Source organism: Streptomyces minutiscleroticus (assembly GCF_014650875.1).
GTDB classification, from domain to species: Bacteria; Actinomycetota; Actinomycetes; order Streptomycetales; family Streptomycetaceae; genus Streptomyces; species Streptomyces minutiscleroticus.
Genome location: NZ_BMVU01000046.1, coordinates 1 through 57,671, shown reverse-complemented (window position 1 = coordinate 57,671; position 57,671 = coordinate 1). Strand labels below are relative to the sequence as shown.

The window sequence follows — 57,671 nt, the reverse complement described above, 5'->3', positions numbered from 1 at the left end:
TGCAGCTCCACGACCTCGACGGACTCGAAGTAGGGGGCCGCGACCTGCGCGAACATCATGGTCAGGACGGCGCCGACGGAGAAGTTGGGCGCGATCAGCACACCCGTCTGCGGGGACTCGGCGAGCCACCCGTTCAACTGGTTCAGGCGCTCGTCCGTCCAGCCGGTCGTGCCCACGACCGCGTGGATGCCGTGGCGCACGCAGAAGTCGAGGTTGTCCATGACCGAGTCGGGGGTGGTCAGCTCGACGACCACCTGGGCGCCGGCGGCGGTCAGCGTCTCCAGGGAGTCGCCGCGGCCGAGGGCGGCCACCAGTTCCAGGTCCTCGGCGGCCTCGACGGCCCGCACCGCCTCGGAGCCGATGCGGCCCCCGGCACCGAGGACCGCCACACGCAGCTTGCTCATTGACGTGAATTCCTTCGGGGAGTTGATCGACGACTCGGACGGCCCGGGGTTCAGGAGACCGCTTCGTGCAGGCGCGCGGCCTGCTTGTCCTTCAGGGGGCCGATGACCGACAGCGACGGCCGCTGTCCCAGGATGTCGCGTGCCACCTCGCGGACCTCGTCCGGGGTGACGGCGGCCATCCGGGCCAGCATGTCGTCGACCGACATCTGCTCGCCCCAGCACAGCTCACTCTTGCCGATGCGGTTCATGAGCGCACCGGTGTCCTCCAGGCCGAGGACGGTGGAACCGGACAACTGGCCGATGGCCCGCTCGATCTCGTCGTCGGACAGGCCGTGCTCGGCGACGTGGTCGAGCTCGTCGCGGCAGATCTTGAGCACGTCGTGCACCTGGCTCGGACGGCAGCCCGCGTAGACGCCGAACAGGCCGCAGTCGGCGAAGCCGGAGGTGTACGAGTACACGCTGTACGCCAGGCCGCGCTTCTCCCGGACCTCCTGGAAGAGGCGGGAGGACATGCCGCCGCCGAGCGCGGTGTTGAGCACGCCGAGGGCCCAGCGGCGCTCGTCGGTGCGGGCCAGGCCCGGCATGCCGAGGACGACGTGCGCCTGCTCGGTCTTGCGGCCGATCAGCTCCATACGGCCCGCGGTGCGCAGGGCGCGGCGGCCGGACCGGGGGTCGATCGGCACCGCGCCCGTGTCGCGCAGGGCGCCCGCCTTCTCGAAGGCGGCGCGGACCTGGCGCACGACCTTGGCGTGGTCGACGTTGCCCGCGGCCGCGACGACCAGGTGCGTGGGGTCGTAGTGCTTCTTGTAGAAGCGGCGGATGCGGTCGGCGTCGAGGGCGTTGACGGTGTCGACCGTGCCGAGGACCGGGCGGCCGAGCGGGGTGTCGCCGAACATCGTGTGCGCGAACAGGTCGTGCACGCAGTCGCCCGGGTCGTCCTCCGTCATCGCGATCTCCTCGAGGATCGCGCCGCGCTCGACGTCGACGTCCTCCTCGCGGATCAGCGAGCCGGTGAGCATGTCGCAGACCACGTCGATGGCGAGCGGCAGGTCGGTGTCCAGTACACGCGCGTAGTAGCACGTGTACTCCTTCGCCGTGAACGCGTTCATCTCGCCGCCGACCGCGTCGATCGCGGCGGAGATGTCCAGCGCGCTCCTGCGGGAGGTGCCCTTGAAGAGCAGGTGCTCCAGGTAGTGCGTGGCGCCGTTGAGCGCCGGGGTCTCGTCGCGCGAGCCGACGTGCGCCCAGATGCCGAAGGTGGCCGAGCGCACGGAGGGCAGCGTCTCGGTGACGACGCGCAGGCCGCCCGGGAGGACGGTCCTGCGGACCGTGCCGATGCCGTTCTCGCCCTTGATGAGGGTTTGGGTACGGGCGACGGCCCGCGCCTCCGAAGAGGTGCGGGCCGTCGCCTTGGAGCCGTGGGACGTCACTTGTCGGCGTCGTCCTTCTTCTCTTCGTCGCCTTCCTCGCCCTCGATCACGGGGATGAGGGAGAGCTTGCCGCGCGAGTCGATCTCGGCGATCTCGACCTGGACCTTCTGGCCCACGCCGAGGACGTCCTCGACGTTCTCCACGCGCTTGCCGCCGGCGAGCTTGCGGATCTGGGAGATGTGCAGCAGACCGTCCTTGCCCGGGAGCAGCGAGACGAACGCGCCGAAGGTCGTCGTCTTCACGACGGTGCCCAGGTAGCGCTCGCCGACCTCCGGCATGGTCGGGTTGGCGATGCCGTTGATCGTGGCGCGGGCGGCCTCGGCGGCCGGGCCGTCGGCGGCACCGATGTAGATGGTGCCGTCGTCCTCGATCGTGATCTCGGCGCCGGTGTCCTCCTGGATCTGGTTGATCATCTTGCCCTTGGGGCCGATGACCTCACCGATCTTGTCGACCGGGATCTTCACGGTGATGATCCGCGGCGCGTTCGGGGACATCTCGTCCGGCGTGTCGATCGCTTCCATCATCACGTCGAGGATGTGGAGGCGGGCGTCGCGGGCCTGCTTGAGGGCCGCGGCCAGGACGGAGGCCGGGATGCCGTCCAGCTTGGTGTCGAGCTGGAGGGCGGTGACGAACTCCTTGGTGCCGGCGACCTTGAAGTCCATGTCGCCGAAGGCGTCCTCCGCACCGAGGATGTCGGTGAGGGTCACGTAGTGCGTCTCGCCCTCGATCTCCTGGGAGATCAGGCCCATGGCGATACCGGCGACCGGGGCCTTCAGCGGCACACCGGCGTTCAGCAGCGACATGGTGGAGGCGCAGACCGAGCCCATGGACGTCGAGCCGTTGGAGCCGAGGGCCTCGGACACCTGGCGGATCGCGTAGGGGAACTCCTCGCGCGTCGGCAGGACCGGGATCAGCGCGCGCTCGGCGAGGGCGCCGTGGCCGATCTCGCGGCGCTTCGGGGAGCCGACGCGGCCGGTCTCACCGGTGGAGTACGGCGGGAAGTTGTAGTTGTGCATGTAGCGCTTGCGCGTCACCGGCGACAGCGTGTCGAGCTGCTGCTCCATGCGGAGCATGTTCAGGGTGGTGACGCCCAGGATCTGGGTCTCGCCACGCTCGAACAGCGCGGAGCCGTGCACCCGCGGGATGGCCTCGACCTCGGCGGCGAGCGTACGGATGTCCGTGACGCCGCGGCCGTCGATGCGCTTCTTCTCCTTGATGACACGCTCGCGGACCAGGGACTTGGTCAGCGAGCGGTACGCGGCGGAGATCTCCTTCTCGCGGCCCTCGAACTCCGGCAGGAGCTTCTCGGCGGCGAGCTGCTTGACGCGGTCCAGCTCGGCCTCGCGCTCCTGCTTGCCGGCGATGGTGAGCGCCTGGGCGAGCTCGGTGCGCACGGCGGCGGTGAGCGCCTCCAGGACGTCGTCCTGGTAGTCGAGGAAGATCGGGAACTCGGCGGTCGGCTTCGCGGCCTTGGCGGCGAGGTCGGCCTGGGCCTTGCAGAGCACCTTGATGAAGGGCTTCGCGGCCTCGAGACCGGCGGCGACGACCTCCTCGGTGGGCGCCTCGGCGCCGCCCTTGACGAGCTGGATGGTCTTCTCGGTGGCCTCGGCCTCGACCATCATGATCGCGACGTCGCCGTCCTCCAGGGCGCGGCCCGCGACGACCATGTCGAAGACGGCGTCCTCGAGCTCGGTGTGCGTCGGGAAGGCCACCCACTGGCCGTTGATCAGCGCGACGCGGACGCCGCCGATCGGGCCGGAGAAGGGCAGGCCGGCCAGCTGCGTGGACGCGGACGCGGCGTTGATCGCGACGACGTCGTACAGGTGGTCGGGGTTGAGCGCCATGATCGTGGCGACGACCTGGATCTCGTTGCGCAGGCCCTTCTTGAAGGACGGGCGCAGCGGGCGGTCGATGAGGCGGCAGGTGAGGATGGCGTCCTCGGAGGGGCGGCCCTCACGGCGGAAGAAGCTGCCGGGGATCTTGCCGGCGGCGTACATCCGCTCCTCGACGTCCACCGTGAGCGGGAAGAAGTCGAGCTGGTCCTTGGGGTTCTTGGAGGCGGTGGTCGCCGACAGCACCATGGTGTCGTCGTCCAGGTACGCCACGGCGGAACCGGCGGCCTGCTTGGCCAGGCGGCCCGTCTCGAAGCGGATGGTGCGGGTGCCGAAGGAGCCGTTGTCGATGACGGCCTCGGCGTAGTGGGTCTCGTTCTCCACCAGCGTTTTCTCCATACTTTTTCGTCTTTCGCCCACCTGCCCGTGTGGCGGGAGGGCTGGGGCGGAGAAGCGCTCCGTCTGTTCGGGCCGGTCTTCGATCGAAGCACCCGGGGGTCGGTGTCCTCCCGGGGGCCACTACCGAGGACCGGCGGCGAGGTGCGCTCCTCCTGGTGCGGCGCGGTGTCGCACGTCATCGCCGTGCTCTGTCGCGGTACCCGCGCCGCGTCGTACGTATGCCGTTGTGCTACCACCCTACAAAGGGGTGGTGACACTCCGCACGTACAGCAAAGGGAGCGGCCCCCTCTGAGTGGGAACCGCTCCCTTCACGGCGTCTTAGCGGGCGCCCGCCGCACCGCGGCGGATGCCGAGGCGGTCGACCAGCGTACGGAAGCGCTGGATGTCCTTCTTGGCCAGGTACTGCAGCAGGCGGCGGCGCTGACCGACCAGGATCAGCAGACCACGACGGGAGTGGTGGTCGTGCTTGTGCGTCTTGAGGTGCTCGGTCAGGTCCGAGATGCGGCGGGACAGCAGCGCGACCTGGACCTCGGGGGAGCCGGTGTCGCCCTCCTTGGTACCGAACTCGGACATGATCTGCTTCTTCGTGGCGGCGTCGAGCGACACGCGTACTCCTCGTAGTCTTCTTGATGGCCACCGAGTGCCCCTGGTCCACTTCTCAGGGGAGCTTCCGTGACTCGGGAGGCGGGGATCCGCTGGGCGCGACCTCCAGATTCCCTGGACGACTCCTGACGGAGCGCCTCCGGCGGGGTCCGGGGGTGCGTACACATACGGCCGTCACACAGCGTACCAGCCCGGTGGGACCTCCCGGCCCGGGCCCCGGGATCCCCCTGGTCGGGCAGGCCCCGGCCACTAGGCTGGACCCGCAGATCGTTCGGATCGTTCCGTGTGCCGGGAAGGGGTCGCTTCGCATGGCCGAGGCAGAGGACAAGGACGTCAGGGCTCGCAAGGAGCGGGAGAGGGACGAGCTGTACGCGCTCGACATCTCGGACGTCGAGTGGCACGGCGCGCCGGGCACGGAGGCCCACGAGGAGCGGGTCGAGATCGCGTACCTGCCCGAGGGAGCGGTGGCCATGCGGTCGTCCCTGGACCCCGGCACGGTGCTCAGGTACACGGAGGCGGAGTGGCGCGCCTTCGTGCTGGGGGCGCGGGACGGGGAGTTCGATCTGGAGCCGGCGTCGGGCGACGGCGGAGCGGACCGGGGCTCTGCGCGCTGACGGTCGCCCACCGTCCCGGTCCCGACCCGGGCGGGCGAGGCGGAGCGACCGCCTCACCTCGCGGCGGACCCGGCGCTCCGTGCGGCGCTCTCGACGCCCAGGACCAGCCACTGCCAGGACTTGCCCTTGTCGGGGCCGGTCGCGGCCTTGACGCCGAAGAACAGCCGCCCGTCCTGGACGAGGACGTCGCTCTCCTGCATGTCCGTCAGTGTCCATCCCTCGACGGGCAGGTCGAAGTACAGGTAGGGCGTCTCCTCGCCGGTGTCCGGATCCAGGGCGACGAGTCCCATCGGCGAGATGTGGTCGCCGCTCTCCCGCAGGGCGAGCAGCCGGTCGCCGCTCATCCGTAGGGGGTACAGCAACTGATCCTGCCCTGATTCGAACTTCTTCACGGTTTTGCCCGTGGCGAGGTCGAATCCCACGATCCAGTTGGCCGTGTGCGGATCGCCCGTTTCCTTGCTGCGGAGGAAGACCTGGCCGGCACCGACGACGATCGTCGGGCAGTCCTCGACGCTGAGACGGTCCGTCTCATCGGTGCACTCACCGAGGTACTGCCCGCTCCTGAGGGCGATCGTCGCCCGGTGCCCGCCCCGGCCGTCCAGCGAGATCAGCTCCGTGACCTCGGCGTCGCCCGCCGACGTGGCCAGGACGGCGGGGTCGGCCGACACCAGCCGGACGTCCTTGACGTGCCGGGCCACCGAGTACGTCCACCGCGTCCCGCCGCTGCGCGGGTCCAGTTCGCGCACCTTGTACGTGAGCGCGTCGGACGAGCCGGGCCCGGCGCCGGCGTCCCGGCACTCGAGCCGGACCAGCAGCGCCCGCCCGCCGGCCGCGCCCATGTGCGCGCACTCGCCGGCCGTGCTGCGCCACAGGCGCTTGCCGCGGTCCATGTCGTACGCGTCCGAACCGCCGCCCCAGGTGACGACCACCGTGGCGCGCGTCAGGGTCACGCTGGGCGTTCTCTGGTACTCTGCGGGGTCCGAGACGGTGCCGAGCCCGGAAGTGGGCAGGCCGGTCTCCCAGAGCTTCTCGCCCGTGTCGAGGTCGACGAAGGCCAGCCGGTCGCAGAGCGCGCCCTGGGCGTCGTCCTCCTTGAAGAGCACCGCCGTGCGGTTCTCGACGGTCACACGCCGGGTGACACCGCAGAGAGGACCGGAGAGGCGGAGGTTCCACTCCTCGTCGCCCACGGCCGCGTCCGTGCCGATCCGGAAGCCCACGAGGGTCCTGTTGATGCCCTTGGCGAGGATCTTGTCCGTGGCCCACATGCCGGGCATCTCGTACCGTTCGCCGGGGCTCATGTCGTCGACCGAGAACCGGAAGGCCATGGCTCCCGCGACATTCGCGGGCCGCCGTTCGACCGTCTCCCTGACGTCGAGGCGTCCCTGGGCGGCGGCCGCCGACTTGTCCGACGTCCCGTCGGAGTCACCGGAGGCCGGCAGGAACAGCCAGGCACCCCCGCCCAGCAGGACGGCCAGAAGTGCTCCGACGACGAGGAACAACACCTTCTTGCGGTGGTTCCTCTGCCGGCCGTCCGCGGCCAGGGCGGACTGCGTGTACATGGAAGGAGGCGGGCCGAAGCTCACGGAACGGGGCCTCTCAGCTGGTCATGGCGCGGGCGGACGCGTAGACGTCGAAGACCGCGAGGGCCAGCGGCACGAGGGTGAGCAGGACGAACCCTTCGGCGATCTCCAGGAAACGGCCCCAGAAGGGGGTGATCCCACCCTTCGGAAGCATCAGGCCGAGCATGGTGACGAGGGCGGCGGCCGCGGCGATCACCGCGATGAGCCAGACGGTCCGGATGTCCAGGGCCGTACGGTCGCCGGCCAGGGCCTCGCGCATCAGGGACTGCGGCGGATTGAGAGCCAGCCCGAGGCCGAGCAGGACGAGGGCGGCGAGACCCGCGGCCAGCACGGGGGCCACCTGCGCCGTGTACCGGAACAGATGGGCGCGCATCAGCAGCGCGACGCCGGTCGCGCACGCGAGCAGCTGACCCCAGACGTCGTCGGAGAAACCGAGCACCGCACAGGCCGCGACGGCGACGAGCGCGCAGCCGCCCACGAGACCGACGAGGAGTTCGTGACCGCGGCGGGCCTGCGCCTCGATGCGCTCGGCGTCGACCGGTTCCGGTGCGGCGGGCTCGGCTCCGTACGCGCTGCGCTGGGTGTTGCTCGGCGGGTCGAAGCCGATGGGCAGGCGGGCGAAGCGCAGGGAGAGACCGGGCAGGAAGGCCAGGGCACCCACGGCCACGGGGGCGCACAGCGCGGCCGTCTCGGTCGGGGTCCAGTGCGCGAGGATCGCCACGAACACGGTGATCAGGCCGATGGCGGAGGCGAACACGAAGGCCACGAACGGGCCGTCGCCGCGCGGCGAGCAGAGCGTGAGGACCACCGAGGCCACGAGCACCGCCGCGCAGCCGAGGAGGAACTGCAGCTTGCTGACGCCCTGGCCGTCGGCGAGGGGGAGCAGTCCGGAGCCCGCCACCGCCATGTTCGGCAGGGCGCCGAGTCCCAGCGCGATCGCCGAGGCGCGGTCGTCGTAGACCCGTGCGCGTACGGCGGCGAGGACCACCAGGAGGACGCCGGCGACGGCCGCGAGGATGCCCGGCAGGCTGTGCATGTCGTGCCGCGGATCGGCGGTCCAGGCCACGAAGGCGAGCAGCGCCGGCAGGACGCCTCCGCCGACGAGGCCGGCGCCACGCGTCAACGCCCCGCTCCACAGGGCACGCTCGCGGGTGACCGCGGAGGCCACGGCCTCGGACACGTCGTCGAAGACGGCGGGCGGCAGCGACTCGGCGAAGGGCCTCAGCGTGAGGAGTTCGCCGTCGAGGATGCGCTGGGCGGCGAAGGAACGGGAACTGTCGAGGACCGTGCCGTCGCGGCGTACGAGGTGGTAGCCGACCGGCGCGCCCTCGGCGGGGCTCTGCTGGGAGAGCCGGAGGATCTCCGGGTAGATGTCGGCGACCGGGATGTCGTCGGGCAGCGCCACGTCGATCCGGCTGTCCGGCGCGACGATGGTCACCCGGCAGAAACCGAGTCCCGTGCCCGCCCCGGAAGGGGCTCCGGTGCCGGGACCGGCGGCCCCGGCGGCCGCCGCGGAGGCCGTCATGCTCACCTGCTGCTCCCCCTCAGTGATGGTTGCGCGTCCGTGATGTGAAGGTCTTGCGCCCGTTCCTCCTGTGCGCTCCGCCGCTCCCCCACGAGGTGCGGGACCGCGGCCCGCACGGTGCGTCAAGGAACTCCGCGCGCCTCCACATCACATGGAATGCCGTGATTGTCCGGCCTGGCCGCGTGTGCTCACGCGAACATCCGGCACCTTACCGCTCACCGGTCCCGTATGAAGTCAGTAGGATCACGCGGCGGCCCACGTCCGCCTGACACGGGGCGGCGGGCGGAGGACCCTGGGCCGGCAAGGGATTGGGTGAGCAGTGAGCCACATCGTCGTGAAGCGCCCGCCGAGGGCGCTGCCGTCCGAAGTGCCCACGGAAGACGTTTTTCTGCAGCCTCCGCCCGAATTGCCGCGGAGCAATCAGGAGAGCGTCCTGATGCAACTGCTGCCGACCCTGGGCATGGGCGGCTCGGTGGTCTTCTTCTTCACGAGCGGGCAGCCGTTCATGAAGGTCATGGGCATGGTGATGATCGCGTCGACGGTGGCCATGTCCATCGCGATGGTGGTCCGCTTCCGGCGTGGCTCCCAGGGACAGCTGGCCGACCTGCGCCGTGACTACCTCAGCTACCTGTCGCAGACCCGGCGCGCGGCCGTGGACACCGCGAAGGCGCAGCGCGACGCCCAGTACTACCTCCACCCCTCCCCCGAGCAGCTGTGGGCGCTCGTCGCCGAGGGCAGTCGGGTGTGGGAGCGGCGCCCGGGCGACGAGGACTTCGCCCAGGTGCGCATCGGCCTCGGTCCGCAGCCGCTCGCCACGTCGCTCGTCAGCCCCGAGACCGGCCCGGTGGACCAGCTGGAACCGCTGACCGCGGGCGCGATGCAGCGCTTCGTCGCCACCCACAGCACGCTGGACGACCTGCCCATGGCGGTCTCGCTGCGCGCCTTCTACCACGTCACGGTCAGCGGTGAACCGCGGTCGGTGCGGTCTTCCGTACGCGCTCTGACCGGCTCGCTGGCCTCACTGCACTCCCCCGAGGACCTGATGATCGTGGTGGCGGCGGGGCGTGAGGCCCTGCCGCACTGGGAGTGGGCGAAGTGGCTGCCGCACGTGCAGGCGCCCGGCGCGGTCGACGGTGCCGGCAGCCGCCGTCTCATCGGCAGCGACACCCGTGAGCTGGAGGACCTGCTCGCCTCCCGGCTGACCGGCCGTCCCCGCTTCCACCCGAACGCCGACCCGCTCCTGGAGGAGCCGCACATCGTCGTCGTGCTCGACGGCCTGTCGCTCCTGCCCGACTCCGTCCTGGCCTCGGCCGAGGGGCTGCAGGGCGTGACCGTCATCGAGGTCGTGCCCGGCGAGCTCACCGGGGCCGGCGGCGACCTCTCCGTCGTCGTCCGGCCGGAGGCGCTGCACCTGGAGTCCGCCCACGGCGTCGTCTACGAGGGCGTTCCGGACGTCCTCTCCCCCGAGTCCGCCGAGGCCCTGGCCCGTCAGCTGGCCCCGCTGCGCATGGCGTCGGGCGGCGACGACGACGAACCGCTGCTCGCCAATCTGGAGTTCACCGACCTGCTGAACCTCGGGGACGCCGCGTCGGTGGACACCAAGCGCACCTGGAGGCCGCGTTCGCTGGCCGAGCGGCTGCGCGTGCCGATCGGCGTCGGCGAGGACGGCCGACCCGTGATGCTGGACCTCAAGGAGGCCGCGCAGGAGGGCATGGGCCCGCACGGCCTGTGCGTGGGCGCCACCGGCTCCGGAAAGTCGGAGCTGCTGCGCACGCTGGTGCTCGGTCTCGCCGTCACGCACTCCTCCGAGACGCTGAACTTCGTCCTCGCCGACTTCAAGGGCGGCGCGACGTTCGCCGGCATGGCGCAGATGCCGCACGTGGCAGCCGTCATCACCAACCTCGCGGACGACCTGACACTGGTCGACCGCATGGGCGACTCCATCCGCGGCGAGCTCAACCGCCGCCAGGAGATGCTGCGCGACGCGGGCAACTACGCCAACATCCACGACTACGAGAAGGCGCGCGCGGCCGGTGCCCCGCTGCAGCCGATCCCGTCCCTGGTCCTGGTCATCGACGAGTTCAGCGAGCTGCTGACCGCGAAGCCGGACTTCATCGAGATGTTCGTGCAGATCGGCCGCATCGGCCGGTCGCTGGGCGTGCACCTGCTGCTGGCCTCGCAGCGCCTGGAGGAGGGCCGGCTGCGCGGCCTGGAGACGTACCTGTCGTACCGCATCGGCCTGCGGACGTTCTCGGCCGCCGAGTCGCGGGCCGCGCTGGGCGTCCCGGACGCGTACGAGCTGCCGAACGTCCCCGGTTCCGGATTCCTGAAGTTCGGTACGGACGAGATGGTGCGCTTCAAGGCGGCGTACGTCTCCGGCGTGTACCGCTCCGGCTCGGCGCGGACCGCGCAGGCGGGCGGACCCCTGCCGGTGGACCGGCGACCTGTGGTGTTCACGGCGGCCGAAGTGCCGGTGCAGTACTCGGCGGTACCGCAGCAGCGCCCGGAGACGTCCTCCACCACGGACGACGCCCTGGCGGACACGGTCCTCGACGTGATCGTGCGCCGCCTCGAGTCGCAGGGCCCGGCGGCCCACCAGGTGTGGCTGCCGCCGCTGGACAGCCCGCCGGCGCTGGACGGGCTGCTGCCGGACCTGACGGCGGTCCAGGGCCGGGGACTCACCCAGCCCGGATACGAGGGAGCGGGGCGCCTCGTCGTCCCCGTCGGCCTCGTCGACAAGCCGTACGAGCAGCGTCGCGACCCGCTGTGGGTCGACTTCTCGGGCGCGGCGGGCCACATGCAGATCATCGGCGGCCCGCAGTCCGGGAAGTCGACGCTGCTGCGCACCCTGATCTCGTCCTTCGCGCTCACGCACACGCCGTACGAGGTGCAGTTCTACGGGCTCGATTTCGGTGGCGGCGGTATGGCGGCGATCGCCGGGCTGCCGCACGTGGGTGGCGTCGCCTCGCGTCTCGACCCGGAGAAGGTGCGGCGCACGGTTTCCGAGGTGTACGGCGTGATGACACGCCGCGAGGAGTACTTCCGTTCGGCGGGCATCGCCTCGATCGCGGACTACCGCACCCGGCGCGCCCGCGGGCAGATCGCGGTCGCGGACCAGCCCTGGGGTGACGTCTTCCTGGTCATCGACGGCTGGGGGAACTTCCGCACCGACTACGAGGGTCTGGAACCGGCGGTCCTGGACATCGCCGCGCGTGGCCTCGGCTACGGCATCCACCTGGTCCTCACGGCGTCACGGTCCATGGAGGTCCGCGCGAACCTCAAGGACCACCTGATGAACCGCCTGGAGCTGCGGCTCGGCGACACGATGGACTCCGAGCTGGACCGCAAGGTGGCGGCGAACGTCCCCACGGGCGTGCCCGGCCGCGGCCAGTCGCCGCAGAAGCTGCACTTCATGGCCGCCGTACCGCGCATCGACGGCGTCACCTCGGACACCGACCTGCCGGACGCGACCTCGGCGCTGGTCGCGGAGGTCTCCCGCCACTGGCAGGCCCCGGGCGCGCCGGAGGTCCGCCTGCTCCCGCGCCGGCTCCCTGCCGAGCAGTTGCCCCGGGGCGACCGCTTCCCGCGGCGCGGAGTGGCCTTTGGCCTCGACGAGGACAACCTCGAACCCGTCTTCCTCGACTTCGACCAGGACCCGTTCTTCCTGGTCTTCGGCGAGAGCGAGTCGGGCAAGTCGAACCTGCTGCGCCTGCTCATCAAGCAGCTGACCGAGCGCTATTCGGGCGACGAGTGCAAGCTGTTCGTGGTCGACAACAGGCGCTCGCTGCTGGACGCGGCCCCCGCTTCGCACCTGGCGGAGTACATCCCGATGTCCAACGCCATGGACCACCACATGACCGCGCTGGCCAACCTGATACAGCGCCGCTCGCCCACGGCCGAGGTCACCGCCCAGCAACTGCGGGACCGCAGCTGGTGGCAGGGACCGACGGTGTACGTGATCGTCGACGACTACGACCTGGTGTCGACGTCGAGCGGGAACCCGCTGGGGGGCCTGACCGAGCTGCTGCCGTTCGCCCGTGACGTGGGCGTGCGCTTCATCATCGCCCGCTCCACCGCGGGCGCCGGGCGCGCCGCCTACGAGCCGTTCGTCCAGCGGATGAAGGAGCTGGGCGCGCAGGGCCTCGTCCTGGCCGGCGACCCGAGCGAGGGAGACATCATCGGCGGTGTCCGGCCGCGGCCGATGCCGACGGGCCGGGGCGTCTTCGTCTCTCGCCGCCGGGGCAAGCCGCTGGTGCAGACGGGCCTGATGCCGGAGGAGACGTACTGAGATGCCCACCGGGGACATGCTCGAGGAAGGCGCACGCTGATGATCGGTGTCGGAATCTTCATGCTGCTCCTGGCGGTCTGGCTCGGCGGCATGGGCCTGGCGGACCAGAAGGCGCTGTGGTGGCGCTTCCAGGCCCGCCGGTTCAGCGACCCCGAGGCCAACGAGCCCTCGGAGGCGGGCTACCGGGGCCGGCGCGTCCTCCTGCTGGTCATGGCTGCGGTGATGGTGGTCATGGCCGTGTGGTGGTTCACCAATATTGATTACTTCGAGTCCGGTGGTCTCGAGGACTGAGAGGGCCGGGGCGCTCCGGTGCGATGCCCCTGACGTGGGGTCGCACCGGACCCGCCGTACCGGATCTCTTGTGAAAGGTCTGAGCAGTACGGCCAGGACACGGGCGTACGTCAATACGCTGATCGGAACACGATCGTCCCGGGCGCGGACCCGGGGGGAGTGACACGGGGGAAGGAGCGCGCCGATGGCGTGGGACGAGTGGGAGCAACTGAAGACGCAGGCGGCGGACCAGTCGACGCAGATGCAGCTGAACCAGCTGGAGCCCGGCGGGAACGCCCCGCCGTTGCCCTCCCGGTACGGCGATCTCACAGTGACCCAGGGCGACCTGGCCAAGATCGGTGAGCACGCGTTCACGCTGTACAACGACCTCTGGGACAGGGGCCGCAAGGCACTCCCCAGCAGTGACAAGGCCGCGGGTGACCTCAGCACGCAAGGATTCGCGCTGGGCGGCGGACTCAAGCACGTCGCGACCCGATGGGACGAACAGCTGGCCTCCCTCAGGGACGCGTGTGCACACATCTCGAACCACATGAGGGTCACCAAGTCCCTGCACGCGGACAACGACCACTACATCCAGCGCCAGATGAGCAGTATCGACACCTTGGACCAGGGCTTCGACGAAAGGGTCGGTGCTCCGGGCGACAAGAACCCGGTGTACGGAGACGCGGACGACAAGAAGGACAAGTGATGGACCTCGACGCGCTCCGTTTCGCCAACTTCAAGCTGCTGGACGACGCCGTCGAGGACTGGACGTCGATGGTCAAAGACCTCGACGACCTCAAGGAGGCCGCTGGCAAAGGCCTCAAAGGCGCAGCCGACAAGGCCGAATGGGCGGGTTACAACGCCACGGTCTCCAGGGAGTTCATCGGCAAGACGGCCGGCGAGTTCGCGGACGCCCACACCCAGGCGACATCGATCCGCAACATCCTCAGGGACGTGCGTGACGAGCTGAAGGACTACAAGAAGAAACTCGAGGACGCCATCGACCGGGGTCTGAAGAAGAACCTGACGGTGACGACCACCGGGGGCGGTGGGTTCACCGTGACGATGAACATCCACCCCGACCGCGCTGCGAAGGGGACGACGGTCCCCGAGCACAGCGAGAGCGATGTCACCGCCCTGCGCGACGAAATCCAGAAGATCCTCAACGAGGCGACGGAACGGGACGACTCGGCCAACAAGGTGCTCCAGGCCCTGGTCGACCAGAGCCGTCTGGGTTTCTCCGACGCGAGCTACTCGGACCGGGACCAGGCGGCGGACGCCCTCAAGGCCGCCGACGACCTGGCCGCCCTGGCGAAGAAGAAGCCTGAGGACCTGACGGTCGAGGAATTCGACAAGCTCAACGCGGGCCTGAAGAAGTACGCGAACGACGATCTGTTCGCGGAGGAATTCGCGACGAAGCTGGGGGCCGAGGGCACGCTCGGTTTCTGGGCCGGCATCAACCAGCCGGGAGCCGCCTGGGAGCTGACCCAAAAGCGGGGAGACCATTTCGACGATCTGCAGAAGAACCTCAGCCTCACCCTGGCCACCGCGTCGCAGAGCGACTCGGCCGACATGAGCCAGTGGAAGTACAAGATGATCGAGATGGTCGACCAGCCCATCAATCGCAACAGCCCTGTGCTCGGCGCCCAGGTCATGACCAACCTGATGCGCTGGGGCGACTACGACGACCGGTTCCTCACCGGCTACGGCGACAAGCTGATCGAGACGGAGAAGAAGGCCACCAGCAACGGCCGTCATGGCGCCTGGCAGTACATCCCCTCGGACCCGATGCTGAACCGCACCGGCACGGATTCCGGCTGGGACCCTATGACCGGGTATCTGAGGGCCCTGTCGAACAGCCCGGACGCCGCCACCGAGTTCTTCAACGACTCGTTCCTGACGAAGGACGAGGACCACGACTTCACCGAGAAGAACAAGGACGGCAAGGAGGTCAAGAGGTCCCTGTCGAACTTCGAGTACCTCTTCGAGGAGCGGGACTGGCCTGTGGACCAGGACGACAAGGGCGAGGACAGCATCGCAGGCCGGAACAACCTGGCGATGGCCCTGGAGGCTGCTACTACGGGGCATCCGGCGGGTGAGCTGCCCACCGCAGACACTCGTGCTCACAATGAGGGGCAGACCAAGCTGTTCGAAAGCATCGTGGCTTCCGTCTCCGACAATAATGAGCGCCTCACAGACCACAGCTACATGTCGGACAGCATGGGGCAGATCGCTTCAGAGTATCTTTCGGACATAAATCGTGCAGCAACAGATACGGACCTAAACCCGGACAAGAGTGACTGGGAAGGGCAACGCCAGCGGGAACGGGTTGAAAAGCTTTATCCCGTTGTTGGATCTTCTGCCGAAATGAACCACCGCGATGTGTCTCGCTTCCTTTTCGCAGTCGGGCAGAACCCAGAAGGGTACGCGGCAGTCGAGGTGGCGCAGAAGAAATACATGTCCGACTTGATGGATTACCATCTGAATCCAGATCTAGCGGAGAATAGGCGCCCAGATCACGACTTGGAACTGACGGTTCGAGATATCGCAGGTCACTCGGGCGAGGTATCCGGGACTCTGGCCATGGGACGGAACCAGGCAATTGCAGGACCCGCCGACGTGAAAGACGAGGACTACGACCACGCAGTCTCTCAGTGGAAGAACGTCATCTCGGGAACTATCGGCACCGGGGTCGGCGTCGGCACATCCTTTATCGCCAGCCCTGCCGTCGGAGCCGGTGTCGGCGGTGCCGCCGGGACCGTCACCAGCGTAGTCCTGGAACAGATTTTCAAGGATGCGGAAGGCAGCGAGAAGGACAACGCCGGCGCCCAGATGGGCGAGAACTGGGAGAACGGACAGGACAACAACTTGAAGTACACCCGAAGGGCCGCAGCAGAGGCTGCAAGGGCACACGGCCTAGCACATCAGGGTGATATAGCCACCTGGGCTGAGAACGAGTCGCGCAAGGGCTTCTTGAGCGCCGGTGATTATATGGAACGGGTAGGCCCAGAACTTCTGACGAATATCTGACCAGATAGAAGCACGGTAGTGACACGACCAAATCCTTCCCAGGTATTACTTTCCCCGCACATGAGAGGCATTCACTTGATCGCCCGACGAGCCATGGAGGCATCAACAATCATCGTTGCAATCGGCATACTGACCAGCTGCTCGGAACCAACAGATAAGAAAGAGTACGATACGCCCAAGGCCTTGTGCGGCGTCTCAGTGGATCAGAACCTGATTGCCCCTTTTCTTCCCTCGGGAGAACGGATCGAAATTCAGGAGAAGAACCCATCCCCTAATCTGAAACGCTGTCAAGTAAACGTTGACGGCAAAATGGCATTGATTGCAAGCGAAGAGTGGTGGGAAGGCGGGGACGATATCATTGACGTGGCCAAGGGAAATCCTGAGGTTGATTCGGCCGAGCCGACTGATGACGGCACATATATTTACTCGCGTACTGGCGGCGTAGGGCGAGTTAAATCCTGCACAAACCCTGACCATCCGGATCAGGCGTTGTACACTACAATACGAGCCGATTCGTCGAACAAAATCGATGAATCAACCATGCAAAAACTTATCGCGGCTTACACTAAAGCGGTTGGACGTTCGAGTGCTTGTCAGTGACGCTGGCTGGCAGGATGGCCAATAGACCCTTAATCCGCTCCTCGCTCGGACTTAGCAGCGGTGCCCTCCTGGACACTTTCATCATTGCGGGAACCGAACTATCAGCCTGCTCGAAGGATGAGACACGGGAGTACACGCTACCGAAGTCACTGTGCGGTGCGAGCGTGAATCCCGATCTGCTGCCCCCCTTCCAAACGGGAAAGAGATTTCTCAGCAACAGGAATCTCCCAGCGGCGGAACCGAGCGATGCAAAGTCAGCGTCGACGGAAAAATTGCTTTCGTTGCAGACCGAGTATGGCGGGACGCCGAAGCGGACGCCACCGAGGTCGCCTCCGCCCAGACCAAGGCCAATCCTGCGCAAGCGACGGACGATAAGCGTTACCTCTACTCGGGAACTGAGACCGTCAGCAAAATTCAGGATTGCATCGATAGATCTCACCCGGACCAACCTCTGTTCACCGTTCTGCAGATGTTCGCAGAGGATAGAGAAGACGAGGACGCAATAGAGCGTCTGATTGTCGGCTATACCAAGCGGGCACAGAAGAGAAAAAGTGCGCATGACGGCCTTCACGAAAACTGAGCAGAAGATGCTTGTACACCGTCGCCGCAACTTTCCAGGGCGCCCCACTGCGGCCGCGGCAGTCACCGTTGCCGTTCTTTCCGCAGCACCCTCAGGATGCAGTGGCAGTGATCAGAAACGCGAATACACTCTTCCGCGCAGTCTGTGCGGAACAGCCATCGACACCGATGACCTTGCCAATTTCCTGCCGCCAGGAAAGAGGATAACCGTCAGGAAAAAGCCCTACTCAGGGGTCAAGAACTGTGAGGTCGTCGTCGATGACAAGCTCATTGTGACCACCACTCTCGCATGGTTGGAGGAGGGAAAGACCACAGCCTATTTCTCCGCCGGCCAGAGCCTTGAAGCCCCGGAGCACTCAGCAGATGCGGGCCGGTTTCGCTTCTCCGACTCCGAGGCTTTCGGAAAGACCCAGGACTGCGTCGATCGCAGGCACAAACAGGAGCTGTACACCGCAGTGCAGGCACAAGGGTCAGAACACAGGGATGCCGACGCCATGAAGCGTCTCATCGCCTCATTCACCAAGGAGATCGAAGCCTCCGAAGCATGCACGGCGGGACCCCTGCAAGGCAAGTAGAGGCTGCCCTGCCGCGACTGAAATCGCCAAATTTTGAGCGAGAGAACTCTGCTCACCGTTGTCCGCTGATCGAAGCCGCGGTGACGGCCTCAGCAGAGGCTGGGTTCAGCGGCGCGGCGGCCGAGATCCGCAAGTACCTCGACAGCCAGGGAACCCCCAGGCCACTCGGACGGAGAACTGGAAGTTGATACCCACCCGCCCCAAGATGCTGCTCACCTGCGGAGGTGTCCTCGCACTGGTTCTACTTGCCGGAATTTTCTATGCTTTCTCCCTTCCTCCCTTCGAAAAGAAGGGCGAAATCAAGGCTTCTGAGGTGTGCGCGTCCCTTGGTTCTCAGTCCGGCGCCGTCAGTAGTCTAGAAAAGCTGTTGCCCGACAAGGAGTCGTACACTTTCGACGACAGGGCGGCGAGTCTTCGCACCGACGATGCGGACGACACATACGAAACAAGCTGCTTCGTCTCCGGAGATGGTGAGCAACTGCTTGTCGCAGAAGCGAGAATGATGGCGAACGAGCCGAAGGAAGACTGGGCACATTGGCTGAAGGGGACCGCCACGAACGACGCCTCCGTCCGCTCGCTCACGCCCTTCGAAGCCGGTGATACAGCCATCGCCTCTGATCGATTCGCAGGTCTATTCCTGCCGTGCGCCTCTGCCGGAAAGATTCCGGGCGGGCAGTACAACATCAGCGTTTCTGTCGAACTGAAGCGGCAGAAGGAGACCGATCAGAAGGCGGCTCGCACCCGGCTCATCGATCTGGTAAAGAGCGCGGCCTCGTACGCGCACAGCAAGGCTAAATGCGATATTCCGTCCAACGTCAATGGGTAAACGCCGCGCTGAGCGCGCGTGAGTCAATCGCCCACTTCGACCAGGAGACCTTGCCGCTGAAGGACATACCTCGCCTCAAAAATCGCACATCGACAAAAACTACCGGGGTGGGCGCCTCCCGTGCGCGTCCACCCCGATGGTTCGTTCGTTTCCGCCCGGCTTACAGGTAGTAGCTGGCGGCCTTCTTGTCGCCGCCCATGTAGTCGCCGCCGGCGCGGCCCACGACCTGTGCGATGGACACCAGGGCCTGGTGGATGTTCCGGGCCTCCTTGTCCCACGCGGCCTGCTGCTCGGTGTACGTGGTGTGGGCCTCGCCCTCCCAGCCCGACGCCACGCTGGCGACCATCTTCTTGATCTCTTCCAGGTCCTGCTCGAGCTGCTTGGCCTGGTTGCCGATCTCGGTGGCCGCTGCGTCCAGCGCCCCGTACTTGACTACAAGTTCACCGTAGCCACTGTCAGACATGCCTGCCTCACTCCTTTTCGTTCGCGGCGATGGGTCCGGCCTCGGAGGCCGGCCGAGCTGTCAGCTCAGAAGCTGTCGATGCTGGACTTGGGAGCACCGTCGTAGACGTTGATGCTCTGCACCGCCTGACGGATGTCGTCCTCGGTGCCGTCCTTGATCTTGCGGGTGGCGCTCATCGCCTCGACGAACTTGGTGAGGATGTTGCCGATTTTCACCATCGACACGTTGATCTCGTGCTGCTTGGTGTTGAAGGCACCGGCACCGATGCCCTTCCACTGCCCGGACTCCAGGCTGTCGATGACCCCCTGCAGGCGGTGCAGCTGCCCCTTGATCGAGTCGAACTTCAGCAGGATGTCCTGCTCGAGCTTGGCTACCTGGGCATCTGATAGCCGCTGGCCGTCTGCCATGAATGGACTCCCCTTCCCGGGATACCGTCAGAAATGGTTGATGCGCACACCGCCACGGGGCGGGACGCGGAACCCCGGCCCGCTACGACGAGCCGAAGGCCCACAATGAGTTCAGCCGCTGCGCCGTGCGCGCATCGCGGCATAGCCACCGCCGCCGATCACCGCCACCGCGACGATCCCCAGGACCACCCAGAGCGTGTTTCCTTCGGACGGTTCGGAATTCGATTCTGCCGCTGAAGCCTTGCTGCCTGAAGTGTTTTTCGAGGGCTGTGACGAGGCTGAGACGGAAGCGGAGGGACTTTCCTCGATCACGCCGGTGCCGTTCTCATAACTGAGCGGGTCTTTGTCGGCCGCACCCGGATCGATGTCCTTGTCGGCGAGTGCCACGCGGGGACGGACAAGTCCATAACCGAGGTAGTTGCTGGGCGTCTCCTTCGGCCAGTCCCGGCCCGCGGTATCCAGCAGGACGTTGAGCACCTGGTTGGCCGTCCAGTCTGGATGGGCGGACCAGATCAGAGCGGCAGAGGCGGAGGCCACGGCAGTGGCCGGGCTGGTCCCGTCCCCGCCGTCGCAGTAGGAACGAAACGTCGTGTCGCACCAGCGAGGAATGTCGAGCCCCGGCGCCGCGAGGTCGACATAGTTACCGTGCTCGGAGAACTTGCCCACTGTGCCCGACTTGTCGGCCGCGGCAACACCGACGACGTAGGGGTAACCGGCCGGGTAACCGATGTCGTTATTCGTCTCCGCGTTATTACCTACACTGGCGAACAGCAACTTTCCCTTGGAATGGGCGTACTTGAGGGATTCCTCAAGCTCCGGATCGATGTAGTCATCGCCGAAGGACATGCTGATGATCTTTACGTCTGTGTCAGCGGCAGCCCTGACGGCATCCGCTGCTTCGGCTGTCCTTTTCTTCTCTTCCTTGGGTACACCCTCTAGCACGATCCGGTAGGGCACAATTTTGGCTCCTGGTGCAAGGCCCTTCATGCCGCCACCGGCTCCGGTACCTGCGATCACTTCTGCCATGGTCGTCCCATGGGCCCCGTAGTCCTTGGTGGCGTGGTACGCGACGGCTTCCGGTACCTCATCGGCGAGTACCTGCCCCTCCAGGGAGGGCGTAGCAGGATTGACCCCTGTGTCGACGACGGCCACCTTCACACCCTTGCCGGTGCTCGTCTTCCACATCTGGTCGGCCTTCATCACCGACAGGTACCACTGCTTCGACTGGACGTCGTAGGCCGCCGCGTTCGGGGCCAGGCCGGCCGACACGACGGCCAGAGCGCCGAGTGCCGAGCACACGGTGGTCACCCGTCGTCTCCTGCGCGGCCCGCTGAAGGGCGCGGGCCGCCTGCCGCGTCGGCTGATCGCTGACAACATGCCTCTGTAGGTCCTCGCTCGTGTCCGGTCAGTCGTTCGTCGGCGGCGCGTTCCGCCGCTCGATGTCGGGTGAGCGCCTCTCGTCCTCACCGCTCGATCGCTCACGCTGCGGTCGACGTGCGCCACCGGTCGTACCAAGATCCTCTTCGCTCGCCGGACCACGCACCAGACCGGTGCCGCCGGAGAAGCGTCCTCGGTTCCTGGACTTGGAGGTGAGGTTCTTGGGCGAACCCACCACACCGTCCGGGTTGTTCGTCGACCGGCGCGGAGTCCGTCCTGGTGTTGGATTGGTAGCCGCGCCGATCACGCCGCGTTGACCGGGTGTACCGCTCGTCTTCCGTGGGCCGGTCGCACCCTCGGTACCGACGACCGTGCCACGCGGCACTTTGGTACCGCTCGTACCGGATGTACCTCCTGTGACCGGCTTCCCACCGACGACCCCGCCACTACGTCCGGCACCCGTGGCGTCTGCGGCTTTCGCTCGACCGACGGCACCACCTGCACGTCCGGCACCAGATGCAGGTGTACCTCCGACGCGACCGGCCGCCGCGCCACCGGTCCTCGACGTGCCGCCGGAGATGCCGTTCGCCATGGGTGTCCTGCCGGCAGCCGGGGTGGCTCCGCGAGCCACTGCCTGGCCTGTGGCCGCAGCCCGGCCCGCCTGTCCGGTGGCTCCACGGGCTCCGGCCTGCCCTGTCGCGGCAGCTCGTCCCACCTGTCCCTGGCCAGAGGAGCCACGTCCGGTGCTGCCTGCGGCGGTGCCACCAGGGGTACCCGCACGCCCCTGTGCCGGGAACGGAGTCCGGGGGCCGTTCGTCTTGCTGAGCCCAGAAGTGCGCCCGGTTGCCGTGCCGAAAGCGGGGGCTGCGGATCCACTGACGAACGGAGGAATTGCCGTTCCTCCGGAGGATCCGCCCGACGTGGTCACCGATGGCGCGGAGGTCGCCGGCCTGGTCTCCTGAGGCAGGGTGCCGACGCTGTTGATCTCCGTGCCGACAGCTCTGTCCGGGTAGGTGATCCCCTCTTTGGCTTCCTGCAACGGTGGGGTGTCCCTGCCCAGGTCCGGGTCACCCATAGCGCTGTGCGAGGCATAACGGACTACCGAATCGGTCTCGCGAACGCTACCGGCGGTCGCACCTTCCTGCGCTGCTCCCGGGCCTCTCCAGTCGCGCGGCCTCTCCGGCCGCGGAACCCCCACATTCCCCATAGGCCGGAACACAGGCGGCTCCTGGTTCGCCAGGGCCTCCTCCGAGACCTTGTAGAACGACGCCAGGCGGTTCATCTGGTTGATCGCCTCTTGGCGGTGCTTCTCCGCTTTGACGGCCGCCGTGTACTCGTCGTTGCTCTCGACGCGCTTGTCCTTGGGGATGTCGTCGACCGTCTTGGGGTCGGACCGGTTGTCGCGCGGCGGCATGGAGCTGCGCACGGAGGCGAGGCCCGTGCCCGCGGCCGCGATCTGGGTGCCCGCGGCGTCGGCGTACTCGGCGAGCTTTTGCGTGTCCTTGACGAGCTGACTGCCCCAGGTGCGGAACGCGTCGCCGGCCTCGCCCTCCCAGTCGACCCGCTCGATGTGGCCCTTCAGTTCCTCGGCGGCCTCGTTGATGGCGGTCCGGGCGTTCCACAGGGCTTCGCCGGCGCTCTCCAGGTCGGCCGGGTTCGCGGACTCGACGAGATCGATCATGTCGTTGAGCCGGTGGCCCTCGAAGCTCGTCGTGCCGAAGAAGCGGACCCTGCCGAAGAAGGTGCCGCTGAGCATGTCCGACACGGTGTTGGCCGCGTCGATGATGCCGACCTGCTGAGCCACCTGCTCCAGGTCGGCCTTGTGGTCGTTCTGCTGCTGCTTCTCGTCGCCCATCAGTACCCGGCCGTGGTGTCGTCGGTACGCTTCTCTTCCGTCTTGCCGTCCTGCCCGCGCTCCGCCGCTTCCCTCTCGCGCTGCTCCTGCGTGTACTCACGGTGATCACGGTCGACGCGTGTCTGGATCTGCCAGAAGCGGCGGCGCTGCTCCTCTTCCAGGTTGTCGAAGCCGATGTCCGCGCCGTGGACGGCGATCCGCATCGACTCGATCTGCAGGCCGAGCGTCTTGGAGAGGGAGACGAGACGTTCGTGGACGTTGTTGTACTGGGCGTAGAGGCCGGAAGCCTCGTGGAACGTCCCGGGTCCACTGAACGACGCGCGGGAGATGCGCTGCGCCTCCACCTTGGTAGGACTGCCGGCGGAGCCTTCAAGGGTCTTGAGCAGGCCGTCCACCCGCTTCTTGAACGTCGTGAGCGCTTCCAGGCCCCGCCGCAGATCGGCGCCGCTCTCCCCAGGAGGCATGACGCACCACCTTCCCCGTTTCCCCGTACCCCGTTGTGTACCGCTGGTGGATGTACGCGGCAGCACAGTGACCACCTGAACACCCATCGGTCACTGTAGCCATTGTGTAAATCTCAGCCAATCCGACTTCGTACTTAGTCGGTCACAGAGCCGTTGGGCCGCCCGCCCGCCGAACAAGAAGCGTCGATCGCCCCATACGTACCTGAAGTGGGCATGGGTTCCGGCAGTACCGTTGCTTCCTTCCCGCTGCCCCGGTCACCGACACCCGCATCAGTAGATCTTTGCGACCACAAAAACCGGGAGGTAGAAGCGGGTCAACGCGTTGACGCTCCGATCCCGTGGTCCCGCTTCCTGCGGGCGTCCCGCATCGCCACTGCCGTGCCGCCCAGGCCTGCCACCAGCACCATCGCCCCGACGGCCGCGTAGGTCGCCAGGCGCGCGTTGCGTTCGTCGGCGGTCTCGCCGAGGTGGAGTTCGGCCGGGGTGGGAGCCTTCGCCTCGGTCAGCCCCTCGTGAGGGCTCGGGGACTCGATCGGGTGGTCGTCCTCGGTCAGAGCGCGGACCGGGTCGACGACGCCCCAGCCGACGCGGTTGTCGCGGCCGTCGACGGAGCGTTCCGCGGTCTGCTCGATCTGGGCGACGATCTGGCCGGCGGTCCAGTCCTGGTGCTTGGCCTTGATGAGGGCGGCGACACCGGCGACATAGGGGGCGGAGAAACTCGTCCCGTTGTCGGAGCAGTGGCCGCCCCCGGGGACCGTGGAGATCATGTCGACCCCGGGAGCCGCCACTCCGACGAAGTCGCCGGACTGGGAGAACGAGGCGCGCTCGTTGTTGCGGTCCGAGGCGGCCACCGCCAGGACTTCCTCGAACGACGCCGGATACGTCTTCTTGGAGCCGCCGCCGAGGCCGTCGTTGCCCGCCGAGGCGATCACCACGATGTTCTGCGTCAGCGCCTTGTCCACCGCCTCCTTGAGTACGGGATCGGGTTCGGCGGCGTTCGCGGTGTCCTGGGAGATGTTGATGATGTCGGCCTTGACGGCGATCGCGTGATCGATGGCCCGGGCCAGCGTCTTGGCCGTGCCGTGGCCCTCCGCGTCGTTCTGCTTGATGGGGATGATCTTCGCTTCGGGGGCCAGGCCCACGAAACCCGTGCCCTCGGCGGGGCGGGCCGCGATGATGCCCGCCACGCGCGTGCCGTGGCCGACCTTGTCGGTCGTACCGTTGGACCTGCCGCGGTCGATCGGTTCGCCCTTGTCGTCCTTGGAAGGCAGGTAGTTTGCCCCCTTCGACGCGTCCACCGCGTCCTTGAGTTGGGGGTTCTTCGTGTCCACCCCTGTGTCGATCACGGCCACCTCGACGTTCTCGCCCTTGGACTGGCTCCACAGTTCCTCGAGGAGGACGCGCTGCAGGGACCAGGGGCGGCCCTCGTACTTCTTGTTGGGGAACGTGCACTGGCCGGTCGCCGGGTCCGCGGCGGCGGGAGGTGCCAGGGCCACTCCGACGGTGATGAGTGCCGACGCGGTCACCGCGACCGCGCGCCGCGGGCCCGTGGAGAGTGCGTATCGCATGATGTCTCCCTCGCGAGCCTCAGGAACCCTGCGGCTGACGGGCGTCCGCGGTCGACAGCCGCGGGCCGGTGGACAGGGCCTTGGACCACTCCAGAGGAATGGGTGCCGGGTCCACGTCGCCGTACCCCAGGTGGATCTGGGCCAGCTGGGCCTGCTGCTGGAGTTCCTTGCGCTTCTTGGCAGTGAGGCCGATGCCCGCGTCGTCCGTGGCGCCGTCGTCGTTGGACTGCATGGCGTAGCGCAGACCGGTGTCGGTGACCAGGAAGACACCGCCCGCCTTGGTCTCCTCACCCTGGAACTGGCGGTAGAGCTGACCGGAGCCGGGAGTGACGTACGCGCTGTCGGAGCCGGTGGGGAGGGTCGCCGGGAAGTCGGTGCCCGCCCAGGTGCTCAACGTGGTCCGTCCGTTGCCCTCGTCGACGTCGCGCAGGACGTTGCAGACCGTGTTGCGGCTGCCCTCCGCGGTGTCCGCCTCGTTGACGGGCGTCGGGGACTGGCTCGGCCACCTGCGGTCCTCGTAGAACCCGGTGGTGGTGGGCACGAACATGCCCGCGCTGACGCCGAGCGCCTGGCCGGCCTGGCCGAGGCCGGCCAGTTCCCGGCTGCTGAGGAGCAGCTTGGCGGTGAAGTCCGAGACGGGGACCACTTTGCCCGGCTCGACGATGTAGTACTGCTCGGCGTCGCCGTTGGTGGCCTTCAGGATCATGCCGACCTGGTTCGCCTCGTCGGGCAGGGTGCCGTCGACTCCCGCTGCCGCGCCGACCGTGCCCTCGACCTCGGGGAAGGTGACAGGGTCACCCTTGTGGAGGGTCTCCAGCCAGGGCGCGGACACCCTTTGGGGTTCGCGGCCGGAGCCGACGAGGGTGCGCAGCAGCAACTCGTCGGACTTGTCCACTTCGTACGCGGTGCCGCGAGCGTCCACGACGTAACGGGTCCCGTCCGGACCCGCGACGTACAGCAGCTCGCCGCCACGCAGTCTGTTCGCGCCCTCGGTCTTCTTCATGTCGCGGGAGGCCAGGACGAACGCGGCCTTCTGGATCGTGTTGTCGCCCGCGCTCGGGCGCTCGCAGACGGCCCAGCGCTTCGCGGCGCCCGCCTCCTTGGCGGAGGGGAGCCGGTCAGGAGCGTAGGGGATGCCGATGGTGACGCCACGCGGGATGTCGCCCTTGTCGAGGACGGACTCGTCGACGGTGACGACGTCGGCCCGGCCCGGGTCGTCGAGGAGGAGCTTCGCCGACGCCATGTTGAGCACGGGGTGCAGCTGCTCCTTCCCGTCGGTCCTGAGGACGACGTACCTGGTGGTGGAGTCGCTGGCGACGATCACCTTCTTGCCCGGCTCGTCCCAGCCCTTCGGTGCGGTCGGTTTGAACATCCCCCACGCGCCGAACGCGGCCACGACGACCACCCCGGCGATGACGCCCGGCAGGACGGCGCGCAACGGACGCGGCGCCCCCTCCTCCGAGCCGTCGGGGGACGACTGGACGAAGGCCGCGAGCATACGGCGCTTCGCGAAGGTGTAGGCATTGAGCTGGTCCCGCCGAGATGCCATGTGTGCCTGCTTCTCCCCGTGTCTGGCCTGGGTCGCGCTCGAGGGACGCCGTCCCCCGCCTCCGTTGTCGGACCGGCCCCCTACTATGCCTGTTGCAGGAGCGGTCCCGTGGAGCGGGTAGGGTACCCGGGCCTTCAAGGGCCCGGTCCTGTGACGGAATTCCAGCGGGATGTGAGCGAAAACGGGGGATGGAGTGATGGCTTCCAGAACGCGGTCCCGGTCACGCGACCGGTCGCAGGCGGACGGCCCCCCGGCCTCTCCCGCGCAGGGTTCCTCCGGACCGGGTGCGCAGTCGCGGGAGGCACGGCCGTTCCACCTCAGGGCGCATTCCGGGCAGTCCGGGGCGTTCCGATTGCAACGACTCGTCCTGCTGGAACTCGCGGCCGCCGTACTGCTCGTCGGATGGGCCGTCGGCCCCATGGCCCTGATCGCCGCGGCCGTGGTCGCGGTGGTCCTGGTGCTGCTCGCCTTCGTGCGTCGCCGAGGTCGCTCCCTGCCCGAATGGCTCGGCACGGCACGAGCCCTGAAGGCGCGGCAGCGCCACGCGGCCGGCACTCCGGTGCCTCCTGGGACGGAGCCGGGGCTCGCGCCCGCGGTGGAGTGCGACCCGAGTCTGCGCACCTACACCTACGGGGGCCGTGACCGCCGGTCCGTGGGCATCGTCGGGGACGGCACGTTCGTCACCGCCGTCCTGCAGGTGGAGGCCGACGCGACGGCGCTGCGGGCGGAGCGCAGTCGGCAGCCGTTGCCGCTGGGTCTCGTACGGGACGCCCTCGAGGTGGACGGGATCCGCCTGGAGTCCGCCCAGGTCGTGCTGCACACGCAGCCCGCGCCCGCGCTGCACCTGCCGCAGCAGTCCGTCGCGGTGAGCAACTACGCCCCATTGCAGGCGCAGACCGGAGCACCCGCCGTGCGCATCACCTGGATCGCGTTGAAGCTGGATCCGGAGCTGTGCCCGGAGGCCGTGGCCGCGCGGGGAGGCGGGCTCACCGGGGCGCAGAAGTGCGTCGTGCGCGTCGCGGACCACCTCGCCAGCCGGCTGACGGGAGCGGGCTTCCGCGCCACCGTGCTGGACGAGGAGGAGCTGACGGCCGCCGTGGCCACGTCGGCGTGCGCCAACCCCTTGGTGACGGCGGAGGCGGGACGGACCGAGGTGCCGGAGCGCAGGACCGAGGAGACCAGCCGTAGCTGGCGCTGCGACAACCGCAGGCACACGGCGTACTGGGTGCGCCAGTGGCCGCAGCTGGGCGGACGGGGTCCTTCCCTCCCTCAGCTGGTCGCGCTGCTCACCGCCGTCCCCGCGCTGGCCACGACCTTCAGCCTCACACTGGCGCGCGGTGAGCGGCGGGAGGTGACGCTGACCGGCCACATGCGGGTGACCGGGCGCAGCGACAGCGAGCTGGTCGCCGCACGGCACGCGCTGGAGCAGGCCGCGCGGCAGACCGGTACGGGCCTGGCCCGTCTCGACCGCCAGCAGCTGCCCGGCGTACTCGCCACTCTGCCTCTCGGAGGTGCCCGGTGACGGCCATGACCTCACGGACGACGAACGGCCCCGGGGCGTATCCACCGGCGGCGTACACCACGGCCGGCGGTCCTCCGGAGCCCTCGGCCGCGGAACGGCTGCGCGATCGCGTGCGCAGCGGGTTCGGGCTGCGGGGCCCCCGGCACGGACGGCACACCCTGTCCGCGGAACAGCTGGACACCCTCGCCCTGCCCATCGGGGACGACGGTGTCGTCGTCGGCGTCGACGCCGAGGGGCAGCCCGCGGTGCTGGGCTTGAACCGGCCGACTCCGTACGACGTCGTCCTGATCGGCGGTCTGTGGACCGCCCAGGTCATCGCCCTGCGGGCGGCGGCCACGGGGACGCGCGTCGCCGTGGAGACCGGACGGGCCCAGGCCTGGGCGCAGTTGGTGCAGGCCGTGGGCGGCGGGCAGTCCGGCATGACCGTGTACGACGTGGGCCGGGTGCCGCCTCAGGGGGCCTCGGCCGGCAACTCGGTGCTGGTGGTACGGGACTGCGGTATGCGGCCGCCCCGCGGGCGGGTCGTCTCGGGACCCTGGCAAGCGGTGCTGACACTGCTGCCGTACCTCAGTCCGGTGGCTCCGCGGCTGATGCGTCAGGCGCGGCTCGTCGGAGTGCAGCAGGTCTCGCCGGACGAGGCCGCCGAGATAAGCCGCACGCTGGCCCTTCCTCGGGAGGACGTGGAGTCGCTGCCCACGCTCACCGACGGTGTCACGCTGTGGTGCGCCGACCGGGACCGCCAGTACGTGATGACACAGCCCACCGACGCCGAGACCGGATTGCTGGGTACGCCTCGCCGCATGGACTGAGCCGGCGCGGCGGTGGACCGGTACGGCGTGGCCGGGTTCGGTTCCCGGCTGATTCTGTTCCCTTCGGAGCGCCGTGAAGACCCGGTTTGTTCGGGGATGCGAGGGGCGCGTGCGTCACCTCCGGGGCGGACGTGACGTGGTGGACGGGCGCGGAGGGGCGGACGGGCCTGCCCTGGCACACTCGTGGTGATTAGGCTGGGACCGGGCGCACCCATGGAAACCGCGAACAGGCAGTCGGCGCCCCCAGGGGGACAGCCGTGCGGATTCGGACGACTTCGAACGGAAAGAGCGGTCGCCCCAGCACGGCATGCGGGTGCTCGACCACACCAGGAGGAATTGTGAACAGCGATCGGGACGGGATCCGCGGGGGCTGGGCCACACCCGGCGATGACCAGTCCGACGCGGAGTCCGCCATCGAGACGACGGGCGAGTTCACCATCGACTACGCACCACCTGCCTGGTACACGCAGAACGCGTCGGGTGGTTCGGGCGCGAGTTCCGGTTTCGGTTCCCAGGAGCAGTCGCAGGATCCGTCCTCGCAGCCGCCCTCGGCGTCCGGGGACCCGGAGGCCGGTGCGGCTCCGTCCGCCGGGGACTTCGGGGGTACGACCGCGGAAACCGGTGCCGAGCCGGACGCGGACCCCGACGCGGGGAGTACGTCCGCCTCGGCCCCCGGAAGCGATGCGGTGACGCCGGAGGCACCGGCGGGCGGCGAGGCCGGGTCCGGAGACGGCACCGGCGCGTTCGGTGGCACCGGTGCCTGGAGCGGAGAGGTCGACAACGGCGCCACCATGCGCATCTCCGCTGCCGCGCTGAAGCAGGAGATCGAGGAGCGAACGGCGGCGGAGTCCTCCGCCGCGGGGGCCTCCCCGACGGCTTCCGGTACGAGCGCTGACCTCGGCGACGCCGCCGGTACCGATACCGACGCCGCCACCGGTACCGACACCGCCACCGATACCGATGCCGCCACCGGTACCGACGCCGGTGACAGTGCCGGAGACGCGGTTACCGGAGACGCGCCCGCCGGGGACGCGGCCGACACCTCGGGTCCGGAGGAGGGCGCCGCCCGGAGAGCCGTCGGGTCCCCGGACGGCCCGTCCGCCGAAGCGGGCAAGACGGGGGCGTCGGCCGCCGCCTCCGGTGCCGCGGCCGACGCGCCGGACACCGAGGGTGGCCAGAACGCCGAAAGCGCCGGGAGCGCCGAGTCCCAGGGCTCCGTACCCGGCGCCACCACCGAGGTCTCCGCCGACGTCCCCGGCGGTACCGGTGCCGCCGGACAGGACGCGTCCGCGTGGACTCCGCCCCCGCCGCTGCCGCAGAGCGGTCTGCCCCCGCTGCCGCCCGCGTATCAGCCCGCCGTGCCCGCACCGGCACCCGTACCGGGGGCCCAGTGGCCCACGGCCCAGCCCGCGGAGCCGCCGAAGTCCGCCGAGGAGCAGGAGGGGCAGGAGGGGCCGCAGGTCCCGGCCGCCGCCCAGCCGCAGGCCCCCGCGCCCGCGCCGGATCTCCCGCCGTTCCAGCCGCAGGCTCCGCAGCCCGCTCCCCCGGCCTGGCCGGCCTCTCCCGGTGCGCCGGAGCAGCCCGGCGGCTACGGATTCCCCCAGCCCGCGCCGCAGCCGCCGCACGCGCCCGCCCCGCCGGCCGGTCACGGGTTCCCGCAGCCGCCGGCACCGCCCCAGGTCCCCGCTCCCGCCCAGCCCGCCGGCTACGGGTTCCCGCAGCCCGGGCAGCCGGGTGCCGCGGCTCCCGCCGCGCCCGTTCCTCCGGCCCCGCCCGCCGGTTACGGCTTCCCCCACCCCGGCGCCCCCGCCGCGCCGCAGTCCCCGGGACAGCCGGACCCCGCCGCCCAGCAGGCCGGTTACGGGTTCCCGCAGCCCCGGAACCCCGAGGCCCCCGACGGTCCCGGGGCCCCTGGGCAGCCGCAGGCGCAGCCCGGCCAGCCGCAGGCGCCCGGTGCCCAGCCGCCCGTCGACCCCCGCGTCGGGGCCGCCTGGCCGCAGGCCGTGCAGCACGACCAGCGGCAGCCCACCAACCCGGGCGCGCCGCTGGGGTACACCGCCGCCGTGGAACTGTCCTCCGACCGGCTGCTCAACAACAAGAAGCAGAAGGCGAAGAGCGGGCGGCCCGCCGCGGCCTCCCGGTTCAAGCTGGGCGCCAAGAAGGAGGAGGCCGAGCGGCAGCGCAAGCTCGACCTCATCCGCACGCCCGTGCTCTCCTGCTACCGGATCGCCGTCATCAGCCTGAAGGGCGGCGTGGGCAAGACGACCACGACCACCGCGCTCGGCGCCACGCTCGCCACCGAGCGGCAGGACAAGATCCTCGCCATCGACGCCAACCCGGACGCCGGCACGCTCGGGCGCCGTGTGCGCAGGGAGACCGGGGCCACCATCCGCGACCTCGTGCAGGCGATCCCGTACCTCAACTCGTACATGGACATCCGGCGGTTCACGTCCCAGGCGCCGTCCGGTCTGGAGATCATCGCCAACGACGTCGACCCGGCCGTGTCCACGACGTTCAACGACGAGGACTACCGGCGCGCCATCGACGTGCTCGGCAAGCAGTACCCGGTCATCCTCACCGACTCGGGCACGGGTCTGCTCTACAGCGCGATGCGCGGCGTGCTCGACCTCGCCGACCAGCTCATCATCGTCTCGACGCCGTCCGTGGACGGGGCGAGCAGCGCCTCCACGACGCTCGACTGGCTCTCCGCGCACGGGTACGCCGACCTCGTCTCCCGGTCCGTCACCGTCATCTCCGGGGTGCGCGAGACCGGCAAGATGATCAAGGTGGAGGACATCGTCGCCCACTTCGAGACGCGCTGCCGCGGTGTCGTGGTCGTGCCGTTCGACGAGCACCTGGCGGCCGGCGCCGAGGTCGACCTCGACATGATGCGGCCGAAGGTGCGCGAGGCGTACTTCAACCTGTCCGCGATGGTGGCCGAGGACTTCGTCCGGCACCAGCAGGCGCACGGCCTGTGGACGTCGGACGGCAACCCGCCGCCGGTCGCCGCCCCGCCGATGCCGGGCCAGCCGGTCCAGGGCCGGCCCCCGTACGGCCAGCCCGCTCCGGGCCGGCCTCCGTACGGCCAGCCGGCTCCGGACCAGCCCCCGTACGGCCGGCCTGTCCCGGAGCAGCCTGCGTACGGTCTGCCGCCTCAGCAGCCCCATCCGCAGCAGCCGGGCTACGCCTATCCCCACCCCGGTCAGGAGTACCCGCAGCCGGGTCAGCCGCCGGCCGCCCACGAGGCGCAGCCCCAGCCGCAGGCTCCCCAGCCCCCGTACCAGCCGGGTCAGCCCTTCCAGCCCGGTCAGCCGTACCAGCAGCCCGGTCAGCCGTACCAGCCGAACGCCCAGCAGCCTCCGGCCCCGGCGCCCGGCCCGCCCTACCAGCCGTATCCCGCCGCCCCGCCGGTTCCGCCCGCCCCCGCCCCGGAGCAGGGACAGGCGGAGGGGCAGAACCCGCCCCCGCCCGCTCCCCCGCGGCAGTGACCCGCGCCCGGCGGCGGCCGGGCCGGGGACCACGGGAGCACCGCGGCCTCCGGCCGCTCCTCCAGGAGGAGCGGCCGGAGGCCGCTCGCGTGTCCGGGCGCGCGCTCCTCCCCGACGTGGCGCGTCCCTCGCGTGTCCAGGCACGAAACCCGGCGCCACGCGCTGGCCAGCACGGCGTCAGTGGTCTCGACCAATGAGCGTGAAATCCGCGTCAACTCGTTATTTCCGCAGGCCACATGGGGTTCACCTGCCGTTGACGCGTGCAGAGCGGCGCTGATACACACTCAGTCGACCCAGCCGACGGCCCTTGATCCAGCAGCCCTTCCCGTGCGAGCGATGACGCGAGGTCAGCGACCCATGGACACACGAGCTCAGCAAGACCAGTACGGCAGAGGAGGCCCCGGCCCACGGGCCGGCCGCACCCGCGCCCCACGCCTCACCCGCCGCCTCACCCGGCCTCTCCGCTCCCTCCGGCTCACCGTGGCCGCCGGCGCCGCCGCGCTCGCGCTGACCGCCGGCCTCGCGACCCCGCTGAACCCCGCACCCCAGCAGGCCCGGGCCGACGACGGCAAGAAGGTGCTCACCGTCGCGGTCGCGCAGAGCATGGACTCGCTCAGCCCGTTCCTGGCCGTCCGGCTGGTCAGTACGAGCGTCCTCCGCCTGACGTACGAGTACCTGACCGGCTACAGCGCGAAGGACAACAGCGCCGTTCCGGGGCTCGCCACCGAGTGGACGGCTTCGGACGACAAGCTGACCTGGACCTACACGATCCGTTCCGACGCGAAGTGGTCGGACGGGAAGCCGGTCACCGCCGAGGACGCGGCGTGGACGTTCAACAAGATGATGACCGACGCGGGCGCGGCCACCGCCAACGGCAGCTTCGTCGGCAACTTCCGCGAGGTGACGGCCCCGAGCCCCACCAAGCTGGTCATCGAGCTGAAGAAGCCGCAGGCCACGATGGCCGCGCTGGACGTGCCGATCGTGCCCAAGCACGTGTGGGAGAAGGTCGGCGACTTCTCGAAGTTCAACAACGACAAGGACTTCCCGATCGTCGGCGACGGGCCGTTCGTGCTGACCGGCTACAAGGCCGACAGCTACGTGCGGCTGAAGGCCAACAAGAGCTTCTGGCGCGGCGCACCGAAATTCGACGAGCTGGTCTTCAAGTACTACAAGGACGGGGACGCGGCCGTCGCCGCCCTGCAGAAGGGCGAGGTCTCGTTCGTCTACAACCTCACGCCCGCGCAGTCGGCGGCGCTGAAGAAGCAGGAGAACATCAAGGTCAACGACGCGCCCGGGCGCCGCTTCTACGCGCTGGCCACGAACCCCGGGGCGCGGTCCAAGGACGGCCAGGAGTTCGGCGACGGCGACCCGTCGCTGCTCGACGAGCGGGTACGGCACGCGCTGTTCATGGCGGTGGACCGGAAGACGATCGTCGACAAGGTCTTCCAGGGCCACGCCGTCGAGGGCAAGGGCTACATCCCGCCGCGCTTCGACACCTACCACTGGGAGCCGTCCGGGGACCAGGAGCTCTCCTACGACCCGGCCGCGGCCGCGAAGCTGCTGGACGAGGCGGGGTACAGGAAGAACGCCGCCGGAAAGCGCGTCGGCAAGGACGGCAGGCCGCTGAACTACCGCGTGCTGTGCCACGCCACCGACCCCAACGACAAGGCGGTCGGCAAGTACCTCGAGGAGTGGTGGGGCGACCTCGGCATCGGCATCACGCTGGACTGCCTGGACAACGTGACGGACCCCTGGCTCGCGGGCGAGTACGACCTCGCCTTCGACGGCTGGTCGGTCAACCCCGACCCGGACTTCGTGCTCTCCATCCACACCTGCGCGGCCCTGCCCGCCACCCCGAAGGACACCGGCGCGACCGACAACTTCATCTGCGACGAGAAGTACGACGGCCTCTACGACCGGCAGCTCGCCGAGTACGACCCGGCCAAACGGGCAGACCTCGTGAAGCAGATGCAGTCGCGGCTGTACGACACCGGGTACATGAACGTCATGGCGTACCCGAACGCGGTCGAGGCCTACCGCACGGACCAGATCGCCTCGATCACCACGATGCCCGAGGCCGCGGGCAACATCTTCGGCCAGGACGGCTACTGGAGCTGGTGGTCGGCGCAGCCGGCCGGCTCGGACGGCTCCTCGGGCTCCGGCGGCTCCACGGGCGTCGTCGTCGGCATCGTCGCGGGCGTGGTCGTCCTCGCGGGAGCCGCCGGCCTCCTCGCGCTGCGCCGCCGCTCGACGGCCGACGACCGCGAATGACAGCAGTGCGCGCCCCGCGGCCGCCGTGCCGCGGGCCGCGCACCTCTCCGACCGAGTGAGTGTTCATGACCGCTGACGCCACATCCGCGCCGGTCGACAGGGCCGAGGGCCCGGCTCCGGCCGCGCCCCCGATCCGCGGGCCGAAGGCGCGCACCAGGACCGCGTACCTGCGGTACGTGGCGGGCAAGCTGGGCGGCGCGGCCGTCTCGCTGCTCGCCGTCCTGGTCACCAGCTTCTTCCTCTTCCGGCTGATCCCCGGCGACCCCGTCAAGTTCATGACGGGCGGGCGCCAGGTGTCGGCCGAGCAACTGGCCTCCTACAGACGGGAGTTCGGGCTCGACCTGCCGCTGTGGCGGCAGTTCACCGACTACTGCGGCAAGGCGCTCACCGGTGACCTCGGCACCTCGTACCAGTTCCGGACGCCGGTCATCGACAGGATCACCGAGGCGCTGCCGAACACGCTGCTCCTGACCGGCACCGCCTTCGTCCTCTACACGGCGCTCGGCGTCCTCCTGGGCACCCGCTCCGCCTGGCGCAACGGCCGCCTCGGCGACCGGCTGAACACCGGGCTCGCCCTGACGCTGTACTCGATCCCCTCGTTCTGGCTCGGCCTGCTGCTCATCATCGTCCTCGCCGTGGGCATGGGCCCGATCCCGGGTCTCTTCCCCACCGGCGGCATGGAGTCGGGCGGCCAGGAGGGCCTCGCCCACGTCCTCGACGTCGCCCACCACCTGGTCCTGCCGGTCCTCACGCTGGTCGCCGTCGAGTACGGGCAGACCCTGCTGGTGACCCGGTCGGCGCTGCTGGACGAGATGGGCAGCGACTACCTGACGACCGCGCGGGCCAAGGGCCTCCGGGACGACCTCGTACGCCGCCGGCACGCCGTGCCGAACGCGATGCTGCCCACCGTGACGCTGATCTTCGTCAACCTCGGGCGGACCGTCGCGGGCGTGATCCTCGTCGAGACGGTCTTCTCCTGGCCGGGCCTCGGCGGGCTGTTCTACCAGGCGCTGAGCGTGCCCGACCTGCCGCTGGTGCAGGGCCTGTTCTTCGTCTTCGCCGCGGCGGTGATCGTGATGAACACCCTCGCCGACCTGATCTATCCGCTGCTGGACCCCCGGGTGGGCCGATGACGACCGACACGACCGCGGCCGGACCGGCCGAACCTCCCGAGACCCCGGTACGGGGCGGGACGAAGAGCCCGCGCGCCCTGGCGTGGGAGCGCAGACGCCACTCGGCCGCCCGGTTCTGGCGGCAGTACCGCACGCACCGCGCGGGCGTGGTCGGCCTGGCCGCGCTCGTGCTCTTCGCGCTTCTCGCGCTGACCGCCCCGCTGACGGTCGGCGCCGACGTGCAGAGCGTGACGGACGCGCCGGGCGGGCCGATGGAGGAGCCGAGCGGGGAGTTCTGGCTGGGCACCGACCAGTTCGGGCGCGACCTGTTCGGCCTGGTGCTGTGGGGCTCGCGGGTCTCGCTGCTCGTCGGCCTGCTGGCCGCCGTGCTGTCGGTGCTGATCGGCGCGCTCGTCGGCATCACCGCGGGCCACTTCCGCGGCTGGTACGCGACCGTGGTCATGCGGGTCACGGACTGGTTCCTGGTCATGCCGACGCTGGTGCTGGCCATCGCGCTGGCCACGGTGATGTCGCGCTCGCTGCTCACGATCATCGTGGCGATCGGGGTGACCTCGTGGCCGACGACGGCGCGTCTGGTGCGCGCCCAGACCCTCGCCGTGGAGTCGCGCCCGTACATCGAGCGCGCCCGGGCGCTCGGCGGCGGCCACGGGCACGTCATGACCCGGCACGTGCTGCCGAACGTGATGCCGCTGGTGCTCGCCCAGACCACGCTGATGATCTCCTCGTCCATCCTCTCCGAGGCGACGCTCGCCTTCCTCGGGCTCGGCGACCCGACGCTCGTGTCGTGGGGCGGACTGCTCCAGGACGCGCGCGAGGCGGGCGCGGTCAGCTCGGGCAACTGGTGGTACCTGGTGCCGCCGGGCATCGCGATCGCCGTCGTCGCCCTCGCCTTCACGCTCTGCGGGCGCGCCGTGGAGTCCGTACTCAACCCCAGGCTGGGGGTGGCCCGTTGAGCCTGCTGGAAGTCAGGGACCTGAACGTCACGTACGCGGGCGGCGCGCGGGCCGTGCGCGGCGTCGACCTCACCGTGGACGCGGGCCGCAAGCTCGGCATCGCCGGCGAGTCCGGCTGCGGCAAGTCGACGCTGGCCCTCGCCCTGCTGCGGCTGCTGCCCGCGGGTACGCGCGTGACCGGCCAGATCATGCTGGACGGCGAGGACGTCCTGACGATGCGGTGGGGCCGGGTGCGCGCGGTGCGCTGGGCGGGCGCGTCCATCGTCTTCCAGGGCGCGATGCACTCGCTGAACGCCGTGCACCGCATCGGCGACCAGATCGCCGAGCCGATCCTGCTGCACAGGAAGGCGACGCCCGCCGGGGCCAGGCGGAAGGCGGGCGAGCTGCTGGAGCACGTGGGGCTGCCCGCGGCCCGCGCGAGCGCGTATCCGCACGAGCTGTCCGGCGGGCAGCGCCAGCGCGTCATGATCGCCATGGCGCTGGCCTGCGACCCGGCCGTCGTCGTCGCCGACGAGCCGACCACGGCCCTGGACGTGATGATCCAGGCGCAGATCCTGCGCCTGATCGAACAGCTCGTCGCGGAGCAGGAGCTGGGCCTGATCATGATCAGCCACGACCTGGCGGTCCTCGCCGACACCTGCGACCGGCTCGCGGTGATGTACGCGGGCCGCGTCGTCGAGGAGGGCCCGGCCCGGCAGGTGTACGAGGACGCGCGGCACCCGTACGGGCGGGCGCTGTCGGCGGCGTTCCCGCGCATCGGGGACACGGCGTCGCGGTTCGCGCCGCGCGGGCTGCCGGGCGACCCGCCGGACCCGGCGGACCTGCCGCCCGGCTGCACGTTCCATCCGCGCTGCCCCGTCGCACTGGACTCGTGCGCGGTGGAGGACCAGCCGCTGCGCGCGGCCGGGACCGGCCGGCGGGCGGCGTGCGTGCACGTGGACGCGGACGCGGGTGTGCCCACGGCGGTGGGGACCGACCCGGTCGCGGTGGAGACGGACGACGCGAGGAGCACCACATGACGACGACCGCGGCCACCCCCGGCACGCCCGCCTCCGCGGCCCCGCCGCTGCTCAGCGCCCAGGATCTGCACGTCGCGTTCCCGGGCCGGCGGGGCGCGCCCCGGGCGCGCGCCGTCGACGGGGTGGACCTCGACATCCGCCCCGGCGAGATCGTCGCGCTGGTCGGCGAGTCCGGCTGCGGCAAGACGACGCTGGCCCGCGCCCTGCTGGGCCTGGTGCCGCCGACCGGGGGCCGGGTCACCTTCGCGGGCGGGCCCCTCGCCTACTCCTCACGGGCCCTGAAGGCGTACCGCAGGCGCGTCCAGCTGGTCCTCCAGGACCCCAGCGGCTCGCTCAACCCGCGCCACACGGTGTACGACGCGGTGGCCGAGGGCCTGCGCATCCACGACTACGGGGGCGACGAGCGGGCCGCGGTCGGGCAGGCGCTGGCGCGGGCCGGGCTGCGGCCTCCGGAGCGGTTCTTCCTGCGGTACCCGCACGAGCTGTCCGGCGGGCAGCGCCAGCGCGTGGTCATCGCGGGCGCGCTCGTCCTGGAGCCCGAACTGATCGTCGCCGACGAGCCCGTGGCCTCCCTCGACGCGTCGGTGCGCGGCGAGATCCTGGCGCTGCTGCTGCGGCTGCGCACCGAACTCGGGCTGTCCGCGCTGGTGGTGACGCACGACCTGGGCCTGGCGTGGAACATCGCCGACCGCGTCGCGGTGATGTACCTGGGGCGGATCGTGGAGACCGGCGCGGTGGAGCAGGTCCTCACCGCGCCCCGGCACCCGTACACGCAGGCCCTGCTGTCGGTGCTCCCGGAGGCGCCCGGCGACCCGGTGGTCCTCACCGGTGAGCCCCCGGACCCGTCGCGCGTCCCGTCCGGCTGCCGTTTCCACGCCCGCTGCCAGGTCCTCGCGAGCGGCGAGGCGGCCCGGGCGGGCGTGGCGGAGGACTGCCGGACCCGGGACCTGGGGATCCTGTCCGGCGCCGGCGGGGCGCAGGTGGCGTGCCACTGGGCGCGGGCGAGGGCCTCCGCGCCTGCGGAGAAGACCTCCGCGCCGACGGAGCGGGAGGCGGAGCCGCGCGAGTAGGGCGGCCGCCGTCGACCGGGGCGACAGGGCCGGCACGAGCGGCAGGAGCGGGCGGGTGGCGGCACGCCGCGCCACCCGCTCCGGCGCTACTCCCCTGCGTCGCCCGCGTCCCCCGCGAGGATCTCCCGGCACCGCTTCACGTCCTCGGCCATCGCCTCCAGCAGCGCCTCGACCGAGTCGAACCTGGCCTGGCCGCGCACGAAGGCGAGGAAGTCGACGGCGACGTGCAGGCCGTACAGGTCGAGACCGACGCGGTCGATGGCGTACGCCTCGACGGTCCGCTCGACGCCGTCGAACTGCGGGTTCGTGCCGACCGAGATCGCGGCCGGCATCGTCTCGCCCTGCGCGTGCAGCAGGCCCGCGTAGACGCCGTCGGCGGGGACCGCGGTGTGCGGGAGCGTCTCGACGTTGGCCGTCGGGTAGCCCAGTTCGCGGCCGCGCTGGGCGCCGCGCACGACGATTCCCTCGACGCGGTGCGGACGGCCCAGGATCTCCCGGGCGCCCGCGACGTCGCCCTCGGCGACCAGCCGCCGGGTCAGCGTGGAGGAGAACGGCTCGCCGCCCCCGGCCTCGCCGCTCTCGTACAGGTCGACCACGTCGACCTCGAAGTCGTACGTCCCGCCCTGCTCGGCGAGGAAGCCGACGTTGCCCGCGGCCCTGTGGCCGAAGCGGAAGTTGGGGCCCTCGACGACGAGCCGGGCGTGGAGCTTGTCCACCAGGACCTTCACCACGAAGTCGGCGGGCGAGAGCTTGGAGAACTCCTTGGTGAAGGGCAGGACCAGCACCGCGTCGACGCCGAGTCCGGCCATCAGCTCCGCGCGCCGGTGGTGCGGCGCGAGCAGCGGCGGGTGGCTGCCGGGGCGCACGACCTCGCTGGGGTGCGGGTCGAAGGTGACGACGACGCAGGGCAGGCCCAGCTCGCGGGCGCGTTCCACGGCGTGCCGGATGATCAGCTGGTGTCCGCGGTGGACCCCGTCGTAGGACCCGATGGTGACGACGCTGCGCCCCCAGTCCTGGGGGATGTCCTCCAAGCCTCGCCAGCGCTGCACTGTGACCGCTCCTCGTCGAACCCGTGTCCTGACTGCCTGATACGCAGGTCTAAGGGTGCCATGCCGGGTGCCGCCGTCCCGCATCGGCATGGGTACCGCGGCCGGTGGGCCCGCGGACGTGTCCGCCGGTCAGGCCGGGACACCGGCCCCCGCGAGGGACTCCAGGGCGCGCCGCGTGCCCGGTCCGGCCACCGGCGACCACTCCCCGGGCGCCTCGTCGAGCCAGCGGACGAGACGGCCGGCGAAGCCGGGGACCCGGTGGCCGAGGCCGACGAGGACGCGGTCGCAGCGGGCGGCGCCGTCCGGGGTGCGCGCGAGCAGCGAGCCGGCGCGGTGCACCAGCGCGCGGGTGCGCTCCTCGCCGTGGCCGGCACCGCCGTCGGCCGCGGCGCGCAGCACCTCCTCCAGGACGGCCGGGTCGTCCTCCCGCGCCAGCAGCAGGTCCAGCAGTTCGCGGCGCAGGGAGCGGGAGACGTCCGTGCCGGGGGTGGCGAGAACGCCGGCGAGGGCCGTGCGCACCGGGACGGACCCGTCGTCCAGGAGGTGCGTGACCAGCGGCAGGAGGACGGCGCGCGCGGCGGGCCCGCGCTCCAGGCGCCGGTCGACGTACGTGGCGACGTGCGCGGCCGTCGCGGGGCCCGGCTCCACCGCGTCGCGCACGAGCGCGGCCACGCGGGGGACCAGGGCGGGCGTGGTGACGTCGGCGAGGGTGCGCAGGACCTCGCCCGCGTCCGGTCCGCGCAGCCGGATGCGGAAGGCCGCGAGCACCGGTTCGGGGTCGGTGGTGAGGGCGACGGCGAGCGCGCTCGCGGGCAGGTGCGGGTCGCCGGCCGTGAACCGCTCCAGGGCGCGCGGCAGATAGCGGGCGCGGGTGCGCCCGTCGCGGACGAGGAGGGCGAGCGCGCCGCCGTGCAGGGCGTCGTCGCCGGGGCGGGCCAGCAGGGCGAGCGCGGCGTACCGCAGCAGTTCGCGGTCGGCGTCGGTGCGCAGGTGCGGCGCGGCGCGCAGCGCGTACGTCACGGCCGCCGCGCGCCGGGCGGGCCGCTCGTCCTGGGCCCAGCGGTCCACGGCCCGGCAGACCGCGGCGGGCTCCTCCTCGCACAGGACGGTGAGCAGGGCGTCGCCGCGCGGGTGCGCGCAGGCCACCAGGGCCTCGGTGAGGTCGTCCGGCGCCTGCCGCCGGTGGGTGTGCAGCAGGACCTGGGCGGCCGCGGCGACGGTGACGCCGGGGGCGCCGGGCAGCGGGCGCTCGTCGTCGAACCAGCGGGTCAGCAGCGGCTGGACGGCGGCCGGGGCGGCGGACAGCAGCCGGGACACGGCGTCCAGGTGGCGGGGCCGGCCGTCGCCGGGCGCGCCGTCGGCCACGACGAGCCGCCGCAGCAGGTCGAGCCGCTCGGTGCGCGACACCGGCAGCGCGTCCCAGAAGGCGGGACCGAACTCCTCCGGCACCGCCCGGCCCAGGCGCCGCCAGTCCACGACGGCCCGGGCGAGCAGCCGCAGCAGCGGGACGTACGGCGTCGCGTCGGGCACGGCCGACAGCACGTCCGCGAGCAGCCGGGCCGCCCACCAGGCCGGGTCGTCCGCGGCCCGGTCCGGCCGGTCCCGCGCCTCCCCGCGGCCGGGTCCCGCCGGGGCGTCCGGCCGGTCCATGCGGTCCAGGGTGTGCAGCAACTCCTCCAGTCGGCGGGCGAGTTCGGCGCTGCCGCGCTGCCGGCCGAGGTACAGCAGCGCCTGGACGACGGGGCCGATGCGGTGCCGGGGCACGGGCGCCGTCCGGGCCGCGGGCCGGTCGCGGCGGCGGTGGACCAGCGCGCTCAGCGCCTCGTCCAGGTCGAGGTGGACGCCCTGGAGCCAGTCGGCGAGCTCCTCGTGGGCGAAGCGGTAGCCGCCGCCCGAGGGGACCAGCAGGCCCTCGGCGAGGACGGCGGGTGCCCATCCGCCGACCCCGCCGAACCGGCGCCCGCGGACGGACCCCCAGGGGAAGACCTCGTCGAAGGCCGCGTGGTCCAGCCTCCCCTGGCCGGGGCCGAGACAGCGGCGGGCGGCCTCGTGGACCCGCCCGGCGACCCGGGCGGCGAGGCGGCGGACGGCCGTGCCGCGCAGCCCGTGCGCGGCGGCGAGCCGCTCGGCGACGCGCAGGCACGCCAGGTCCAGGTGGGCGGAGAGGACCTCGTCGCGGCCCGGCCGGCCGTCCGCCGCGTCCGGCGCCGCGGCCCGCACCTCGGCCAGCAGCCGCAGCGTGAGCGGGTGCCGGGCGTCGGCCCCGCCCAGGACGCCCTCGGGGACGCCGTGCCGCGCCCGCGCCGCCCGCGCCTCGTCCGCCTCCAGGTCCCCCAGCCGTACGCACGCGGGCGGCCGGGTGCCGGCGGGCGGGCGGGCGCCGTCCGTGACCGGTTCGTGCAGGGTCTCCGGCGGGAACCCGGCGCCCGCCTGCTCCCAGAACTCGGGGCGGCACGCCACCACCAGGCGGGCTCCGCACGCGCGCAGCCAGTCGGCGGTGGCGGCGGTCCACCCGTGCAGGCGCCGCGCGAGGGCGGACGGCATCTCCTCGGGGTCGTCGAGCAGCAGGAGCAGCGGGCGTCCGGCGGCGTGCGCGACCCGGGCCGGGCCGTCGGGCCCGAGGTCGCCCAGGGCGCCGTCGTACCCGGCGGGCGGCAGCAGGTCCGCCGAGAACGGCTCCGGCACCGCGTCCCCCCGGCCGTCCACCGCGTACGCCGCACGCGGTGCGCCGCCCGTGTCCGCCGCGTTCCTTCCGTCCGGTGCGGCGGAAACGATCCGTCCGGCGCGCTCCAGGGCACGGCGCGCCGCGTCCGCCACGCAGAGGTCGTCGCCGCGCAGGTCCGCGCCGCGCAGCCACAGGACGGGCGCGGGCTCCGGTGCGCGGGCGCGGCGCTCGGCCAGGGCCGCGAGCTCGGTCGTACGGCCGCTGCCCGGGGCGCCGACGAGGCCGAGCACCACGGCGGACCCGGCGGCGAAGGCCGCGAACTCCCGCACCACGGCGGCGCGCTCGACGGGCTCGGCCGGGGTGTACGCGCCGCCGTCCGCCGTCCGCCCCGGAACGGCGCCGGCCGCGCGGGCGCCCCGCGGGCCGTCCGCCGCCCGGGACGCGTGCGTGAGCTCCATGACCGCGGCGAGGTTGAGGTCGTCGCCGTACGCGGGCACCGTCGCCGCGTTGCGCGCCAGCAGCGCGGCGAGCGGTCCGCCGGGCGCGGCGGCGGCCCGCAGGAGGACGGCGCGGCCCGCCGCCGGGTGGTCCGCCCGCAGCGCCGTGCCGAGGACGGCCACGACCGCGCCGGTGGCGGCGTCGACCACCGGTCCGCCCGCCGCTCCCCCGCCGAGCCGCAGCGCGTCGCTGCCGGCCGTGCCGACGGCCAGTTCCAGCACGGCGTCCAGGGTGTGGAAGCGGTCGGTCGCCGTGTACGTGGCGGGGCCCGTGCCGAGCACCCGGGCCGCGCGCCAGCCGCCCGCGGCGATCCGCACGTGGGCCCCGGCGTCGACGCGGGCCCGCACGGTGACGGGGAGCGGGACCAGCCCCAGGCCGCGGGCGCGGATCAGGGCGAGCCCGGCGCCGGGCAGGGCGGTGACCTCGTCCGCCGAGATCACGCGGGTGCGGTCGCCGGCGTGCAGCACCAGCCGGGCGAGCCCGTCGACCGTCTCGTGGCCGGTGACGACCGTGCCGAGGCGGTCGGCGGCGAACCCGAGGCCGCGCGGCCGTCCCGCCAGGTCGCAGATCCGGACGAGGGACACGTCGTCGACGGCTCCGGTCCAGGGGGCCGTCCCGGCCCCGGAGGTCCCGAAGGACACGCCGGGCTCCCCGGCCGCACCGGTCCCGCTGGCCGCGCCAGCCGCACCGGTCGCTTCGGTCCCGTCCGGTGCGTGCGGCCGTCCTCCGCGCGGCGCGTGCGCGCTCCGTGCTTCGTACGCCCCCCGCGCTGCGCGTGCCTCCTGCGCCGTGCGACGGCCGTCGCCGGTCCGCGGGCCCCGTCCCGCCATGCTCGCACCTCCCGCCGTACGCACTGGTCGTGCGCTGTCGACGGTAGGCGTGCGGTGATCGCCGGGACAGATCGCGGGCCGAACGAGCCCCCTTCCGCTCCCTCGGTCCCCTCCGCGCGCCCGGCCGAAAGGGTGAATGAACGCAAGGGGATGGATACAACTCTGGGTGGGGGAATCGAGGGGGGACCGTGGAGCGGCGTACAGGAACCTCGTGTACGCCGCTCCACGGACACCGGCCTCAGCCGAACACGGCCAGGCTCTTGGCCCGCCCCTTCTGCTCCTCCACCAGGACCACGAAGCGGCCCTCGGGGTCGAAGACGGCGACGGGCCCCTTGCCCGCGTACTCGTCGGGCATGTCGAGCCGCACGCCGTTCGTCAGCAGCCGCGCGCGCTTGGCGTCCACGTCCCAGCGCGGGAACGCGGCGGCGGCCGCCTCCGCGACCGGCATGACCGTCAGCTCCTCCTGGAGCCGCTCCAGCGTGCGCGCGGAGTCCAGCTTGTACGGGCCCACCCGGGTGCGGCGCAGCGCCGTGAGGTGGCCGCCGACGCCCAGGTCGGCGCCCAGGTCGCGGGCGAGCGCCCGGATGTAGGTGCCCGAGGAGCACACCACGGAGACGACCAGGTCGAGCACGGGCGTGCCGTCCTCGGCGACCGCCTCCCGCACGTCGTACACGGCGAACGAGGAGACCGTGACCGGCCGCGCCGGGATCTCGAAGTCCTCGCCCTCCCGGGCCCGCTTGTACGAGCGCACGCCGTCGATCTTGATGGCGCTGACCTTGGACGGCACCTGCATGAGGTCGCCGGTGAGCCGGGCCACCCCGGCGTCGACCGCCTCGCGCGTCACCCCCGAGGCGTCCGCCGATGAGGTGATCTCGCCCTCGGCGTCGTCCGTCAGGGTGTTCTGCCCGAGCCGGATCGTGCCCAGGTACTCCTTCTCGGTGAGCGCCAGGTGCCCGAGGAGCTTGGTCGCCTTCTCGACGCCGAGGACCAGCACGCCGGTCGCCATCGGGTCGAGGGTGCCGGCGTGGCCGACGCGGCGGGTCCGGGCGATCCCGCGCATCTTGGCGACCACGTCGTGCGAGGTGAAGCCCGACGGCTTGTCGACGACGACGAGCCCGTCGGGCGTGGACTGCTTCTGGGTCATTCGGCGGCGTCGTCCGTCTCGTCCTCGCTGCCCGGCTTGCGGTACGGGTCCGCCTCGCCGGCGTACGCGGCGCCCGCGGACGCCTCCCGCACCTTCTCGTCCGAGGCCCGCGCCTTGTCGAGCAGGTCCTCGATGGTCCGGGCGGTGTCCGGCAGGGCGTCCGCGACGAAGGTCAGGGTGGGCGTGAACTTCACGCCCGCGGCCCGGCCCACCTCGGAGCGCAGGACGCCCTTGGCGCTCTCCAGGCCCGCGGCGGCCGCGGCCCGCTCCTCGTCGTCGCCGTACACCGTGTAGAAGACGGTCGCCTCCCGCAGGTCACCGGTGACCCGGGTGTCCGTGATGGTCACATGCGAACCGAGCCGCGGGTCCTTGATCCCGCGCTGCAGCTTCTGGGCCACCACCTCTCGGATGAGGTCCGCCAGCCTCTTCGCCCGCGCGTTGTCGGCCACTGGTCCGTCTCCCTCTTTCTTGCATTTCCGCGTGCACGGTCGTGTCGACGTGCACGGTTCAGTCGTCGTCGCCGTGCAGCCGCCGCCGTACCGACAGCAGCTCCACCTCGGGCCGGGCCGCGACCATGCGCTCGCACCGGTCCAGTACGTCCGTCAGATGCCCCGCGTCGCCCGAGACCACCGCCAGACCGATCTCGGCCCTGCGGTAGAGGTCCTGGCCGCCCACCTCCGCCGCGCTCACCGCGTACTTGCGCTGGAGCTCGGCGACGATCGGACGGACGACGGAGCGCTTCTCCTTCAGCGACCGTACGTCGCCGAGCAGGAGATCGAAGGACAGGGTCCCCACGTACATGTGTGTCCGGATGACCCGCCGGTACGGGATCGATGGCCCCGCCACCACATGGGCAGGGACATCAGAACCGTACAACGAACGGCCGGGGCCGATCGACGGAAAATACTCCCGCCGACCGGCCCCGGACCGGACCGACATTCGAGAAGCTGCCGCCTACGCGCGCGGCTTCTCGCGCATCTCGTACGTCGCGATGACGTCGTCGACCTTGATGTCGTTGAAGTTTCCGAGGTTGATACCACCCTCGAAGCCCTCGCGGATCTCGGTGACGTCGTCCTTGAAGCGACGCAGACCCTCGATGTTGAGGTTCTCCGCGACCACCTTGCCGTCGCGGATGAGGCGCGCCTTGGTGTTGCGCCTGACCTCGCCGGAGCGGATGAGCACACCGGCGATGTTGCCCAGCTTGGACGACTTGAAGACCTCGCGGATCTCCGCCGTGCCGAGCTCGACCTCCTCGTACTCCGGCTTGAGCATGCCCTTCAGGGCCGCCTCGATCTCCTCGATCGCCTGGTAGATGACCGAGTAGTACCGGACGTCCACGCCCTCGCGCTCGGCCATCTGCGCGGCACGCCCGGCGGCGCGCACGTTGAAGCCGATCACGATGGCGTCCGAGCCCATCGCCAGGTCGATGTCCGACTCCGTGACCGCACCGACGCCGCGGTGCAGCACCCGGATGTCGACCTCCTCGCCGACGTCGAGCTGGAGCAGGGAGGACTCCAGGGCCTCGACGGAACCAGAAGCGTCACCCTTGATGATGAGGTTGAGCTGCTGGACCTCGCCGGCCTTGAGCACCTTGTCCAGGTCCTCGAGCGAGACGCGGCGCGTGCGCTTGGCGAACGCGGCGTTGCGCTCACGGGCGGCGCGCTTCTCGGCGATCTGACGGGCCGTGCGGTCCTCGTCCACGACGATGAAGTTGTCGCCCGCACCCGGGACGTTGGTCAGACCCAGCACCTGCACCGGCGTGGACGGACCCGCCTCCTCGACGTTGTTGCCCATGTCGTCGTGCATGGCGCGGACACGGCCGTAGGCGTCGCCGACCACCATCGTGTCGCCGACCCGCAGCGTGCCTCGCTGGACGAGGACGGTCGCCACGGCACCGCGGCCGCGGTCGAGCCGCGACTCGATCGCGATGCCCTGCGCGTCCTGCTCCGGGTTGGCCCGCAGGTCGAGCGAGGCGTCGGCGGTGAGGATCACGGCCTCCAGCAGGGAGTCGATGTGCAGACCCTGCTTGGCGGAGATGTCGACGAACATCGTGTCGCCGCCGTACTCCTCGGCCACCAGACCGTACTCGGTCAGCTGACCGCGCACCTTGGTCGGGTCGGCGCCCTCGACGTCGATCTTGTTGACCGCGACGACGATCGGGACGTCGGCCGCCTTGGCGTGGTTCAGCGCCTCGACCGTCTGCGGCATGACGCCGTCGTTGGCCGCGACGACCAGGATCGCGATGTCCGTCGACTTGGCACCGCGGGCACGCATGGCGGTGAACGCCTCGTGACCGGGGGTGTCGATGAACGTGATCTTGCGGTCCTCGTCGTTGACCTCGGTCGTGACCTGGTAGGCACCGATGTGCTGGGTGATGCCGCCGGCCTCGCCCGCGATGACGTTCGTCTTGCGGATGGCGTCGAGGAGCCGCGTCTTACCGTGGTCGACGTGACCCATGACGGTCACCACCGGCGGACGGGAGACGAGCATCTCCTCGCCGCCCTCGTCCTCGCCGAACTCCAGGTCGAAGGACTCGAGCAGCTCGCGGTCCTCCTCCTCGGGGCTGACGATCTGAATGGTGTAGTTCATCTCGTCGGCGAGGAGCTGCAGCGTCTCGTCGGAGACGGACTGCGTGGCCGTGACCATCTCGCCGAGGTTCATCATCACCGCGACGAGCGACGCCGGGTTGGCGTTGATCTTCTCCGCGAAGTCGGTGAGGGAGGCACCGCGCGACAGGCGAATGGTCTCGCCGTTGCCGCGGGGCAGCATCACGCCGCCGACGGACGGGGCCTGCATGGCCTCGTACTCCTGGCGCCTCTGCCGCTTCGACTTGCGGCCGCGACGGGCGGGACCGCCGGGACGGCCGAAGGCGCCCTGCGTGCCACCGCGACCGCCCGGACCACCGGGACGACCGCCGAAGCCGGGACGGCCACCGCCGCCACCGGGACGACCGGCGAAACCGCCGCCGCCACCGCCGCCACCGGGACGACCGGCGAAGCCGCCACCGCCGCCGCCGCCGGGACGACCGGCGAAGCCGCCGCCGCCCGGACGACCGCCACCGCCGCCGGGACGACCGCCGCCGCCGGGACCGCGGCCACCGGGGCCGCCACCACCGGGGCGCGGGCCGGCAGCCGGACGCTGCGGCATCATGCCGGGGTTCGGACGGTTGCCGCCGGGGCCGCCGCCGGGACGCGGAGCCTGCGGACGGGGCATGCTGCCCGGGGTCGGACGGGCGCCGCCCGGGGCCTGGGGACGGGGACCGCCGCCCTGGCCGGGGGCCTGCGGACGCGGGCCGCCGCCGGGAGCGCCGGCGCCACCGGGGCGCGGAGCCTGCGGACGGGGCGCCTGCGGGCGCGCCATGCCGGTGGAGCCACCGGACGTGAAGGGGTTGTTGCCCGGACGCGGGCCGGCCGGACGGCCGCCCGGACGCGGGGCCTGGCCACCGGGGCGCGGACCCTGCGGACGGTCACCGCGGTCACCGCGGTCGCCGCGGCCCTGACCGCCCTGGCCCTGACCCTGGCCGGGGGCCGGACGGCCACCGGGCTTGGGGGCACCGGGACGGGCGCCGGGACGCGGCGCGGCCGGGGCGGGAGCCGACGGCGGAGCGGTGAACTCCGGCGTGGCGGGAGCCGCGGGCGCGGGCTTCGGGCCCGGACGGGGACCCGGCGTCGGACGGGGACCCGGCGTCGGCGCGCCGGCCGCGGGGGCGGGGCGCTCGGCGGCGGGCCTGGGAGCCGGCGCGGGCCGCGGTGCGGCGGGAGCCGGACGGTCCCCCGGTGCCTGGGCGGCGCGGGGGGTGTCCCCGGCCTGCGCCGGAGAGGGCGCGCCGGGCTTGGGGGCGGCCTTCCGGGGCGCGGGCCTGGCGGACTTGCCATTGCCGCTGCCCTGCTGGAAGGCGTCGGTCAGCTTACGAACTACGGGCGCCTCGATCGTCGAGGACGCCGAACGGACGAATTCACCGAGTTCCTGGAGCTTGGCCATGACGACCTTGCTCTCTACACCGAACTCCTTGGCGAGTTCGTATACCCGGACCTTAGCCACTTCGCTCCTTTTAGGTCCGGGTTGCGTCCGGACCGTCGCTACTTCATGGGCGTACTCATCGCGTACTCATCGAGTGCTCATCGCAATCTCGACCTACTTCCGACTCGCGAGGTACCAGAGCCGCACGGGGATCCGTGCGGCCACGTCTTACGGTGTCGCCTGCCCGACGCAGTGGCGCAACGCCTCCGTGTCGAGCGGTCCCGGGACGCGCAGCGCCCGCGGGAACGCCCGGCGGCGGACCGCCAGGTCGAGACAGGCCAGGGCGGGGTGTACGTACGCACCCCGGCCGGGCAGCGTACCGCGAGGGTCGGGGGCACAGGCGCCCTCGATCTCCACGATGCGCAGCAGATCGGTCTTGGCCGCTCGCTCCCGGCACCCCACACAGGTTCGCTCAGGGCATGCGCGGGCTCGCGTCCGGCCAGACACTCTTAAGTCTACCTCTCCCAGCCGACCTCACCCCTTTGGGGCAAGAATCGAACACTTGCCGTGCGTCAAACTGACGTGATCGCAGCGGTCACCCGTCGCGATCACGCCCTCGTGCCGTGATGATCACAGCGTACGAACGCCATGATCTATTCCCGGCCCGCCGGACGGTCTTCTTCCCGGCCGGCCGGGCGGTTCATTCCCGGCCCGGCCGGTGATCCGGTCCCCGGACCGGCCGGCGGTCTACTCCCCGGTCTGCTCGGTGTCCGGCCGGATGTCGATCCGCCAGCCGGTGAGCCGGGCCGCGAGACGGGCGTTCTGCCCCTCCTTGCCGATGGCGAGGGAGAGCTGGTAGTCGGGCACCGTCACCCGCGCGGAGCGGGCGGCGAGGTCGACGACCTCGACCTTGGAGACCCGGGCCGGGCTCAGCGCGTTGGCGACCATCTCGGCGGGGTCGTCGGACCAGTCGACGATGTCGATCTTCTCGCCGTTCAGCTCGCCCATCACGTTGCGCACCCGGCCGCCCATGGGGCCGATGCAGGCGCCCTTGGCGTTCAGGCCCGAGCGGGTGGAGCGGACCGCGATCTTCGTGCGGTGGCCGGCCTCGCGGGCGATGGCGGCGATCTCGACGGACCCGTCGGCGATCTCCGGCACCTCCAGCGCGAAGAGCTTCTTCACCAGGTTCGGGTGGGTGCGCGAGAGGGTCACGGAGGGACCGCGCACGCCCTTGGCCACCCGGACGACGTAGGAGCGCAGCCGCATGCCGTGCTGGTACGTCTCGCCCGGGACCTGCTCCTGCACCGGCAGGATGGCCTCCAGCTTGCCGATGTCCACGAGCACGTTCTTCGGGTCGCGGCCCTGCTGGACCACGCCGGTGACGATGTCGCCCTCGCGGCCCGCGTACTCGCCCAGCGTCGCGTCGTCCTCGGCGTCCCGCAGACGCTGCAGGATGACCTGCTTGGCGGTGGTCGCCGCGATGCGGCCGAAACCGGACGGGGTGTCGTCGAACTCCCGGGCCTCCTGGCCCTCCTCGAGGTCCTCCGGGTCCTCCTTCGCCCACACGGTGACGTGGCCGCTCTCGCGGTCGAGCCGCACGCGCGCGTGGCGGCGGCTTCCCTCGGTGCGGTGGTAGGCGATCAGGAGGGCCGATTCGATCGCCTCGACCAGCAGGTCGAAGGAGATCTCCTTCTCCCGTACCAAACCCCGCAGGGCACTCATGTCGATGTCCACGGCTACGCCTCCTCCGCACTCTCTTCGTGCTTGTTCTTGCGGTTGAATTCGACCTGGACACGCGCCTTGTCGATGTCGGCGAAGGCGAGCCTGCGGGACGTGGCCCTGCGTCCCTTGACGCCGGGCACCTCCAGGTCCACACCCTCGTCGTCGACCTCCAGAACACGGGCGACGAGCTCGCCGCCCCCGGCCGCCTGCGCGAGCTGGAACCTCACCAGCCGGCCCACGGCCCGTACGTAGTGGCGGTGTTCCTTGAGGGGGCGTTCGGCGCCGGGCGTACCGACCTCTAGGGTGTACTCGCCCTCGCCCATCGCGTCCGTCTCGTCCAGCGCGGCCGAGAGCGCGCGGCTCACCTCGGCGACGCGGTCGAGATCAGCGCCCTCGTCGGAGTCGACGACGACACGCAGCACACGCTTGCGTCCGACCGCTTCCACTTCGAGCTCCTCGAGATCGAGTCCCTGGGAGCTGACGAGCGGTTCCAGAAGTACTCGCAGCCTCTCGCTCTGGGTGGTGCTCATCCGGGTGACTCCTCGGCCGCGTGTGCTGTTGTGGGAAGGTCGCGTGTCAGGTCAAAGGGTATCCGGTCCCGGGGGGTGTTGCCGTCCACCGGTGCAGGACCGCGGGTACCTTGATCCGAGGCAGCCGGTCCCCGCGCACGCCCGGGCCGCTGCCGGCCACTCCCGTCCCTTTTCGTACGAGCCTGCCGAGGACGTCTGCCGTGCCCTTCCCCCTGCCCTCGCGCGGTCCCGCGGGGCCGCGCCGTAGGAGTCTGCTGCTCGCCGGGGCCGTCGGTGCCACCGGTGTCCTGTCGGTCGCCGGCTGCACCGGCGACGGGTCCGGCGAGGAGACGGAGAGCGACACGCCCGCGGCGGAGCGGACCCGCGCGCGGGCGGCGCGCGACAGCCTCGCGCTGGCCGAGCGGTACGCGGCCGTGCTCGCCGTCCACCCCTCCCTGGACGGGCTGCTGACGCCGCTGCGGGCCGAGGTCCTGCGGCACGCGCGGGCCTTCGGCGGCGACGGCGCGACGGCGTCGCCGTCCGCCTCCGCGCCGGACGCGTCGCCGGCGGCGTCCGCCTCGTCCTCGCCGGGCCCGTCGCCCTCGGTGCCGGCCGGCGAGACGGACGCGCTGTCCGAACTCGCCTCGGCCGAACGGGCCCTGGCGGACCGGCGCACGACGGCCCTGCTGGAGGCGCCGGGCGAACTGGCGCGGCTGCTGGCCTCGGTGGCGGCCGCCGGCGCGGCGCACGCCTTCCTGCTGACGGAGGAGACGAAGTGAACGGAGAACGGACGGAGCGCGGAGCGCAGCGCGCGCCGGGGCGGATGCTTCGAAGGATCATGGGCGCTCCCGCCACCGCGGGAACCGCGCCGGCCGGGTACGACCGCGCCGTCCGGACGGACCGTCCCGACCGGGGCGAGGAGGGCGCCGCGGGGACCCGGCGGGCGGCCCGGCGAAACGTTGGCTCGGCCGCCGCCTCGGAGGACCCGGCGAGGGCCGTGCCCGCCGCGTACGGACGCGTCCTCGGCGCCGAGGACGGCGAGGACGGTGCGGACGGCGTACTGAAGGCGGCGCAGGCGGCGCTCGGCGCCGAGCACGCCGCCGTCTACGGCTACGGCGTGGTCGGCGGCCGGGTCGGCGCGGAGCGGCGCGCCGAGGCGCGTGCCGCGTACGACGCGCACCGGGCGCAACGGGACGCCCTTGCGCGCACCGTGCGGGACCTGGGCGGCACGCCGGAGCCCGCGGCCGCCGCGTACGCCCTGCCCTTCACGGTGTCCGGCACCGACACGGCGGTCCGGCTGGCGGCCGAGCTGGAGGACCGCGTGGCCGCGGTCTACTCGGACCTCGTACGGGCGGCGCGGGGCGAGCGGCGGCGCGACGCCGCGGGCGCGCTGCGCGACGCGGCGGTGCGCGCGGCCCGCTGGCGCGGCGGGAGCGTAGCCTTCCCTGGGCTCGCCGAGCGGGCCGCCGGTCCTTCGGGGGCGGCGACACCACGGGCGTGACGCGCCCAGGAAGGGAACACCTCGCGCATGGCTTTCGAACCGCCGCGCCGCCTCGTCACCGCCCTCGGGGAGAGCACGCCCGAGGGCGACGAGTGGCTGGAGCACCTGCCCGGCACCGCTCGTCGTGCCGTCGCTCTACGCGAGTTGACCGTGGAGCGGGTGCAGGTGCCCGGCGGGCGCAGCAGCCTCGTCGTGCTGGTGCGGCGGGCCGACGGGTCCCCGGCCGTGCTGAAGCTGGCGCCCTCCCGGGCCCGGCCGGAGAGCGAGCGGGCCGCGCTGGCGCACTGGGCCGGCCGGGGAGCCGTGCACCTGGTCGCGGCCGGACCCGACGGCGGTCCCGGCTCCGGCTCCGCGCCGGAGGACCCGCCGTCGGCCGGGGGCGTCCTGCTGCTCGAACGGCTGCACCCGGACGTCTCGGTGCGCTCGCTGCCGGAGGCGAAGGCGCTGCTGGAGGCCGCCGGGACGCTGCGCAGGCTGTGGGTCGAGCCGCCCGCCGGGCACGGCTTCGAGACGGTGGCCGAGCGGACCGGGCGGCAGGCGGCGGCGATGCGCGCGCGGGCGGACGCGGACCCCGAGGTCGCGCCGCTGGTCGACGCGGCGCTCACGGCGCGCGAGGAGCTGCTGGCGGCACCGCCCGAGCACCTGCTGCTGCACGGCACCTTCCGGCAGAGCAAGGTGCTCGCCGGCGAGCGCGTGCCGTGGCTGGCCGTGGGGCCCGACCCGGTGGTCGGCGAGTCCGCCTTCGACCTGGCCCGGCTGGTACGCGACCGGGTGGAGGACCTGATCGCGTCGCCGTCGGGCCCGGCCACGACGCGCCGCCGGGTGAAGCGGCTCGCGGAGTCCCTGGAGGTCGACCAGGAGCGGCTGCGCGGCTGGACCCTGTTCCGCGCCGTCGAGTCCGGCACCCGCGCGGCCCGCGTCGGCCGCCTCCAGGACGCGGAACTGCTGCTGGAGTTCGCGACCTGGCTGTAGGGCCGGCCAGGGCCCCGGCCCCCGGTCCGCCGCCCCTCGTCGCGGCCCGGCGGCGGGACACGGCCCCCGGTGCGCCGCAGCGCACGGCGACGTACGGCACACCGACCGCGTATGACACGCCGACCACGTACGGCGCGCCGTACGTCTCCGGAGCCGCGGGGCGGCGGTGTCCGCAGTGCCTCCCGCACGGGGCGTACCCGGCCGCGGGCGGCGCGCCGGTGACGCCAAGGGGCGTCCCGGCGGCGCGCGGGAAGACACGTCCGGGCCGGACCGGGCCGCGGGGCCGGGGCGGCCTCCCGCGGTCGGTCCGGCCCGGAGGAAGCCGGTCCGGCGCGCCCTACGCGGTCACTACGCGGTCAGGCGGGCGATCGCCTCGTCGACCGTCAGCTCCTCGCGCTCGCCCGTGCGGCGGTCCTTCAGCTCCAGGACGCGCTCGCCCGAGCGGCGGCCCGCGACCAGGATCTGGGGCACGCCGATCAGCTCGGCGTCCGTGAACTTCACGCCCGGCGAGACGCCCGCGCGGTCGTCCACCAGCACGCGCACGCCCGCGGCGTTCAGCTTCTCGGAGACCTCGAGGGCCAGCTCGGTCTGGAGCGCCTTGCCGGCCGCGACCACGTGCACGTCGGCGGGGGCGACCTCCTTGGACCAGCACAGGCCCTGCTCGTCGGCGGACTGCTCGGCGAGCGCGGCCACGGCGCGCGAGACGCCGATGCCGTACGAGCCCATGGTCACGCGGACCGGCTTGCCGTTCTGGCCGAGGACGTCGAGCTGGAAGGTGTCCGCGTACTTGCGGCCCAGCTGGAAGATGTGGCCGATCTCGATGGCGCGGTCCAGCTTCAGGCCGGTGCCGCACTTCGGGCAGGGGTCGCCCTCCTGGACCACCACGACGTCGAGGTAGTCGTCGACCTCGAAGTCGCGGCCGGCCACCACGTTCCTCGCGTGCTTGCCCTCCTTGTTGGCGCCCGTGATCCAGGAGGTGCCGGGGGCGACGCGCGGGTCGGCGATGTAGCGGACCTTCTCCAGGCCCTGCGGGCCGACGTAGCCGCGCACGAGGTCCTCGCGGCCCTCGAAGTCCTCGGCCGTGACCAGCTCCACCTCGGCCGGGGCGAGGTGCTCGCCGAGCTTGCCGAGGTCGACCTCGCGGTCGCCGGGCACGCCCACGGCGACGATCTCGCCGTCCACCTTGACCAGGAGGTTCTTCAGGGTCGCGGAGGCCGGGACGCCCAGGTGCTCGGCGAGGGTCTCGATGGTCGGGGTGTCGGGGGTGTCCAGCTCCTCGACCGCCGGGTGCTCAGCTCCCTCGACCGCCTTGAGCGCGAAGGTGACCGCCTCGGTGTTCGCCGCGTAGTCGCAGTTCGGGCAGTCCACGAAGGTGTCCTCGCCGGCCGCGGCCGGGGCCAGGAACTCCTCGGAGGCCGAACCGCCCATCGCGCCGGAGACGGCGGAGACGATGCGGTAGTCCAGGCCGAGGCGCGCGAAGATCTTCTGGTACGCCTGGCGGTGCAGCCGGTAGGACTCCGCCAGCCCCTCGTCGGTGGTGTCGAAGGAGTACGAGTCCTTCATCTGGAACTCGCGGCCGCGCAGCACGCCGGAGCGCGGACGGGCCTCGTCCCGGTACTTGGTCTGGATCTGGTAGAGCATGACCGGCAGGTCCTTGTACGAGGACACCTGGTCCTTCACGACCAGCGTGAAGATCTCCTCGTGGGTCGGACCGAGCAGGTACTCGGCGCCCTTGCGGTCCTTGAGGCGGAACAGCAGGTCGCCGTACTCCTCCCAGCGCGCGGACGCCTCGTAGGGCTCCTTGGGCAGCAGGGCCGGGAGCAGCACCTCCTGGGCGCCGATCGCGTCCATCTCCTCGCGGACGACGCGCGAGACGTTGTCGAGGACCTTCTTGCCGAGCGGCAGCCAGGTCCAGATGCCCGCGGAGTTCCGGCGGACGTACCCGGCGCGGACCAGGAGCTTGTGGCTGAGCGTCTCGGCGTCCGCCGGGTCGTCACGCAGTGTCTTGACCATCAAACGGGACATGCGCTGGACCTGGGCCATGATTTACGACTCCTGCCGGGAAAGGGTGATGGCTAGGAGGTTAGCCCTGCGGTCCGGCCCGGCGGAAATCGATTCGTGCCAGGACGGTTCGGACACCCGGTCCGGCGGCCGTCCGGCGCCGGCCCGGGCGCGGGCGGGGTCAGCGGCGCAGCAGCGGCAGCGGGGCGCCCATCACGGCGTACGGCTTCGCGGCGCTGGGGAACAGCACCTGGCGGGCCAGGTCGGTGTAGCCGAGCGAGCGGTACAGGCCGCGGGCCGGGCTCTCGACGTCGATGGCGGAGAGGATCGAGCGGGGCTGGGCCGCGCCGTCCGTGATGGTGGTGATCAGCGCGCGGCCGACGCCCCGGTTCTGGTAGTCGGGGTGGACGTGCAGCTCGGTGATGACGAAGGAGTCGTCGAGCCAGTCCTCGTGGCCCTGGCCGCGCAGGTAGGGCTCGACGACGGTGGACCACCAGTGGCCGCGGTCGTTGGGCATGCCGTAGACGAAGCCGACGAGCCGGCCGTCGGCGGTGGTGGCGCCCAGGGCGCGGGCCCCGGGGAAGGCCAGGTGGCGCAGCACGATCTGCCGGCGTACGGCGATCTCGTCGGCTCCCAGCCCGAAGGCGACGGCCTGCACGGCGAGCGCCTCGTCGACGCGCGCGGCGAGATCCAGCGGGCCGACGACGACGTCGCCGGGGGTGACGGGGCCCTGGCCGGGGAAGTGCAGCATGCCGGGGAGACTACAGGGCGTGCACGGGTGTCCGTACGGCGCGCCGGGGCGCGGCTCAGAACAGGACACTCATGAAGGCGCCGACCTCCCGGAAGCCGACCCTGCGGTAGGTCGCGCGGGCGGCGGTGTTGAAGTCGTTGACGTAGAGGCTCACGACGGGGGCGACGTCGGCGAGGGCGTAGCGCAGGACCGCGGCCATGCCGGGGGCGGCGAGGCCCCGGCCGCGGTACTCGGGGGCGACCCAGACGCCCTGGATCTGGCAGACCTGCGGGGTGGCGGCGCCGATCTCGGCCTTGAAGACGACGCGGCCGTCCTGGTCGACGCGGGCGAACGAGCGCCCCGACCCGACGAGTTCGGCGACGCGCGCCTGGTAGAGCAGCCCCCCGTCGCCGGCGAGCGGCGAGACGCCGACCTCCTCGGTGAACATCGCCACGCACGCCGGCATGATCGTTTCCATCTCGTCCTTGCGTATGCGGCGGACGTACGGATCGGGGGCGACGTCGTCGGGGAGGCGGTCGGTGACCATGAGCGGCTGGTGGGCGCGGACCTCGCGGGCGGGGCCCCAGCTGGGTTCGAGCAGCCGCCACAGCTGGGCGGTGGGCTCGGCGGGGCCGACGACGGAGGAGCAGCGGCGGCCGGCGCGGCGGGCGCGGTCGGCGAAGGCGCGGACCGCGCGCGGAGTCGCGCAGATCGGGACGAGGTTGGCGCCCGCGTAGCACAGGGACGTGAGCATGCCGTCCTCGTACCAGCCCCACATCTCGCCGCCGAGCCGCCACGGGTCGAGGCCCGCCACCTGGACCCGGGAGGTCACGAAGGCGTTCGCGACCGGCTCGCGGTCGAGGACGGCGAGCGCGGCGTCCAGGTCACTCGGCTCGAGAACCCTGATGGTGGTCTGGGTCAACACGTGCGGGGCCTCACCATGCGTTCTGCTGATCTCCGCACTGTACCTGCCGAAAATGTGCGGCGCCGCCGGATGCCGGTCGGCCGCGGGCACCGGGCACGGCGGTCGGGCCCGGGTCCGGCGCGTCCGCGGCCCGCTCCCGCACGGTTCCGAAGGGGTTCGGACGGCGGGACCCGGCGGTGCGGGACCGTCCGCCGGAACGGCTCCCACTTGGGCGGACGACGGCCCGGAGACGGCTTGGGAACGGTCCGGGGACGATCGGGGGCGGCGCCCAGGAGTTCGCCCTGGGCGAGCGGCGGCCCGGGTCCGCACGGACGGACAGCGGCCCGGGGCTGCCCGGGCGAAAGGGCGCCCGGGTCCGCGTGGACGGGCGGACGGGTGTCCGGGGTGCGCCCGGGCCGTGGTGGCCCGGCCGGGATCCGGCCGGGCCGGGTGCTCAGCCCGCGATCGAGACCTCGGGCTCGCCGGAGGCGACGCCGTCCTTCTCCATCTGCTCGGCGATCTTCATCGCCTCCTCGATGAGGGTCTCCACGATCTTGGACTCGGGGACGGTCTTGATGACCTCGCCCTTGACGAAGATCTGGCCCTTGCCGTTGCCGGAGGCCACGCCCAGGTCGGCCTCGCGGGCCTCGCCCGGACCGTTGACCACGCAGCCCATCACC

45 protein-coding genes and 1 pseudogene (1 of these 46 running past the window's edge) are annotated in these 57,671 nt (G+C 71.4%); 20 read left to right on the top strand and 26 right to left on the bottom strand.

Annotation, left to right across the window (positions count from 1 at the left end; genetic code table 11):
• From dapB to rpsO, 4 genes are all read right to left on the bottom strand, one after another.
• Positions 1-404: the 5' portion of a 4-hydroxy-tetrahydrodipicolinate reductase gene (gene dapB, locus IE271_RS31515; protein ID WP_190193896.1), read on the bottom strand. The gene continues 349 nt to the left of window position 1, outside the view; only the first 404 of its 753 coding nucleotides appear in the window; its start codon is at positions 402-404; the stop codon falls past the left edge of the window.
• Positions 405-454: 50 nt separating this feature from the next.
• Positions 455-1,834: a M16 family metallopeptidase gene (locus IE271_RS31510; protein WP_190193895.1), complete on the bottom strand. Its 1,380-nt coding sequence runs from the start codon at positions 1,832-1,834 to the stop codon at positions 455-457.
• Positions 1,831-4,050 carry a polyribonucleotide nucleotidyltransferase gene (locus tag IE271_RS31505; protein WP_190193906.1) on the bottom strand — a complete coding sequence of 740 codons (2,220 nt, stop codon included), beginning with the start codon at positions 4,048-4,050 and terminating at the stop codon, positions 1,831-1,833. The genes IE271_RS31510 and IE271_RS31505 overlap by 4 nt, the downstream gene beginning before the upstream one ends.
• Positions 4,051-4,383: 333 nt before the next feature.
• Positions 4,384-4,671, bottom strand: coding sequence for a 30S ribosomal protein S15 (rpsO, locus tag IE271_RS31500; RefSeq protein WP_190193894.1), 288 nt, complete (start codon positions 4,669-4,671; stop codon positions 4,384-4,386).
• A 305-nt stretch (positions 4,672-4,976) separates the two neighbouring features.
• Between rpsO and IE271_RS31495 the strand changes: the two genes are divergently transcribed.
• Positions 4,977-5,282, top strand: a complete 306-nt coding sequence (locus IE271_RS31495; protein WP_190193893.1) for a DUF397 domain-containing protein — start codon at positions 4,977-4,979, stop codon at positions 5,280-5,282.
• A 53-nt stretch (positions 5,283-5,335) separates the two neighbouring features.
• Here IE271_RS31495 and IE271_RS31490 read toward each other — a convergent pair whose 3' ends face one another.
• Together IE271_RS31490 and eccD are read right to left on the bottom strand one after the other, a co-directional pair.
• Positions 5,336-6,841: an outer membrane protein assembly factor BamB family protein gene (locus IE271_RS31490; protein ID WP_190193892.1), complete on the bottom strand. Its 1,506-nt coding sequence runs from the start codon at positions 6,839-6,841 to the stop codon at positions 5,336-5,338.
• A 37-nt stretch (positions 6,842-6,878) separates the two neighbouring features.
• Complete coding sequence (gene eccD / locus IE271_RS31485; RefSeq protein WP_190193905.1) at positions 6,879-8,387, bottom strand: type VII secretion integral membrane protein EccD; 1,509 nt, start codon at positions 8,385-8,387, stop codon at positions 6,879-6,881.
• A gap of 319 nt (positions 8,388-8,706) precedes the next feature.
• Between eccD and eccCa the strand changes: the two genes are divergently transcribed.
• From eccCa to IE271_RS31445, 8 genes are all read left to right on the top strand, one after another.
• Complete coding sequence (eccCa, locus tag IE271_RS31480; RefSeq protein WP_190193891.1) at positions 8,707-12,675, top strand: type VII secretion protein EccCa; 3,969 nt, start codon at positions 8,707-8,709, stop codon at positions 12,673-12,675.
• A 39-nt stretch (positions 12,676-12,714) separates the two neighbouring features.
• On the top strand, positions 12,715-12,966 hold the full coding sequence (locus tag IE271_RS31475; protein ID WP_190193890.1) for a DUF6199 family natural product biosynthesis protein: 252 nt from the start codon (positions 12,715-12,717) through the stop codon (positions 12,964-12,966).
• 184 nt (positions 12,967-13,150) lie between these two features.
• Complete coding sequence (locus IE271_RS31470) at positions 13,151-13,654, top strand: hypothetical protein (protein ID WP_190193889.1); 504 nt, start codon at positions 13,151-13,153, stop codon at positions 13,652-13,654.
• A complete protein-coding gene (locus IE271_RS31465; protein ID WP_190193888.1) occupies positions 13,654-15,978 on the top strand; it encodes a hypothetical protein in 2,325 nt (774 codons plus the stop codon). Before IE271_RS31470 ends, IE271_RS31465 begins: the two co-directional genes overlap by 1 nt.
• A 60-nt stretch (positions 15,979-16,038) precedes the next feature.
• Positions 16,039-16,578 carry a hypothetical protein gene (locus IE271_RS31460; protein ID WP_190193887.1) on the top strand — a complete coding sequence of 180 codons (540 nt, stop codon included), beginning with the start codon at positions 16,039-16,041 and terminating at the stop codon, positions 16,576-16,578.
• A 151-nt stretch (positions 16,579-16,729) separates the two neighbouring features.
• Positions 16,730-17,158 carry a hypothetical protein gene (locus IE271_RS31455; protein WP_190193886.1) on the top strand — a complete coding sequence of 143 codons (429 nt, stop codon included), beginning with the start codon at positions 16,730-16,732 and terminating at the stop codon, positions 17,156-17,158.
• A complete protein-coding gene (locus IE271_RS31450) occupies positions 17,136-17,732 on the top strand; it encodes a hypothetical protein (protein WP_190193885.1) in 597 nt (198 codons plus the stop codon). Before IE271_RS31455 ends, IE271_RS31450 begins: the two co-directional genes overlap by 23 nt.
• Positions 17,733-17,937: 205 nt before the next feature.
• Positions 17,938-18,558 (top strand): hypothetical protein, encoded by a 621-nt coding sequence (locus IE271_RS31445; RefSeq protein WP_190193884.1) that lies wholly within the window; start codon positions 17,938-17,940, stop codon positions 18,556-18,558.
• Between the two features lie 160 nt (positions 18,559-18,718).
• On the opposite strand, the gene IE271_RS31440 is transcribed toward IE271_RS31445, so the two are convergent.
• The 7 genes from IE271_RS31440 to eccB form a co-directional block, all read right to left on the bottom strand.
• A complete protein-coding gene (locus IE271_RS31440; RefSeq protein ID WP_190193883.1) occupies positions 18,719-19,021 on the bottom strand; it encodes a WXG100 family type VII secretion target in 303 nt (100 codons plus the stop codon).
• Positions 19,022-19,086: 65 nt separating this feature from the next.
• Complete coding sequence (locus IE271_RS31435) at positions 19,087-19,428, bottom strand: WXG100 family type VII secretion target (protein ID WP_190193882.1); 342 nt, start codon at positions 19,426-19,428, stop codon at positions 19,087-19,089.
• A 111-nt stretch (positions 19,429-19,539) separates the two neighbouring features.
• Complete coding sequence (locus IE271_RS31430) at positions 19,540-20,727, bottom strand: S8 family serine peptidase (RefSeq protein WP_229919677.1); 1,188 nt, start codon at positions 20,725-20,727, stop codon at positions 19,540-19,542.
• Between the two features lie 106 nt (positions 20,728-20,833).
• Positions 20,834-22,660 carry a hypothetical protein gene (locus tag IE271_RS31425; protein ID WP_190193880.1) on the bottom strand — a complete coding sequence of 609 codons (1,827 nt, stop codon included), beginning with the start codon at positions 22,658-22,660 and terminating at the stop codon, positions 20,834-20,836.
• Positions 22,660-23,124 carry a DUF2563 family protein gene (locus IE271_RS31420; protein ID WP_190193879.1) on the bottom strand — a complete coding sequence of 155 codons (465 nt, stop codon included), beginning with the start codon at positions 23,122-23,124 and terminating at the stop codon, positions 22,660-22,662. Before IE271_RS31420 ends, IE271_RS31425 begins: the two co-directional genes overlap by 1 nt.
• A 314-nt stretch (positions 23,125-23,438) precedes the next feature.
• Positions 23,439-24,692 (bottom strand): type VII secretion-associated serine protease mycosin, encoded by a 1,254-nt coding sequence (mycP, locus tag IE271_RS31415; RefSeq protein ID WP_190193878.1) that lies wholly within the window; start codon positions 24,690-24,692, stop codon positions 23,439-23,441.
• A gap of 19 nt (positions 24,693-24,711) precedes the next feature.
• Complete coding sequence (gene eccB, locus IE271_RS31410) at positions 24,712-26,241, bottom strand: type VII secretion protein EccB (protein WP_190193877.1); 1,530 nt, start codon at positions 26,239-26,241, stop codon at positions 24,712-24,714.
• A 196-nt stretch (positions 26,242-26,437) separates the two neighbouring features.
• On the opposite strand from eccB, the gene eccE reads away from it, so the two are divergent.
• The 8 genes from eccE to IE271_RS31370 all read left to right on the top strand — a co-directional run bounded on the left by eccE (position 26,438) and on the right by IE271_RS31370 (position 38,506).
• Positions 26,438-27,763: a type VII secretion protein EccE gene (gene eccE, locus IE271_RS31405; RefSeq protein WP_190193876.1), complete on the top strand. Its 1,326-nt coding sequence runs from the start codon at positions 26,438-26,440 to the stop codon at positions 27,761-27,763.
• A 5-nt stretch (positions 27,764-27,768) separates the two neighbouring features.
• Complete coding sequence (locus IE271_RS31400) at positions 27,769-28,572, top strand: hypothetical protein (RefSeq protein WP_373308872.1); 804 nt, start codon at positions 27,769-27,771, stop codon at positions 28,570-28,572.
• Between the two features lie 338 nt (positions 28,573-28,910).
• Positions 28,911-32,060: an SCO5717 family growth-regulating ATPase gene (locus IE271_RS31395; RefSeq protein WP_229919674.1), complete on the top strand. Its 3,150-nt coding sequence runs from the start codon at positions 28,911-28,913 to the stop codon at positions 32,058-32,060.
• A gap of 357 nt (positions 32,061-32,417) precedes the next feature.
• Positions 32,418-34,331, top strand: a complete 1,914-nt coding sequence (locus IE271_RS31390; protein WP_190193874.1) for an ABC transporter substrate-binding protein — start codon at positions 32,418-32,420, stop codon at positions 34,329-34,331.
• 65 nt (positions 34,332-34,396) lie between these two features.
• Positions 34,397-35,464: an ABC transporter permease gene (locus IE271_RS31385; RefSeq protein WP_190193873.1), complete on the top strand. Its 1,068-nt coding sequence runs from the start codon at positions 34,397-34,399 to the stop codon at positions 35,462-35,464.
• A complete protein-coding gene (locus tag IE271_RS31380; RefSeq protein ID WP_190193872.1) occupies positions 35,461-36,417 on the top strand; it encodes an ABC transporter permease in 957 nt (318 codons plus the stop codon). The genes IE271_RS31385 and IE271_RS31380 overlap by 4 nt, the downstream gene beginning before the upstream one ends.
• Positions 36,414-37,436 (top strand): ABC transporter ATP-binding protein, encoded by a 1,023-nt coding sequence (locus IE271_RS31375; protein WP_190193871.1) that lies wholly within the window; start codon positions 36,414-36,416, stop codon positions 37,434-37,436. The genes IE271_RS31380 and IE271_RS31375 overlap by 4 nt, the downstream gene beginning before the upstream one ends.
• Positions 37,433-38,506 carry an ABC transporter ATP-binding protein gene (locus IE271_RS31370; RefSeq protein WP_190193870.1) on the top strand — a complete coding sequence of 358 codons (1,074 nt, stop codon included), beginning with the start codon at positions 37,433-37,435 and terminating at the stop codon, positions 38,504-38,506. Before IE271_RS31375 ends, IE271_RS31370 begins: the two co-directional genes overlap by 4 nt.
• Before the next feature lie 86 nt (positions 38,507-38,592).
• On the opposite strand, the gene IE271_RS31365 is transcribed toward IE271_RS31370, so the two are convergent.
• The 9 genes from IE271_RS31365 to rimP form a co-directional block, all read right to left on the bottom strand.
• Positions 38,593-39,555, bottom strand: a complete 963-nt coding sequence (locus tag IE271_RS31365) for a bifunctional riboflavin kinase/FAD synthetase (protein ID WP_190193869.1) — start codon at positions 39,553-39,555, stop codon at positions 38,593-38,595.
• A gap of 129 nt (positions 39,556-39,684) precedes the next feature.
• The gene (locus IE271_RS31360; protein WP_229919673.1) at positions 39,685-43,548 is read right to left on the bottom strand and encodes a serine protease; all 3,864 of its coding nucleotides are present in this window, start codon (positions 43,546-43,548) and stop codon (positions 39,685-39,687) included.
• Positions 43,549-43,786: 238 nt separating this feature from the next.
• Positions 43,787-44,692, bottom strand: a complete 906-nt coding sequence (truB, locus tag IE271_RS31355) for a tRNA pseudouridine(55) synthase TruB (protein WP_190193868.1) — start codon at positions 44,690-44,692, stop codon at positions 43,787-43,789.
• Positions 44,689-45,141: a 30S ribosome-binding factor RbfA gene (gene rbfA, locus IE271_RS31350; protein WP_190193867.1), complete on the bottom strand. Its 453-nt coding sequence runs from the start codon at positions 45,139-45,141 to the stop codon at positions 44,689-44,691. The genes truB and rbfA overlap by 4 nt, the downstream gene beginning before the upstream one ends.
• A 58-nt stretch (positions 45,142-45,199) precedes the next feature.
• On the bottom strand, positions 45,200-45,493 hold the full coding sequence (locus IE271_RS31345) for a DUF503 domain-containing protein (RefSeq protein ID WP_190193866.1): 294 nt from the start codon (positions 45,491-45,493) through the stop codon (positions 45,200-45,202).
• 153 nt (positions 45,494-45,646) lie between these two features.
• The gene (infB, locus tag IE271_RS31340) at positions 45,647-48,733 is read right to left on the bottom strand and encodes a translation initiation factor IF-2 (protein ID WP_190193865.1); all 3,087 of its coding nucleotides are present in this window, start codon (positions 48,731-48,733) and stop codon (positions 45,647-45,649) included.
• 147 nt (positions 48,734-48,880) lie between these two features.
• Entirely contained in the window at positions 48,881-49,159 is a 279-nt protein-coding gene (locus IE271_RS31335) for a YlxR family protein (protein ID WP_190193864.1), read from the bottom strand.
• 240 nt (positions 49,160-49,399) lie between these two features.
• Positions 49,400-50,386 (bottom strand): transcription termination factor NusA, encoded by a 987-nt coding sequence (nusA, locus tag IE271_RS31330; protein ID WP_190193863.1) that lies wholly within the window; start codon positions 50,384-50,386, stop codon positions 49,400-49,402.
• A 2-nt stretch (positions 50,387-50,388) separates the two neighbouring features.
• A complete protein-coding gene (rimP, locus tag IE271_RS31325; protein WP_190193862.1) occupies positions 50,389-50,904 on the bottom strand; it encodes a ribosome maturation factor RimP in 516 nt (171 codons plus the stop codon).
• Between the two features lie 200 nt (positions 50,905-51,104).
• Between rimP and IE271_RS31320 the strand changes: the two genes are divergently transcribed.
• The 3 genes from IE271_RS31320 to IE271_RS31310 all read left to right on the top strand — a co-directional run bounded on the left by IE271_RS31320 (position 51,105) and on the right by IE271_RS31310 (position 53,356).
• Complete coding sequence (locus IE271_RS31320; RefSeq protein WP_190193861.1) at positions 51,105-51,662, top strand: hypothetical protein; 558 nt, start codon at positions 51,105-51,107, stop codon at positions 51,660-51,662.
• 281 nt (positions 51,663-51,943) lie between these two features.
• A complete protein-coding gene (locus tag IE271_RS31315; protein ID WP_229919676.1) occupies positions 51,944-52,384 on the top strand; it encodes a ferritin-like domain-containing protein in 441 nt (146 codons plus the stop codon).
• A gap of 27 nt (positions 52,385-52,411) precedes the next feature.
• Entirely contained in the window at positions 52,412-53,356 is a 945-nt protein-coding gene (locus IE271_RS31310) for an aminoglycoside phosphotransferase family protein (protein WP_190193859.1), read from the top strand.
• Positions 53,357-53,704: 348 nt separating this feature from the next.
• Here the strand turns inward: IE271_RS31310 and IE271_RS31305 are convergent, their stop codons facing one another.
• The 4 genes and pseudogenes from IE271_RS31305 to IE271_RS31290 form a co-directional block, all read right to left on the bottom strand.
• Entirely contained in the window at positions 53,705-55,399 is a 1,695-nt protein-coding gene (locus IE271_RS31305) for a proline--tRNA ligase (RefSeq protein ID WP_190193858.1), read from the bottom strand.
• A 139-nt stretch (positions 55,400-55,538) separates the two neighbouring features.
• Positions 55,539-56,108, bottom strand: coding sequence for a GNAT family N-acetyltransferase (locus tag IE271_RS31300; protein WP_190193857.1), 570 nt, complete (start codon positions 56,106-56,108; stop codon positions 55,539-55,541).
• Between the two features lie 55 nt (positions 56,109-56,163).
• Positions 56,164-57,012 carry a GNAT family N-acetyltransferase gene (locus IE271_RS31295; protein WP_190193856.1) on the bottom strand — a complete coding sequence of 283 codons (849 nt, stop codon included), beginning with the start codon at positions 57,010-57,012 and terminating at the stop codon, positions 56,164-56,166.
• A 433-nt stretch (positions 57,013-57,445) separates the two neighbouring features.
• Positions 57,446-57,671 (bottom strand): annotated as a pseudogene (locus IE271_RS31290) (flavodoxin-dependent (E)-4-hydroxy-3-methylbut-2-enyl-diphosphate synthase); the annotation flags it as partial.

Coding starts and splice junctions, on each gene's coding strand:
- IE271_RS31495 (WP_190193893.1), top strand. CDS start 4,977: ATGGCCGAGGCAGAGGACAAGGACGTCAGGGCTCGCAAGGAGCGGGAG.
- IE271_RS31490 (WP_190193892.1), bottom strand. CDS start 6,841: ATGTACACGCAGTCCGCCCTGGCCGCGGACGGCCGGCAGAGGAACCAC.
- eccD (WP_190193905.1), bottom strand. CDS start 8,387: ATGACGGCCTCCGCGGCGGCCGCCGGGGCCGCCGGTCCCGGCACCGGA.
- IE271_RS31475 (WP_190193890.1), top strand. CDS start 12,715: ATGATCGGTGTCGGAATCTTCATGCTGCTCCTGGCGGTCTGGCTCGGC.
- IE271_RS31470 (WP_190193889.1), top strand. CDS start 13,151: ATGGCGTGGGACGAGTGGGAGCAACTGAAGACGCAGGCGGCGGACCAG.
- IE271_RS31465 (WP_190193888.1), top strand. CDS start 13,654: ATGGACCTCGACGCGCTCCGTTTCGCCAACTTCAAGCTGCTGGACGAC.
- IE271_RS31460 (WP_190193887.1), top strand. CDS start 16,039: ATGAGAGGCATTCACTTGATCGCCCGACGAGCCATGGAGGCATCAACA.
- IE271_RS31450 (WP_190193885.1), top strand. CDS start 17,136: ATGACGGCCTTCACGAAAACTGAGCAGAAGATGCTTGTACACCGTCGC.
- IE271_RS31445 (WP_190193884.1), top strand. CDS start 17,938: ATGCTGCTCACCTGCGGAGGTGTCCTCGCACTGGTTCTACTTGCCGGA.
- IE271_RS31440 (WP_190193883.1), bottom strand. CDS start 19,021: ATGTCTGACAGTGGCTACGGTGAACTTGTAGTCAAGTACGGGGCGCTG.
- IE271_RS31435 (WP_190193882.1), bottom strand. CDS start 19,428: ATGGCAGACGGCCAGCGGCTATCAGATGCCCAGGTAGCCAAGCTCGAG.
- IE271_RS31425 (WP_190193880.1), bottom strand. CDS start 22,660: ATGGGCGACGAGAAGCAGCAGCAGAACGACCACAAGGCCGACCTGGAG.
- IE271_RS31420 (WP_190193879.1), bottom strand. CDS start 23,124: ATGCCTCCTGGGGAGAGCGGCGCCGATCTGCGGCGGGGCCTGGAAGCG.
- mycP (WP_190193878.1), bottom strand. CDS start 24,692: ATGCGATACGCACTCTCCACGGGCCCGCGGCGCGCGGTCGCGGTGACC.
- eccB (WP_190193877.1), bottom strand. CDS start 26,241: ATGGCATCTCGGCGGGACCAGCTCAATGCCTACACCTTCGCGAAGCGC.
- eccE (WP_190193876.1), top strand. CDS start 26,438: ATGGCTTCCAGAACGCGGTCCCGGTCACGCGACCGGTCGCAGGCGGAC.
- IE271_RS31400 (WP_373308872.1), top strand. CDS start 27,769: ATGACCTCACGGACGACGAACGGCCCCGGGGCGTATCCACCGGCGGCG.
- IE271_RS31390 (WP_190193874.1), top strand. CDS start 32,418: ATGGACACACGAGCTCAGCAAGACCAGTACGGCAGAGGAGGCCCCGGC.
- IE271_RS31385 (WP_190193873.1), top strand. CDS start 34,397: ATGACCGCTGACGCCACATCCGCGCCGGTCGACAGGGCCGAGGGCCCG.
- IE271_RS31380 (WP_190193872.1), top strand. CDS start 35,461: ATGACGACCGACACGACCGCGGCCGGACCGGCCGAACCTCCCGAGACC.
- IE271_RS31370 (WP_190193870.1), top strand. CDS start 37,433: ATGACGACGACCGCGGCCACCCCCGGCACGCCCGCCTCCGCGGCCCCG.
- IE271_RS31360 (WP_229919673.1), bottom strand. CDS start 43,548: ATGGCGGGACGGGGCCCGCGGACCGGCGACGGCCGTCGCACGGCGCAG.
- truB (WP_190193868.1), bottom strand. CDS start 44,692: ATGACCCAGAAGCAGTCCACGCCCGACGGGCTCGTCGTCGTCGACAAG.
- IE271_RS31345 (WP_190193866.1), bottom strand. CDS start 45,493: ATGTACGTGGGGACCCTGTCCTTCGATCTCCTGCTCGGCGACGTACGG.
- rimP (WP_190193862.1), bottom strand. CDS start 50,904: ATGAGCACCACCCAGAGCGAGAGGCTGCGAGTACTTCTGGAACCGCTC.
- IE271_RS31310 (WP_190193859.1), top strand. CDS start 52,412: ATGGCTTTCGAACCGCCGCGCCGCCTCGTCACCGCCCTCGGGGAGAGC.
- IE271_RS31305 (WP_190193858.1), bottom strand. CDS start 55,399: ATGGCCCAGGTCCAGCGCATGTCCCGTTTGATGGTCAAGACACTGCGT.
- IE271_RS31300 (WP_190193857.1), bottom strand. CDS start 56,108: ATGCTGCACTTCCCCGGCCAGGGCCCCGTCACCCCCGGCGACGTCGTC.